The sequence below is a fragment of the uncultured Alteromonas sp. genome (assembly GCF_963976965.1).
Lineage (GTDB): Bacteria > Pseudomonadota > Gammaproteobacteria > Enterobacterales > Alteromonadaceae > Alteromonas > Alteromonas naphthalenivorans.
This window is the reverse complement of the sequence record NZ_CAXBMP010000013.1, coordinates 57,672-115,342: the sequence shown is the minus strand read 5'-3', so window position 1 is coordinate 115,342 and position 57,671 is coordinate 57,672. Positions and strand designations below refer to the sequence as shown.

The following is a 57,671-nucleotide window of genomic DNA, read 5'->3' as shown; positions in this document are numbered from 1 at the left end:
CGACGTGGGCGCTGCGTAAGCTCAACCACCACTATTTGCCCCATACGGGCGCCGTGTACGTGTTCAGGAGGAATGACGATTTCATACTGTAGACGACTGTCATCTGGCACAACCATGCCAAACCCTTGCTCTACAAAGTAGCGACCAACAATAGGCTCTGAACGCGGCTCTACCACCTGCGTAATAAAGGCTTCTTTACGACCGCGGCGGTCAGTGCCACTTACTCGTGCTTCTACAATATCGTCATGCAAAAACAGTTTCATTTGGCCTGCACTAATGAACAGGTCTCCGCTTTTATCTTCCGGGCGTAAAAAGCCGAAGCCATCACGGTGGCCAATGACTTTACCGCGGAACAACTCATCTTGATCTTGAAGAATGTACTTCTTTTGACGGGTGAACTGAACTTGCCCTTCTCGCTCCATAGCGCGAAGGCGGCGTTGAATGCCAATGCGAGCATCTTCTTCTTCGGCATTTACTGCCGTACATATTTCAAGAAAAGACATAGGTCTGTCTTCTTCTTTCAATAAACTCATCAAAAACTCCCGGCTTGCTACCGGATTTTCGTACTTTTCTTTCTCGCGCTGATAATGCGGATCATCACTCATAGAGTTGTTCTGTCGCCTCGTTAGTTTATTCATTTTTCAAACACTGTTGCCCATGTTCTACGCATAGCAATTTTAAAGCGTTCGATTTACGCACAGTATAACAGCAATCTGCACAAAACATTACGTTATAAAACTGCCATGCCAGTGTCATACACTTTCGATATATCTTTAGTTCTCAATCACTAAAAAAATAACCCTTACGGACATGCCTTATGGACAGACGTTCTTTTATTAAATTAAGTTCTATTACCGGTGCCAGTGTTGCCATTGCAACAGGTTTAGCCGGCTGTGTTTCTACTAAAAAGCCACAAGATAGTGCCAGCTTCACTCATGGCATTGCTAGCGGCGATCCTCTGCATAATAGCGTTATTCTTTGGACCCGAGCTTTGCCCGACAAAAAAGCAGCAAACGCTAACATTTTATGGGAAGTATCTACTTCAAAAGATTTTAGTACCCTTGTTGCCAGTGATATTGCCCAGGCCCAGCAATCACGAGACTATACTGTTAAAGTTGATGTTTCCGGTTTGAATCCTGCCACCCGCTATTACTATCGCTTTAAAAGCGCAAATAGTATGAGCGATGTAGGTACAACATTAACCTTACCGAAAGAAAATGTAAGCCAGGTAACGTTCGGAGTGTTTTCATGTTCTAACTACCCTGCGGGCTTTTTTACGCCTTATGCTGATGCTGCGTCACAGCAGAATATTGATTTTGTATTACATCTAGGCGACTACATTTACGAATATGATGGCGAAGGCTATGCCACCGAACATGCTAAAGAGTTAGGCCGCACGTTTGCCAAAGACAACGATACCGAGTTGTATACTCTTGAAGATTACCGTAAACGCTACGCGCTCTATCGTACTGACCAAGGTTTATTAGATTTACACCGTGCTAAGCCTTTTATTGTGGTGTGGGACGATCATGAGATCACTAACGACACCTACAAAGATGGTGCTGAAAATCATCAGGAAGATGAGGGGGATTTTTATGCGCGCAGAGCCGCGGCGGTGCAAGCCTATTATGAGTGGCTCCCCATTCGACCTACCTTTGGTGAAAGCAGATTAGAAATATATCGACAGTTTACCTTTGGCGACTTGGTTGACCTATACATGCTAGATACTCGTGTTTTAGCGCGAGATAAGCAGTTAGCCTATAGTGACTTTCGCAACCCTGATGCTCCCGATTCCGAGGCTTTTGATTTACCCAGCTTTACCAAGGCGATTAGTGCGCCGGAACGAGGTTTACTGGGGGATGCTCAACGAACATGGCTTAACACGGCCATGAACGATAGCAAAGCGAAGTGGCAAGTATTAGGGCAGCAGCTTTTAATTGGCCGCATGATGTTTCCTGCCTCTATCTTTAATGGTGTCCCTTTTGAAAAAATTCCTGCTCATGTGCATGCCCTTGCAAATAGCAAACGCAGAAAGCTAGCCGGAGAAACCATTTCAGCACAAGAAGAAAAGCTGCTAGCCGCTGCCATGCCATACAACCTTGATGCCTGGGATGGCTATCCGGTAGAAAGGGAAAAATTGCTAACCGCAGTGCAACAATTAAATAAACCAGTGATCGCGTTAGCGGGCGACACGCACAATGCGTGGCATAACACCTTAACCTTGCAAGATGGCACCGCGGTGGCAACGGAGCTTGCCACATCCAGTGTTTCATCGCCGGGTATGGAGCATTATTTAAAAATGGATGCTGACACTGCGAAAATTATGGCGGAGGATCTTCCTGTGCTTATCGATGATTTAGCATATTGCAATTTGCATCAGCGGGGATATTTAACGGTATCTTTTACTGAAAAACAGGCGGTTGCCACGTGGCGTTATGTAGATACGATTAAATCCACATCATCCAGTACAGTAAATAGTCATGAGTTTGTTATTGAGGGCTGACGAAAGCCTGATTAGTGGCCAAGTAGAGGCTAAGTAAAAAAGTAAGTAGTGGCTGGGCAAAGTCTGAATTGATACGAGTAAAGCGCTAGCCCCGTTACTTGCCACCTAGCACCAAGACAAAAAAAATCCCGTTACCGCCAAAAGCGAAACGGGATTTTTTATTATTTAAAAGCTACCGATATTAGTAGCTATAGTAGAAGCGAACGCCTGCAATGCGCGGCATACCACGAACATAGGTAGGAATACCTAAACCACCACCCGTATTACCAGCATCAATTACATATTCTTTATCGAAGGCATTTTCTAAATACACTTCATACGCAAAGCTGCTGGCTTCTTGTGAGAACTGTACTGAAATATCTGTTAAAGAATGAGTATCTTGCGATAAACCAGGGTAATTACTGCTTTCAAAGAATACTTCAGACTGGAAGCTAGTTAACCAATTCACATTTACTAACCAATTCTGAACTTCAAATTCCTTATTGATGTTTATCGCACCGCTCACTTCTGGCGCTAAGCGGAATTTATTGCCAGCATATTGAAATGGGCTACCATCGGCCGTTTCATCAGCAAATTCTGCGTCTAAGAAACCGATGCTACCGGTTATCGATAAGGTATCGCTGTAATGGTAGGTTCCCATGCCTTCAATACCCGACATAGTTGAATCGCCAACGGTTACGGTAATAGATTGCAGTGTTTCAGGATCAGTATAAGACTGTTGATAATCGCTATATTCATACGTAAAAATCGCGCCTGAGAAGGTGAAATTGTTACTTTGGTATTTAACGCCCAAATCATAGCTATCGACAATTTCCGCTTTGGTTGTCGATACACCAGAGAAATCAGCATTAACCACAGGTGAGCGACGGCCGCGCGCGTAGTTGGCGTAAAAATTCCAACTATCGTTCATGTCGTAGCTAACGGCAAAACGAGGTAGCGTATCGTCAAAGTCACCCTCTGCTTCAAACGCAAAGGTACCTGAATCTAACGTGTAGGTATTTTTGGTATAGCGAGTTTCATCAATGTAGCGCACGCCGGCGGTCACATTCACTTTATCAGTCACAAAGTAAGAAACTTCTGCCACATAAGAAGTAATGTCTAACTCAGCTTCAAAGATGTACGGGCCTTGAATTATAGTAGAGGGGAAGTCTGCACTTGAAATTGGCGTGCCATCGGCATTAAACAATGAAGACACTAACATAGCGCGCAAAGCTTCAATTTCTTCAAGCGAGGCATCGGTAGCAATGTTTTGATTGAGCGGAATATTCGAAGACGCTTCTAATTGCGCTTTTACCGCATCGAAGGTGCCGCGTACAAACGGGTCTACCATCACATAGTAAGGTAGTATCGAATCATCTTGGCTTACTGAGGCGCCCACAAAAGCCACCAGCTTTTCGCCCGAATCATAAACCAAGCGCATAGAACCACCGCTTAGTGTTGCATCGTTATCGAAGTAGGCATCTTGAATTCTAAGGGCTGAACCATCGGCATCAAACCCTTCACTCACTTCTACATCTTTATAATACGCATCGCCATGAAACATTAAGCTGTTGCTAATATCGTAATCTAATGAAATATCGTAGGCCTGCAGTGTACGCTCAATACCAAGCTCACTGCCCATACTGAATTCAGCGGCTGTAAACGGGCTGGTATCGCCGCCATTAGGCGCAATCGAGCCTGATTTAAATGCAATACCTGGTTGGTCGTTATACTCCATTGAAGCACGGGCTATTATTTCAAAGTTATCGTAGCTGGCTTTCCATGTACCACGTAGGGCTTGTACTGAAATACCTTGCAGATCTTCACTGTTACAGGGCACGGTATTACCTAAATGATCAATCATGTCGGCGTTGCCATAGTAGCTGTCTTCAGAGCAGGCATTGTTTTCTACAATACCGTCCATCTGACGATATAAGCCGGCAATACGCACGCTATGATTATCATTGAGAGGCGTATTGAACATGAACTCGGCTTCTTTGCCTGACTCAGTGTCGTACCCTAGCTGAACCCTTGCTTCCTTTTCATTGGTAGGCAAGTGAGAGTGAATACTGATAGCACCGTTAGCCGCGGCAACACCAAATAGTGTGGGCTGCGGGCCTTTTAATACTTCAACACGAGCAATATCGTAAAGCGCCACACTTGATACCGTTTTCTTACTGATATCGAAGCCATCTTGATATACCGAGATACGTGGGGTAGCCGAAACGGAAGAGCCGTCGTCTGTAACGCCACGAATATTAAATGAAGGTAGGCTTACCGCTTGTTCTTGAATTTGAACGTTTGGCAAAACGCGAGAAAGCTCATCAAGTTCCATAATGTTTGTGCGCTCTAAAAAGTCGCCTGAAATAACATCCATGGTTACCGGAACATCCATTATCGATTGCTCACGCATTTGAGCAGTAACGGTAATTTCTTCAATGTAGTCTTTCTCATCTGCTGGTGAATCTGTATTAGCAAATGTTGGGGCGGCCAATGCACTAAAAATAGCGCTGGCTAATAGCGTTTTTGAAAACATGTGTGTCCCTTAATGAATATCTCGTTAATGTGTTCTGCGCTTGGTTGTGTGTGTTTTTTCATGGTTTATTGCAGTAGTGGTCAGAGCTCTGCAAAGCAGATGAATCTAATCTTGTTATAAGACGAAATGATGAAGCGAAGGTGACAGGTAAGAGGCAGTTTTATGACAACATGTTTCAAAACCCAATAAATATCATGCACGTATATAAGTACACAATGAATGTGTTGGATTGGAGTAAGAGGCTATTGATAGCCTACTGGATGTTTTTTCTTGCGGTTTTAATTTATTAAAGTCGCACTATATTACGTTTTAAGTGAATTGCGGTTTAAGTGAATTGCGGCCGAAGTGAATTTGCTCAAGCATTGTTGCAGTGGGGGAAGTTTTCGAGCGCGCCATATACTTTTTAGCGAACGTGCTTAATGGCGGGCGAACGTGCTACCAGTGATTGCTAGCCTAAGTGGATTAGCTGTCTAGTGGGCGTTTTGCTGCGCGTACTGCTTTAGGGTGCATTAGCTGTTCAAGCTTGCTTAAGTAACTGGCTATTTTTTGATGCTGTGCTTTGTCGTTAGTGACTGAGTTATGTAACCAATGATAGGCATCTTGATAGTCGTAAGGGCTGCCGTAACCGTCAAGAAATAGCTCAACTAACTGCAATTGCGCCTTTAAACTTTTAAGCGCTGCGGCTTCTCGCAAATACACTACCGCTCTTTCTTTATTTTGTTGTACTAAAGTGCCGTTCGCATAATAACGACCTAACTGTTCTAACGCAGCAGGGAAACCTTGGTTCGCTGCATCTTCAATATGGGTCATGCCCCTGGCAGGTTCAGCATCTACACATACGCCCCAGGCTAACATATCGCCCCATAAAAACTGGTAGGCAGGCACTTTAAGTATATCCGCACGGGCTTCAATATCTTGTACAAGCTGACATCTATCGGCGACCACTTTATCTAAGTGGGTGTTGGCATTAATCATATCGATAAGCGCATTTTGATCGTATAACTGTACCGCACGAATTTCATCAATGGTTTCCCCTTCAGCCAACACCGCGGCGCTGAAAAGTGTAGAAAGCAATAAACAGATTGTGGGCAGTGAATACAGTTTCATATCAATGGCTTCTTTATTTAGACGTTGGTATTTTAAGTTAAAGTCTTAAGTTAAAGTCTGAGGTTAATGTCTACAAACCATGCTTCTAAAGCGTTTAGGTATAATGGCAAAGAAACAAATAAGGGTATGAATATGACGATATTTGCATCTAGACCTTAATGGCTATGTTTAATTATCGGCCATTAAAGCGAATACTTAATGCTAGTTTAACGAGGCTTGTTTAACGGGGCATGTTAAACAGCAGCCCCGCTACAAGCGTGTATTCTTTAGTGGCTACTTTTGCGGTTACACAACGCCGATTGCAGATGGCGGGAATGATCGGCCAAATCTATTCCTAAGTCGGTAAGGTAACCGCCATCGGGCTGAGTAATCAGACCCTTTGCATAAAGTCTTGATGCAGCATTCACCATTGATTGGCTGGCATCGTGATGTATCTTTAGGCCTTGTAATAAACTGTCTGTAGGGAACTTAACTAATAAGTTAAGTTCGTCGAGCATGTCCTGGTCAAATATTGTCATACACTCACCTTAGGCAAAAAAGGGTATTATTGTTTTTCACTCTTTTGTATTGACAGTTCAACTACTTGAAGTTCAACCGCACTAACGCTATCAGACTACCATTTACGTAGGGTGTCCAGATTATTTTATCAACATACGCCGCTAAAACCTGATAAGCCACCCTTTTAGCCCACTGAACTGATCGGACTTTGTGTCGAAATAGTATATTCTTGTTCCTAACTTTAGTCTGCGGATACCCCCTGTTCAAATGAAGTACAAAGATTTACGTGACTTTATTCACCAGTTGGAAGCCAAAGGTGAATTGGTTCGCATTAGCCAGCCAATCGATACCGATTTAGAAATGACCGAAATAGCTGACCGTACATTACGTGCCGGTGGCCCTGCGCTATTATTTGAAAACCCTAAAAACCATAGCATGCCTGTATTGGCCAACTTATTTGGCACACCAGAACGTGTGGCAATGGGAATGGGGCAAGAATCGGTTGCGGCACTTCGAGAAGTGGGCGAATTACTGGCCTATTTAAAAGAACCCGAACCACCTAAAGGACTAAAGGATTTATGGCAAAAACTGCCTGTTTTTAAACAGGTGCTGAATATGCCCGCCAAGGTCGTAAAAAAAGCACCTTGCCAAGAAGTCGTGCTAACCGGTGATGATGTCGATTTAGGTAAACTGCCTATCCAGCGTTGCTGGCCCGGTGATGCCGCGCCGCTTATTACGTGGGGGTTAAGTGTGACCAAAGGCCCGCATAAAAACCGCCAGAACCTAGGTATCTATCGCCAGCAGGTTATCGGTAAGAACAAGCTTATTATGCGTTGGTTATCTCACCGTGGTGGTGCGCTCGATTTTCGTGAATGGTGCCAAACTCACCCAGGAAAACCCTATCCGGTAAGCGTGGCACTAGGGGCCGATCCGGCCACTATTTTAGGTGCCGTTACTCCTGTGCCTGACACCCTTTCCGAATATGCCTTTGCAGGGTTGTTGCGAGGCGATAAAACTGAAGTGGTTAAATCGATAAGTAACGACCTGCAAGTGCCTGCAAGCGCTGAAATTGTTCTGGAAGGTTATATTGCACAAGACGAAGTCGCGCCCGAAGGGCCTTACGGCGATCATACTGGTTACTACAACGAAGTTGATGACTTCCCTGTGTTTACGGTAACCCATATTACCCATCGTAAAGATCCTATTTACCATTCAACGTATACCGGTCGCCCGCCTGATGAGCCAGCTATTTTAGGCGTAGCATTAAACGAAGTATTCGTGCCTATTTTGCAAAAACAGTTTCCAGAAATTGTAGACTTTTACCTGCCGCCAGAAGGGTGTTCTTACCGCATGGCTGTGGTTACCATGAAGAAGCAATATCCGGGTCATGCTAAGCGCGTAATGATGGGTGTTTGGTCGTTTTTACGACAGTTTATGTACACAAAGTTTGTGATAGTGTGCGATGACGACGTAAACGCCCGCGACTGGAACGATGTGATTTGGGCGATTACCACGCGTATGGATCCGGCACGCGATACGGTTATGATTGAAAATACTCCCATCGACTATTTAGATTTTGCTTCGCCAGTGTCTGGCCTTGGGTCGAAGATGGGGATGGACGCCACCAATAAAATGCCCGGCGAAACCGACCGTGAATGGGGCGAACCCATTGTGATGGACGAAGACGTGAAAAAACGGGTGGATGATATCTGGGATGAACTTGGTATCATGGACTTACCAACGGCGAAACGCTAACAGCAAACGTAAGAAGAGATTACATGTCAGAAATTAAATGTAAGGTTGCCAGCATCACGCCGTTAACCGACGTAGTATACAAAATTGAATTAACACCTCCCGCGCCAGTTGCCTTTCAAGCAGGCCAGTACGCACTTATTGATATGGGCGAAAAAGACAAGCGCCCCTTCTCTATTGCCAATGCCGCCTATGATAATTCACGCATTGAACTTCATATTGGCGCAGAGCCTGGCAATACTTTCGCCGGCGAAGTATTAAGTCGTATGAAAGAAGAAGGCGAAATTAGTCTTAGCGTAAATAACGGTGAAGCCTTTTTGCAATCAAACGGCTTGCCGATGGTACTAATCGCTGGCGGCACAGGCTTTTCCTACACCTACTCTATCTTACAGCAGCATCTGAAGAGCGGTGATAAAACGCCTATTACCCTTTATTGGGGAGGCCGTCATGCCGGTGATTTATATCTATCAGAAGCGCTAAATGCACTTGCTGCCAAGCACGATAACTTTACCTTTGTACCTGTAGTGGAATTTGCCGAAGACGACTGGAAAGGTAGAACAGGATGGGTTCACCATGCAGTATTAGCCGACCATACAGACTTCGAACACATGCAAGTGTATGTCGCTGGACGTTTTGAAATGGCTAAAACCGTACGTGAAGACTTTACCGTTCGCGGCTTAAAAGTAGAAAACCTATTTGGCGATGCCTTCGCGTTTATTTAAACATACGTACATATTGTTACATTTTAAAATGGTGACTTTGTACATACAGAGATAGTATGAAAATTGATTAACAAAGCGTTGAGCACCTTCCCACTGACTGCTCAACGAGTTGCTTTGTTATAATCGGTATCCAAAGGGCGGGATAGCCCTTTTTGGCCTAGCAAGAAGCATTGCCACCTTAATTGTTTGTTTTTGCTTTTGCTTGCGCCTTTTCTTGACGTATGTAGGAGTAAATCATGTATAACACCAAAAATCTTCTTGTTGCTTCAGTCGCCATGGGCTTGATTGGCTGCGGTGGTAGCGATGGTACCCCAGATACACAAACGCCTCCATCTGGTGGCGGAAACTCTTCATTTGAATATATTGTTAACGCCTCTTACACATCGAAGTGCGGCACTATTACTCCCCAACCTGAAGCGGTTATCGTACGGCATGATGCATCAGGCGACGCTGTAGAAGTCTATGAAGCCGATGAAAATGGCGATATTACGATAGACTATGGTGATGTAGCCACTTTCAGCTCAATTACTTTCTCAATCGGCGACAGTGGCCGCTTTCCTGAAGTAAAAACCTACGTGTCGGTTACCGCCGATAAAATTTTTGATATGACTTCCTTTCCCGGTGCCGATGATAATGTGACTCAATGTGAATGCGAGAGTGTCACTTTTGATATCAGTGAATTTACTTCATCAGGCGGTGTTACCGTGCGTGCATCTGCGGCCAATACTAATGAGCAAACGTATTTATCTAGCATTGACGACGTGGCTGAAGCGGAAGTGTGTAGAGCGGTTGATGGCGAATGGCCTAGTTTAGCAGTCGTTATTTCAACTCCCATTAACGGCCAGCCGTACCAAGAAATAGAGGTGTACAGCACCGAGATATCTGATTATGACGTTGATAGCACGAATAATATTTCACTATCAGATGCACACCTTAATACGAACGTTCCTTATTTAGTCACCAATACCCCTGTATTTACTGAAAGCAATTACCGCGTATCAAGTTCTAGCCAGATTGAAGATTTACACTCTTTTGGTTTTTACACAGGCGCTGACTCACTCGCCTTTTTACCGCAAAGTTTACCTATTTACAGCGAAAGCGAAAACTTGGAAACCTATCTTACATTTCAAGAAACAACCTATGATGAGATACTTTTTGATGACATAGAAGGTTTCGTTTGGATGGACATGGTGTCTGGTGTTTCGGTCGATTCAGATTATGCAGGCGTCGTCGATTTTACCGTGATGGAACCAACCCCATTCCTTGAAGCCGCTCAAGATATGCTTTCAGGCGACGATTATGATTTCTCCAATACCGGTGCCGACAATGTTTACCTGTATTTCAGTTCAGATGGTGAATTTTCTTTCAGCTTGACCACTCCCGCTCAAGGTTCAATGAGCATTCTTGATACGCTGAATTTTGATGATGTTGTTTTACCTTTCGAACTAGATTTAGACATAACACAGGAAATAGAGTCAGGGTTCTTGTATCTGCGAGCGGAAGACGTACTAAATACAACTGATTATCTTGAATCTTTATCTGATTGGAGTAATTCTTCATTTGGTGCCCTTTATATAGCAAGATAGTTAGCAACTTGCTTTCACCTTTGTCAATAGCCTCTTTTTGAAGAGGCTATTCTTAATACACCTTTTAATTCGACCATTAACTTCTCCACACGTTAACCCCATTTGTTGCTTTCTTTCGTATCCAGTATGGTTATAAAAAAAGAGATGGAGAAAACAATGATAAAAAGCATTCCTACATTCGTAAAAATTTCAGCGTTAGCAGTATTACCACTTTCCTTGACCTTTACAGCGCAAGCGCAAAATGAACAACAACAAGCCTTGTACAAAATAGCCGAAGACATTTCCCCCAAGCGCATTGAAAGCGATATCACCACCCTTGTGAATTTTGGAACCCGACATACCTTATCGGAAACCGAATCAGATACCCGAGGCATAGGGGCCGCAAGGCGCTGGATTAAGTCTGAGTTTGAAAAGATATCAGCCGAATGTGGTGGTTGCTTAGACGTGTATTTTCAGTCTGAAACCATTAGCGGTGAAAAACGTATACCCGACCCTGTCGAGGTAGTAAGCGTTATTGCTATTCAACGCGGCAGTACCGATCCAGAACGTTACGTGATGATGTCTGGTGATATAGATTCTCGCGTATCTGATGTGATGGATTTCACATCAGACTCACCTGGCGCAAACGATAATGCATCGGGCGTAGCTGGAACACTGGAAGCCGCACGCATACTATCGAAATATAAATTTAACGGTAGCATTGTGTACGCCGCACTAGCAGGGGAAGAACAAGGCCTGTTTGGTGGGCGTATTATGGCAAACCAAGTTCAAAAAGATGGCTGGCGGTTAAAAGCAGTATTGAACAACGACATGATTGGCAATATAGAGGGCGTTAATGGGGTTATCAACAACACCACGGCGCGCATATTTGCTGAAGGCACTCGCGTAACCGAAACCACAGATGAAGCTCGCACCCGCCGCTTCACAGGTGGAGAAGTCGATTCACCAAGCAGAAACTTAGCAAGATACATTGATAACATTGCCGACCAATACATTGAGAATCTAGATACCATGGTCATTTATCGATTAGATCGCTTTGGTCGTGGCGGGCACCATCGCCCCTTCAACGATTTAGGTTTCCCCGGTATTCGTATTATGGAAACCAATGAAAACTACACTCGCCAGCATCAGGATCTTCGAGAAGAAGATGGTATCAAGTATGGCGATACCTTAGACGGTGTGAATTTTGATTACGCAGCCAAGCTAACGGGTTTAAACGCAGTATCGCTAGCGGCTATGGCTTGGGCGCCCAACCCGCCAGCTAACGTAAAAATTAAAGGCGCCGTTCAGCCTTCTACCACATTAATGTGGGATATAGCAGATACAGCGCAAAACCCTCAACTGTCGGGCTATAAAGTTTACTGGCGTCATACCGATGCACCGCAATGGGAATTTAGTAAGTTTGTTGGTAAGGTGAACGAAGCCACGTTAGAAAACGTAGTAATTGACAACTACTTTTTCGGGGTTGCCAGTGTGAACAACGATGGCATTGAAAGCCCAGTTGTATTCCCAGGCGCTGCAGGCAGTTTTGGCCAGTAACGGTTATACTGTTGATAGGTAATAGCGCCTATAGATAATAATAATGTTGTTTTGGAGATGTCGCCCGTGTTGGTGAGAGTCATCGCTTTACTAAGTTTTATCACCGTGGTGGCGCCGTTAAAGGCAAACAGTGTCACACTTGCCGCAGCGCCATTTGAAACTTACGTAAGCGATGAGGGCGAACCTTCAAGACTCACGTCTATCGTTGAAGCGGCGTTCTCGCGAATGCAAACCGACCTGGAGCTTCAGGTTATGCGCGATGCTTTCTTAGGTAGCGCAGTACGTTCTGGTAAGGTGGATGGCGAGTTCGCCTATATAGATTTAGGTGAAAGAAAAGACACGGTTACCCTTTCAGCCCCCTACCTTCCCATCTATTTATATGCCACGGGTAAAAAATACGATGTTGAAGAGATTAAGCTGATACCGCATTTAAAAGACAGCCGCGTAGCGATAGAAAACCGCTTTGCTAATACGCCAAAGTTCCGCATGCTAAAAGAAATCAAGTGGTCACGTAATCCCAGCACGTACGACGCTTTTAAGCAGCTAGCCGATGACAGAGCGCCGTATTTAATTACTACCCGCTTGTTGATTGAAGAGTTTAATTTACTTCTTGATAAAGACGGTGAAGAGCTTTTACACGTATCTTCAGCATCGTTGATGAACGCTGGTTTTTCCTTGGCACTTGGCACAAGTACGCCTAACGCTAAGGCCACTATTGAAGCGTTTGAACACACCATTCAGGTCATGCAACAAGATGGCAGTTACAATAAAATTCTGGGGCTACCTTGGCTATCCAAAGACATTAACAACGACGGTATCGCCGACTATATTGGTGAAACTAGTGTGAGCCTTGTACCCACAGATACACTTACCGCCTACCCACTCGATAAATCGTTACCTGGTGATAGCAGTATTTACGTTATTGATGGTGTTATCGTTGAAACGAAAGCTGAAGCGATGGCTATGCTTGATGGCGTTAAGGCCGAGCGAGAAAGTTTGCTCGACCCTGATGTTTATAAAACCATGATTAGACGCTGGTAGTTATTTAACTGCGCTTTTTATTGCGCTTTTTATTGCGCTTTTTATTGCGCTTTTTAGGAGCAGATTTTAGCAGTGCCTTTTGCTAGCACTGTAGAAGAGCGCCCTTATAGTCAATCATTTTGCGAAACCGCTCTCGCTTTCTTAATTTTCAACTAGTGATTTCAAGAATATCAAATGTTGAGCCAGCATCCCCTCTGATTAACAAAATACAATCGGAAGTTTGCGCCGGAAACTCTATTTTGTTCTCCCAACCTTCTATATATTTTTGTTGATAATCGTTGCATCTAAGCTCCACTGAATCAACATTCCCTTGAGAAACTTCAACTTTAAATGTTGAGGGATCATACGTTTGAGACCACGCGCCTAAATGACTCAGCTGACCTTTAGTGACGTTTGCTGACCCAGTCGCTTTAGCAGCCTTCAGTGCATCTGCAAATTGTTGATAGGTTTCTTCAGATAAATTAAGGCCATTAACACTTCCCATTCGCGAAAGGGTTTCGGCGGCACCATTAAAATTGCCGAAATAAAGCTGTGACTGAAAAAGATTCACCGTCGACTTAGCCAATATTGCTATAGGCAAGTGTTCGTATAAATCTACTGTAATTTGGGATTGGCGCATATATTCTAAAAAATTTTCATTTTTATAATAATAGATAGACTTTAACCACGCAGCCAAAGCATGTTCGTTTAAATTTTTAGTATGGTCTTCTACCAAATTGTCTATGGATTTTTTTATGTTAAGCATATCTGCGGTAGGGCTAGAAAGCGCATCTATGGTAGCTTGGTATTCTTTTGCAAAGGCAGGCGTCACGCTACCTTCGCTATGGCCAGCCTCTGAGTATGTGTGTTTAACAAACAGAGTTTGAGCACTTGCTACTGGCTTATTGTTAACGAGCGCAGGAGAATATTGAAGGTTTCTTATGTATTTAGTGACTTTTTTGACATATCTGTCTTTGCCTGAATAATCAAAAACAACGATATCTTTCGTTGTGCCGTCTTTGTCTATTATAAATGAAACTCTTGTCCAACCTTCCATGCCTCCGCGCGAGGTAAAGGTCTCTTCCACTTTATTAGCATTTTTTATTATTTTGGCGGCTTTAACTTCTTTGCTGTTACCATTGGCAAAAGAGAAGCTGCTGGACACGATCAATAACACGCATAATAGCGCAGAAAATATTTTCACAATTTATCCCTAATTTTTAGCGTGTTAAAAGTAATAAACCTCAACATCGCGTTTCCTGTTTAATTCTATATTGTTTATAGCACCTATCTTTTAAACTTAACAATAAATCGAAACGTCACGAGACAACTTATCAACGAACATAAGATTCACCATGCCCATTTATGTCGTTTTCGAGTTCCTCCTAACATAATTTTCATCTGATACTTGTTGATCTCAATCAAACTTCGGCATAAACTTTCAGTAATTTCTGAAAGTTCAGCAGGTATAGACATGAAAATGACACCACTTATTACTTCCGCGGTTATGCATTTCGGCGAAATGGGCAGTCGTTGGGGCTTTAACCGTACTGTGGGCCAAATTTTGGCGCTGATTGTACTTGCTGATGAACCCATCTCAGCGCAAGAAATCGCCGACGCGCTAAATATATCTCGCGGCAACACCAGCATGGGATTAAAGGAGCTTCAGTCGTGGCGCTTGGTAAAACAGCACCTTGTCCCTGGCGAACGAAAAGAGTTCTTTATTGCAGGCGGTGACATTTGGACCCTAGCAAACCGCGTATTCGAAGAGCGCCGCAAACGCGAAATAGACCCTACCATGAGTTTATTGCGAGATTTATTACTCGATACGCCCGCCAACAAAACTGAAGCCAACGCACAAGATAAGCTGAATGAAATTCATGACTTATTAGAGTCGGTAACGGCATGGTCACAAGAGCTTCAAAACCTAGGCCCCGATAAACTTAACACCTTGATGAAACTCGGCTCGGGTGTTGGCCGTATGTTAGAACTGAAAGACAAAATTCTTCCGGGAAAAAATTCCGTTAATTAAGGAGACTATCTGTGGATGCGTTTTTGCTGTCTCGTTTACAATTTGCATTAAATATTAGTTTTCATATTCTGTTTCCTACTATCACCATGGCAATGGGATGGTTCCTTTTCTACTTCAAATTTCGCTCAAATGTAACCGGCCACCCTGTTTGGATGCGTATGTACCGCTTCTGGGTGCGCGTATTCGCACTAAGCTTTGCACTTGGTGTAGTAAGTGGCGTGACCATGTCTTTCCAATTTGGTACCAACTGGCCCGGCTTCATGGAGCGGGTGGGTAATGTGGCAGGCCCCCTATTGGGCTACGAAGTCCTTACTGCGTTTTTCTTAGAAGCCACCTTCCTTGGTATTATGCTGTTTGGTATTCGCCGAGTCCCTAATTGGTTACACACCCTTTCAACATTGATTGTGGCAGTGGGCACTACCATGTCAGCCTTTTGGATTTTGGCGCTTAACAGCTGGATGCAAACGCCTCAGGGGCATGAAGTTATAGATGGCGTTGTGTATGCGGTAAATTGGAGCGAAATTATTTTTAATCCTTCGTTCCCGTATCGCTTTGTACACATGATGCTAGCTTCGGGTTTGACGGCCAGTTTCTTAATTGCCGGTTTGTCGGCCTACCGTATGCTGAAAGGTGATGACAAGCTAGCGCCAAAACTTGCCCTTAAAACCGCCACCTATACCGCAGCGGTGCTGATCCCTTTGCAAATATTTGCCGGTGATATGCATGGGTTGAACACATTAGAGAATCAGCCACAGAAGGTTGCCGCAATGGAAGGCTTATGGGATACCACTGAAGGCGCGCCCTTACTGTTGTTTGCTATTCCCGACGAAGAAAGCAGAGAAAATCACTTCGAAATACCGGTACCCAACGGCGCGAGCCTAATTTTAACCCATAAAATGGATGGCAAAATTCAAGGCCTAAACGACTTTGAAGGCGAGCATCCGCCAGTAGCACCTGTATTCTTCGGGTTTCGGGTGATGGTAGGCATGGGCTTTTTAATGTTGGCGGTTTCGTGGCTTGGCAGTAGTTATTTACTTAGAGGGAAATCTTTCCCACTTTGGCTCAAGCGAGTATTCGCTGGCATGGCATTCAGCGGCTGGATTGCAACCTTAGCCGGTTGGTATGTGACTGAAATTGGGAGGCAGCCTTATCTCGTCAGTGGTGTTTTACGTACTCAAGAAGCGGTAACAACACTTCCTCCTGCGAATATCGCTTTCTCGTTCACCATGTACGCCACAATTTATACAATTTTGCTGTTCGCTTATATGGGAACGCTCATGTTGATGTGTCGCCGCGCCGTTGAAATTGAAGAGATTTCTACGGAAGAGCGTGAAATGGCAAAAGCTAGCAAAATGTCGCCGGCTAACACTTAAGGAGCAGCTATGTTATTCGAAAATGTATCAGCAGAAACATTAGGGAATATTTACGTTGGCCTGCTTGGGCTGGCAGTATTGCTGTACGCTATTTTAGATGGTTACGATTTAGGGGTAGGTGTTTTAATACCGCCCCGAGAAGAAAAGTTTCGTGACGATATGATTGCGTCTATTGGGCCCTATTGGGACGCCAATGAAACGTGGTTGGTATTGGCCGTTGGGCTTCTGCTGATTGCTTTTCCCGAAGCACACAGTGAGGTGCTTCAAAGCCTTTATATTCCCGCAACTATAATGCTATTAGGGCTCATTTTACGTGGCGTCTCTTTTGATTTTAGGGCGAAGGTCGTTCAAGTGCATAAGCGTAAGTGGGATCTCACCTTTAAGTACGGTTCATTACTTACCACGCTGGCGCAAGGTTATATGCTAGGCATTTATGTAACCGGCTTGCGTACCGACTTATGGGCACAAGGCTTTGCCTTACTGTCTGCTATTGGTGTAACGGCTGCGTATGCGTTTATTGGCTCTTGCTGGTTAATATTAAAAGCAGAGAACAACTTACAAGCCAAAGCCTATTATTGGGCGCGCAGAGGATTGTTTGCGCTTTCTATAGGAATAGTAGCGGTTAGCCTAGCAAACTTAACCTTGCATGATGATGTGCGTGACTTGTGGTTATCATCCACTGTTGGCTATGTATTGATGGCTATTCCTGTTGCCTGCTTTTTATTACTTAGCTTATGTGGCGTGCTATTGAAAAAGCTACCTGATGCAGGCGGGAAAGGTGAATGGATGCCTTTTGCTATAGCACTAACGGTGTTTGTGCTTTGCTTCACCGCTTTTGGAGTAAGTTACTACCCGTTTGTCATACCAGGACACCTTACGGTACAAGATGCACTTAGCGACGCCAACTCACTTCGCTTCTTATTAGTGGGTGTCGTTATTGTAGTACCTTGCATTCTTGCCTACACCGCGATGGTATACAAAATATTTTCAGGTAAATCGGAAAAGCTTAGCTATTATTAGCGCCTTCCTACTAGTTAACCCTTGAAAACAATAATAGGCTCCTAACCACCTGGTTTCGGAGCCTTTTTTTCACCCGAAACATATTCAGCTCCTTGCAACTTCACTAGATCACTTTTTTTCTAATTTAGACCTCACACACTTGTAAACAAATAATTACACCAAAAATCAAACAAAATTCTTATATATTTCTTTTGTGACAGTGTTGACATAATAATTAAATATACGTATGCTTATTTTGGGCAGAATTAAAAGGAGACCATTATGAACAATGTAGTTAAATCATTTTCAAGGTTCTTCAGGCGTGCTCACCCCTATACAGTGGCTTACTATATAGGTCGGAAAAATGCTCAAAATATTTTAGGATGTAAGATCCAAAAGAAATCCAAGATTTTTGCTAGCAAGCAAACTGAAGAACAACAGCATTAGTAACGAAGGGCCCCTAACAGGGCCCTTCTTGCATTAGCCTATTTTAAATTGGTTCACATTAGCACTTAATCCATTTGCAAGTGCAGACAAATCTTCAGCCGCATCGTTTACCTGACTGTTGTTCTGAGACAGTCTATCTCCCAAATTCTTAAATTGATTAACACCATTTTTCGCTTCATTGGCCTGCAACTGTGAATGTTTCGCCAATACGGCCGCTTCTTCACTAACACTCACTAACGCCAAAATGCTTTGCGTTCCTGCTTCAAGGGTTGAGACCAAATCATTAGCTAACCCCACTGAGTCATGTGCCTTGTTTTGATTTGAGCTCATAGTAGATACTGCAGAGGTAATTGAAACCACAATTTTCTCAAGCATGGTATTAATTTCAACCGTGGACTGGTGGGTTCTTACTGCTAGTGTTCTCACTTCATCCGCAACTACCGCGAAACCTCTGCCAGAATCCCCTGCCCTTGCCGCTTCAATAGCAGCATTTAATGCCAGTAGGTTTGTCTGATCGGCAATTTCTGCAATGGTCTTCACTACACTTGAAACATTGTTCCCTTCAACTTGAAGGGTTTCTAGCATACTCGCCGTTTGCTCAATATCATTGGCCAAGTCAGAAATAGCGTCGGCGGTCTCTTTTACTTGTACACGACCTGCATCCACCTGTTTTGCGCTGTCTTGGGCTGCACTTGCTGCAGTTTGTGAACGCTGAAGGCTTTCCACCATGTCTGACTCTAACGAGTCCATAATGTTTACAAGGCCGGTAATATCGGTGAGTAAACTATCCACCGACGAACTTGACTGCTCTGTAGTTGTAGAGAGAGAATTCACCGCGCCCTCTATGCCAGAAACGGCGCCTTTCACTTCTTTCATACCCGCCTGAAACACAGATACCAAACCATGAATACTGTTGGTCATTCTACAAAGTTCATGGGTGCTTTGTTCTGGAAGGCGCGCTACTAAGTTCCTAGTTTTCGCTAAACTATCGAGCTTCTCAGCCATGCCTTCTATCGGCTGCGCAATTTGTTTTTTAGCACTATGGTAACCAGCCATGGCAACAGCAGCTAGAATAAGCACGAGAAAGTAAATAGTGAATTGACTGGTTTGTAACTGACTTCCTATCGCCTGAGAACGCTCACCGGCTTTGCTTGCCACCTGATTTCTTACTTCAATTAATGCGTTGTCAAAAACAGAGGCTAATTCATTAACTAACTGTAAATCGTCACGGGCACGATCCCAATCAACCCGCGAGGCAGACATAGTTGCTTGAAGTGAATCCATACTTGAAACTAGCGAATTGAACTGAGATTTAAGGGTATCACCGGCCATATAGCCTAATGCTTTGAATCCAGCATCAACGTTTTGCTCTAATTCTTGTTTTTGTTCATCAAAGGCATTGCCCGATAACGTTGTGCCATAAAGTGAGAAGCCAATTAACACAAGTTGCTTACTGTTACTTTGCACATTATCTAATGTACTTAACGCGGGTAAGGTTTCACTCACAAAAGTATCGACTTGGTGCGTGACCTGCTTGTTGTTCAATGTTAACACCACGGCAGCAATTAAGGTTGCGAGTAATATTCCTGCATAACCCGTTAAAATTCTTACTTTTATAGTGTTTAACATTGCATACTGCCTTCGGGGAAAAAATTAACGTAAAGTATTACTGTAGACACTTTGAAGCATAAACCAATAAAAAACTTATAATAGTGTCTTTAGCAACCCATAAGTAACCTAGACCCGAGCTCTGCCTTTTTACTTTCGTAAATCACAAAAAACGTAAGCATTATTAGGTAATTATTAAAGGTGAGTAAGCGGAAGTGCAGTGGTATATTTAAGCTGCTCCATGGCAAAACTAGAAGTGACATCGTTAAGATCAATCCCATTAACGAGTCTTTTATAAAAATGATCGAACGCAGCCATATCGGTTACCACCACTTTAAGCAAATAGTCGTACTCTCCAGACATGCGATAAAATTCTACCACTTCTTCAAACGATGAAGCATGCTTGGCGAAATCTGTTAACCACTTCCCGTCGTGACGTGCGGCTTTAATTTGCACAAATACCGTCATTGCCAAGCCTAATTTGTGCGCCTGTAATAATGCTACGCGACGGGAGATAACGCCTTGGGCTTCAAGCCGCTGTATACGTCGCCAGCAAGGCGTTGCCGTTAAGCCCACTTTCTCCGCAATATCTGCAACCGGCACGTCGGCATTTTGCTGCAACAGCAACAATATAGCCTTATCCACCCCATCAAGAGCAATATTTTTCATTACCTTTCTCTAAATTAGAATTATTTACCAAATCCAGCCTATCAAATGGGGAGTAATGAGTAAATTTCTCTTTTTCTAGCTGTCATTATTGAGTAAGACTGACTTATAGGTTTTTTGAAATGCTTGATTACGCGATAAATGCCATGCCTGGTGTGGTTGACGATATAACCCACACCATAGGAAACACACCATTAATACGCTTGAGTAAATTTGCTGCACGTCATAACGTAGATGCAACGCTTTTAGCCAAGGTGGAATTTTTCAATCCTGCAGGGTCGATAAAAGACAGACCGGCAATGGCCATGCTTACTGCCCTAATGGAAAGCGCTGCCTTTAATGAGAAAACCGAAATAATTGAAGCATCATCAGGAAACAACGGTGTGGCCTGTGCTTGGCTTTGCGCGATTTACGGCATTAAGCTGACAGTATGTATTCCAGAACATATGTCAATCGAGCGCCAAAAGCTAATACGCCACTATGGCGCACAGGTAGTGACTACACCGAAAGACCTTGGAACAAAAGGAGCTATAGAACGAGCTGCTGCACTTATCGAGCAAAACCCAAACGCAGTGGGTCTGTCCCAATTTTCAAACCACGCTAACCCTAACGCTCATGCCCAATCTACCGCTCAAGAACTGCTGCGCGATACTAATGGGCATATTGATATTGTGGTTGCGGGTGTAGGTACTGGCGGTACGCTAACTGGCTTAGCCACAAGCATGCGAACTCATATTCCTCATTTGAAAGTAGTCGCTGTAGAACCAGCAAGTTGTCCGGTGTTAAGCAAAGGGCATGGTGGCGTGCACAATATTCAGGGGTTGAGTTCAGGCCATGTGCCTGACGTGCTTGATGTAAGCCAGATTAATCAGATAATTACGGTAGAAGACGACGAAGCCATAGCCTACGCTCAGCAGATTGCTCGAGTAGAAGGCTTAGCGGTAGGGATTTCTTCGGGGGCTGCCCTGTTTGCTGCCGCTCAATTAGCTCAACAGCCTAGCAATAAGGGAAAAAACATCGTTGTCATTCTTGCCGACGGCGCTGAGCGTTACTTTTCTACCCCGTTATTCGCCGACTAACTGCGAATAACGGTGAGTAGCGGCGAATAACGGCGAGTAACGGCGAGTAACGGCGTAATTATTGGCAACCTACAAAGGTTGCCATTTATGCATTAACGCCACCAAGGTTGATTAAAGTCGACATCTTCAGGTGCTATTACAAATTCGTATGGCGGTTCGAAGGCTGCCCAAAAGCGTTCAGCCAAGGCTGCATCGACTACGTTGAACTTACCTGCGCTCGCGTATTCTTTCATTAGCGTTAAGTATGCTTCCACTGGCATGGAAGGGTTAGACTGCTCGAATATCACTACCCCGCCATAGGTGTTATATAGGTGTTTTTCTATTTGCCAGCGCTCTACTTGGGTTGATGCAATCTCATCAATACTGGCAGTGTCTTCAGCGCTAGTACTTTCCTTCAAATCACTATCTTCTTGCTGAGCATCTTTCTTAGCAGCTATTTTCTTATTGTTTTTTTCATATTCTGACCCAAACTTTTGCTTAAAAGCTTCCACCAAGGACTCGTCCACCTTGATATTGTTTTTGCTAGCATAGTCGCTGAGCACGGCTTCTATAATTTGGTTCGCTAGGTTAATAGCTCTCATCTGAGTAACAAGCTGCGTAACGTTGTCTGGCGCTTGCTTTCGAATTTTTGAAATAGTGTCTTGGTCGGGAGTAATGTCAGCTAAAGTAATCGGTTCACCAAAAAGCATGGCAATAGCATTAGCTTGGTTACTACTGGCGCTGCTGGCATTTTGGGTGCCTTTGGAAGTATTTTGTATATTACTGGATGATTGCGCGAATGGCGAAGAAGATATAAACGTGGTAGATAGAACAAAAGCGAAAAAAACACTATTCATCCTTAACATTAGCTAATCCTTTCATTAAGTTTATTACTGAAACAGTAAAGCACTTAATAGCGGGAAAACCAACTATATTAACGAATGTAGTGTTTATAAAAGAAAGAAAAACGGCGGTCTTTTCAGACCGCCGTTTTTGAATTTCTTAGATGGCGTGCACGTTAGCAGCTTGAAGACCTTTTTGACCTTCTTCTACTTCAAATTCCACGCGCTGACCTTCTGGAAGAGTTTTGTAACCGTCAGAAACGATAGCACGGAAATGAACGAATACGTCCTTACCGCCGTTATCTTGAGTTAGAAAACCATAACCTTTATCAGCGTTAAACCACTTAACGGTGCCTGTAACTTTAGACATGTCGTATAGACCTCAAATATCATATTAAATTGCGCAATAAGCGCGTATAGCGAGTGTCTTTAATAGGCGGAGTTGGTCTTACTTACGAATGGGCAACAACTTACTACAAATCACAAGGTAACTTGAGCGGTTTTACATATAGCAAATAATTTCATATCTCGTCTATTTAAAGACTTTTGGCTTAAAGCCAAAGCAACTATAACACTCTTCGAACTGATTAATATACAATTTATTCACTAAAAAATGCATTTCATAAAAATTTCACCCGAGCGTAACAGTCGCTACCGGTTCTTACGCCATGCAAATACCCAACAGAGGGATCCTACACCGGCAGAAAGCGCTGGGAAATACCAGTTCAATTCATACATGGGTAAGATAGCCGACAACAAGATAAAGGTAGCTCCCGTTACACCCCATTGGATGGATTGCGCGCTCTTTTTCTGCTGATCTAGTAAAGCAAGTTGTGCGCGTTGTTGTTGCAAAGGAAGCCGCTTAACTTGCTGTAGGCTGTCGTAAAGTAAATCCGGCATTTCTGGTAGCTTTTCAGACCAAAACGGCAGGTTTGCTTTTACCTTACCCAGCATGGCTTTCACGCCAATTTGCTCGCGCATCCAATTTTCTAAAAATGGCTTTGCGGTTTTCCATAAATCTAATTGCGGATAAAGCTGACGCCCCAACCCTTCAACATAAAGCAGCGTTTTTTGAAGCAGAACTAGCTGAGGTTGCACCACCATATTAAATCGACGGGCAGTATTAAATAATTGTAGTAACACATTACCGAACGATATTTCCGCAAGGGGCTTTTGAAAGATGGGCTCGCAGACCGTGCGAATCGCCATTTCAAACTCATCAATATTGGTGTCGTTCGGCACCCAACCAGAGTCGGCGTGAAGTTGCGCTACCTTGCGATAATCTCGGTTAAAAAACGCAATAAAATTTTCTGCTAAATAACGCTTATCTTCACGGTTTAACGTGCCCACAATGCCAAAGTCGATAGCAATGTATTTAGGGTTTTCTGGATGCTCGGTAGAAACAAAAATATTACCTGGGTGCATATCAGCATGAAAGAAGCTGTCGCGGAATACTTGGGTAAAGAAGACCTCTACGCCGCGCTCCGCCAGCTTTTTCATATTAGTGTTTTGTGCTAGTAAGGCATCTATATTTGAAATAGGTAGCCCATATATGCGCTCCATCACCATTACATTGCTGTGACAATAGTCGCTGTATATTTTAGGTATGTATAATGAATCTGAGCCTTCAAAATTCCGCCCTAATTGAATGCCACTTGCCGATTCACGTAGTAAGTCCAGTTCATCCACTATGGTTTTACGATATTCCACCACCACTTCAACAGGGCGAAGGCGTTTGCCATCTGGCAGCCATTTTTGCAGCACTGACGCTAAACTAAAAAGCAGCTCCATGTCGGCCACAATTGTTTCACGAATATCGGGGCGTAAAACCTTAACCACCACATCTTCATTATTCGCTTTTAATTTTGCAGCATGCACTTGCGCAATAGAGGCTGACGCCAGAGGCGCTTCATCAAACTCACTAAATAATTCGGATAGATGGGTTAGACCAAGGGAGGTTTTAATAATCTTTTGTGCCGCTTCTGACGAAAACGGAGGCACTTTGTCTTGCAGACGAGCAAGTTCATTAGCAATAGCAGGATGGAGCAAGTCTCTGCGGGTCGATAGCATTTGGCCAAACTTGATAAAAACCGGGCCAAGGCTTTGCAGTGCGAGCGTAATGCGCTCACCGGCAGTCTTATCTTTGTGTTTATTGCGGATCCAAAAGATGCTGTGACGCATAAGGCGTGCGTACCATGGTAGCCATTTCGCAGGGATAAGGTCGTCTAACCCATGCTCTAACAACACCTTATTTATCTTATACAACCTAACAATGCGCATGCTTGTCTCTTAAATTGATTTTTGTTCTAGCTGAAGTAAGCGGGCATCTAATCGCGCTACATCGTCACGTAGTGCGTTCACTTCATCACTAAAATGTAATACCGCTAATTTAGGCGCTGCTATTTGCTTTTCTTCTATCAAGGCATTGCTAGCGACTTTATTAAACTCAGACAGGGCACCCGTGGCTTTACGTTTAATAGCACTAAACCAGCTCATCGTTTGATGGGCAACCACATCGTTGGTTTTGGCAGCCAGAAGTTCTTCTACATCTATATCTAGCTGCTGAAATAAACCGCTAACCTGCTGAGCCACAGCAAGTTCGCCCTCAACCTGTAATTTTTTTTGTTGAATAAGGCGGGTTAGCTGATTGGTGTGCTTTAATTCAGGCAGGGTATCTAAGGATGTTTTAATACAGCAGTCTTTATGATTTAGCGTAGCTATTGTGTCTTCGAACGGCTCATGTAGGGTCAGCACATCTACTTGCTCAGAAAATACAAGCACTACAGCAAATGGCAAGGGGTCTACATAAGCAATAAGTCGCGCGCCTTTCAGCGAAGCCATTCTGGCAACGCTGTCTGGATCTAACGCTAAAATTTTATTCGCAGCCGTTTCAATAACGGCACTTACCAATGCTGACGTTGGCATTAAAACTTATAGCCTCGGTGCAGTGCTACAATTCCACCCGTTAAGTTTTGGTAGTCACACTGGTCAAACCCCGCGGTTTCGAACATACCTTTCAGGGTTTCTTGATCAGGGTGCATACGAATGCTTTCTGCCAAGTATTGATAACTCTCGGCATCGTTAGCCACTAACTGGCCCATTTTTGGCAATATATGAAACGAATACGTGTCGTAAAGCTTACTTAATTGCTCTGACGTTGGCTTAGAAAACTCCAACACCAATAGTCGACCACCCGGCTTTAACACTCGGTAAATTGAATTAAGTGCATTTTGCTTCTCGGTCACGTTTCTAAGACCAAAAGCCATGGTCACTACGTCGAAGTGGTTGTCGGGGAAAGGCAACGCCTCTGCATCTGCTTGAACGTAATCAATATTGCTAACTAGTCCGCGATCTCTTAGTTTATCGCGGCCAACTTTCAGCATCGATAAGTTAATGTCGGCCAAGGTTACGTTGCCCGTAGGGCCAACAAGACGAGAGAATTTTGCGGTTAAATCGCCAGTACCACCAGCGATATCAAGCACTTTTTGCCCTGCACGCACACCTGAACAATCAATGGCAAAGCGCTTCCATAAACGGTGCACACCCATCGACATTAAATCGTTCATGACATCGTATTTAGCGGCAACAGAATCGAATACATTGGCTACTAACGACGCTTTTTGGTTTTTCTCAACCTGCTTAAAGCCGAAATGAGTAGTAGGTGCATCCGATGCCTCTGTGGGCGATGTGTTGTTATGGTTGTCGCTCATGGCATTCCTGCATTAGTGATTCATAGTAAAGGCTGAAGTGTATCGGATTGTAGCGCCCAGCAACAGTATTTACCTTATGCTAAATACTGGTTTGTGCCCCAACTAAACGCAATAATAACGCTTATTTCTTGTAACGTGCGGCCACTTTCTTGATGCCACTGTGCAAAAGCCGCATTTGCAGCGGTTAAGCTTTTCTTGCTAGTGAGGCCGCCATCGATAATATCGTGCTTTCTTAAGTAGTCTTCAACATCTCGTGAAAACAAGAAGGTATCTACCCCTAACGCCCGCAGCATGTAGGGGCCGGTGTTCCCCCCGAGTCTCGACCCACGTTTCTTTAACGTGGTCCATAAATCGGTAATATTACTGGCGTCGAATGTAGCCACGAACTGACCGAAGCTGCCGTGCTCACGGCTAATGTCTTTAATGAACATGGCGTTATCGCGAACGGTCATTACTTTTTTGTAATTACGCACGATGCGTTTATCAGACGCTTTCTGCTCTAACATTTCATCAGGCATCAGCAGCACTTTTTCGACATCAAAACCAAAAAATACAGTTTCAAACTCAGGCCACTTTTTCTCGATTACTCGCCAAACAAAGCCTGACTGAAACACTTGCTTCGTCATGGCTGCTAAAAACCGATCGTCCGGTATTTTGGCAACCTGCTCAGAGGAAAGCGGCGCTGAAAGCATGCTTTCAAGCGCCTTTTCACCACCTTTTCGCTTACATGCCCGCTGGTAAATGGTGGAGAAAGATTCTATTCCCATGGTTATCTACCCTAATGCTAATTAGCCACGAATGCCGCTATGGCGAAGTAAGGCATCTACGTTTGGCTCCCTGCCTCTAAAGGCAACGAATAAGTCCATAGGCGCACGGCTTCCACCCATTTCAAGTATATTTTCCAAAAATGCTTTACCCGTCTCTCGGTTAAAAATACCATCTTCTTCAAATTTACTGTAAGCATCGGCAGATAACACTTCTGCCCATTTGTAGCTGTAATACCCTGCTGCATAACCACCAGCAAAAATGTGCCCAAAGCTATGCTGGAAACGATTAAATGCAGGAGGTGTATTAACGGCAACTTCAGCGCGCACGCTATTAAGAATGGCTTGTACATCAACATTGTCGCCAGACTCGCTATGCAATAAGAAATCAAACAAACTGAATTCCAGCTGACGCACCATTTGCATAGCGGCTTGGTAATCTCTGGCAGCTAACATTCTGTCAAGTAAATCAGCGGGTAAGGGTGCCCCCGTCTCATAGTGACCCGAGATAAAGTTAAGTGCATCTTCTTCCCAGCACCAGTTTTCTAAAAACTGACTCGGTAGTTCTACGGCATCCCACGGCACACCATTAATACCAGATACACCAGCCACCGACATTTTAGTTAGCATGTGGTGTATGCCGTGTCCGAATTCATGGAAAAGGGTAACCACTTCATCGTGCGTGAATAAGGCAGGCTTATCCCCTACTGGGGCATTAAAGTTACAAGTGAGATACGCCACAGGTAACTGTAATTCTCCGTCTAACTTTTCTCGGCGAACACGGCACTCATCCATCCACGCACCACCCCGCTTTTTAGCGCGAGCGTATAAGTCTAGGTAAAAACTACCGCGCAGCGCATCTGCACTATCGGTAATAGTGAAGTAACGTACATCTTTATGCCATGTATCAATGCCTGGCTGTTCAATGATTTTAAGGCCATACAATCTATGCACCACTTCGAACAAACCCGACAAAACTCTGTCTTCAGGAAAATACGGACGCAGCATTTCATCTGAAATGGTGTACTTTTCCTGTTTCAGCTTCTCACTGTAGTAAGGTAAGTCCCACGCGTTAAGCTCTGTTACCCCGTGGGTATCTTTCGCGTATGCTCGTACTTCTTCTAACTCTTTTTCTGCCTGCGGCTTCGATTTAGCAGCCAAATCACGTAAAAAGCCGGTAACTTGGTCAGTCGATTCGGCCATTTTGGTGGCAAGGGAGCGTTCAGAATAACTGCTAAAACCGAGCAGCTGCGCAATTTCACTGCGAAGAGCCAGTGTTTGTTGAATGATGTCGGTGTTGTCCCACTTGCCTGCATTCGGGCCTTGATCTGACGCCTTTGTTGCATAAGCGCGATACATTTCTTCTCGTAACGCTGCATTATCTGCATAAAGCATAACCGGTAAGTAAGAAGGAATATCTAATGTGAATAGCCAGCCTTGTAAGTCTTTTTGATGTGCCGCTTGTGCTGCTGCATCGCGGGCTGATTCTGGCATACCAGAAAGGATGGCTTCGTCAGTGACATGCTTGCTCCACCCCATGGTGGCGTCCATCACATTATTTGAAAATGTAGATGACAGTTCGCTTAACTTCGCTTGAATATCTGCATAGCGTTTCTTTTCCTCGCTTGGCAGTGCCACCCCACTCAAGGTGAAATCGCGAATAGCATTATCAATAACTTTCTGACGCTGTTCATCTAGCTCAGCATATTCGTTTGAGTCTTTTATCGCCACGTATGCATTATACAAGCCTTCGTGCTGACCTACCCAAGTACCATATTCTGATAGCAAAGGTAAGCAAGCATCATGAGCTTCTCGCAGTTCGTCGCTACTCACCACTGAATTCATGTGAGAAACCGGTGACCACATCTTACTTAAATTGTCGTCTACCTCTTCTAAGCGCAATACCAAGTTCGCATAAGAGTAATCTTTAGATGCAACCACCTCATCAATTTCAAGCTTACATTTTGCTATCGCTTTTTCGATGGCTGGCTTTATCTGCGCGGGCTTAATAGATGAAAATAAGGGCAAACCATCTACCAATTCAATTGCTGGGGTCGTCATAATCCGTCTACTCTTTTCAGTTCGTATAGCAAGTTATGTTGGGGTTGTTCGCAATAAAAACAAGCGCTGTGATTGCTCTAGATAACAGTGATATTTTTGCGTTCTATACTAGGTTTACTATAAATGCTAAGCGAGCAGATCAAATGTTGAGTAATTCTTTCTTTTTATTTGCTACATGAAAAGTTTGTAACTCACTAATTCAGCAGCTAAAAACGCTTTAATAGAGTGTCGCAAATGTCACATTCACTACTTTTGTCTAAATTGTGAACACCCCTATTCAGTGCTATAACGTTACAAGTTGGCATTAGGAATTGAGCAATGAAGACATTAACATCAGGTGAAATCGCAACCTACTGCGATGTAAACCTTCGCACCGTGATTCGGTGGATAGAAAGCGGAAAACTCAAAGGGTTTAAGCTGCCCGGTCGTGGCAACAATCGCGTGCTAGTATCTGACTTTGTTTCCTTTCTTGAACACCACAACATTCCTATCCCAGACGATCTCCAAAGTGAGATATCACCTTCAATTCTTATTGTTGATGATGAAATGCCAGTGGCAAAGTCCATTCAAAGAGTGGCACGCCGTGGGGGATTCGAAAGCCATATTGCTACGGGTGGGTTTCAAGCTGGCATTATGTTGAGCCAGTATAACTCTAAGTTGATGACCCTCGATTTAAGTATGCCTGGCATGGATGGTTACAGCGTTATCCAGTTTGTTAGAGAACAGCCTAAGTATAAAAATTTAAAAATTTTAGTCATTTCTGCACTTGACGATATCAGTCTAGACCGAGCTATCGAACTAGGTGCAAATGCAGCACTTTCAAAACCATTTACTAATAGCGAACTAATCGAAACCATCGAAAAGTTCATGATTGAGTAAGTTCATTATAAGTGTACTTGGCCAGTTTTTTATTAGGGCCTTTTAAATGAGTGAGTTTGGGGTGAATCATAGTGGAAAAATCAATGTTTCAAGCTGCACGTCGTATATTTGCTTTTTTAGCACTCGCATTGTTCGCCTCTTTTGGTGCATGCAATACGTTAACGCTTGGCATAGTGCCACAACAGTCTGCGAAGAAGCTTGCTGAAACCTGGCAACCGCTTATCAACTATATCTCTGAACATGCCGACATTGATGTGGTGTTTAAAATAGCGAAAGATATACCAACCTTCGAACAAAGGCTGGCCGAGGGTGAGTACGATATTGCCTACATGAACCCTTTCCACTTTGTGGTATTTCATGATTCGGTTGGCTATCGCGCGCTGGCCCGTCAAAAAGATAAGCGAATTAAAGGCATTATTGTTGTGAATGCCAATAGCACTATTACGTCACTTGACGATCTTAACGGTAAAGAAATAGCCTTTCCCTCTCCTGCTGCATTCGCTGCCACCATTATCCCTAGAGCATATTTGAAACAGCAGGGCATTCTTTTTACGCCACGTTATGTACATTCTCATGACTCGGTGTACCTTAATGTGCAACGCGGCTTTTTTAACGCGGGTGGCGGTATAATAAGAACCTTAAATGGCGTTGATGAAAATACACGCAGTGCTTTTCGTGTTTTATGGGAAAGTGATGGGTATACCCCTCATGCAATAGCAACTCACCCTCGAATAACTGACACTCAGCGAGAGGCACTATTGAATGCGTTGCTTACTCTGTCAGAGGATAAAGACAATCATCAGCTATTGAAAAATATTGGCTTTAAAGGCTTTATGTCGTCTGCAGATGAAGATTGGGACGACATACGAGCCTTGGGCATTACCTCATTAGCAAGGCCGCAATTGTGAAAAAAGAAGCGTTGCTCTCGTTATCGCTACGAACCAAAACTATTGTTGGGGTGGCACTTATTGCTGCCATTTTGTTTTTAATTCTTATCACAACCGTATTTAAACTATTAAATGACTTAGTCGACACCAGTGTTGATACGTCTGCTCAAACTACTACCAACCTGTTTGTGTCCACCGCAAAAAATGCTTTTTTAAGCTACGACCTCGCTTCGCTAGAGGCAGATGCAACTGAAATGCTTTCAAACCCTAATATCAGTTATGTTCGGGTTCTCGATAACAACAACAATGTATATGTGGAAAAAGGTGAGCCAGAGGCGCTCAATCACCCCTTTCAGCTAGACAGCGATGTAATGAGTGCAGTGGATGGTATATACGATACCGCTGCTGATATTAAAGTTGGCGAGACCTTATTTGGCAGAGTAGAAATAGGCCTTGATGTTGATTCTATTAATCAGTCGGTAAAACGGGTACGCACTTGGACATTAACACTTGCCGCCATAGAACTGGGCCTTATTGCATTGTGCTCATTCTTGCTTGGGTCTTACCTAATGTCGCAGCTAAAGCAGCTACGTGCAGGTGCTAGGCATTTAGGGGCGGCGGTTAAAGATAAAAATTACCAGAACATCTCTGTAAAAGTGCGCGGCAAAGATGAACTCAGCGAACTGGCTGAAGCCTTCAATCAATTGGTTGAGCTTTTAAAAGAAGAAAATACGCATCGCGAGCGTGTTGAAGGTGAACTAAAAGAACTAAATAGCTTACTAGAGGTAAAAGTTAAACAACGTACCTCATTGTTAAATCAAAAAAACTTCCAGCTTGAAGAAGCAAATAAAGACTTAAAAGAAGCACAGGTCCAATTGTTACAAGCAGAAAAAATGGCATCGGTTGGTCAGTTGGCTGCGGGTGTAGCACATGAAATCAATAACCCAGTAGGGTTTGTGAATAGCAATATGCATACGCTTAGCGAATATGTATCCACCTATCAAATGATATTCCAACAGCTTAATGATGTGCTCTTAAAAGACACCGCTATCCATCAGGATGAAGCGATAAAACAGCTGCGCAATATTATACAGCAGCAAGACATGGAATTTATCAACAGCGACATCTCTGAACTCATCACCGATTCGAAAGACGGTTTGATTCGGGTGGCCGAAATAGTTAAAGGGCTAAAACTGTTCTCGCGCGTAGACAGTGATGAGATGCAATCTTACAACCTAAATGATTGCGTTCGAACCACCCTAGCGATGGTGAACAACCAGCTAAAATACATATGCAGCGTAGAAACCCATTTAGGGTCGATTCCCCATATCATGATGAACATGGGTAAAATTTCGCAAGTGGTGACCAACCTGCTTATTAATGCAGGCCAAGCCATCGAAAGCACCGGCGTACAGGGCACCATTACCATTACGACGCGTGAATTCGATGGTAACGTTGAACTAAGTATACAAGACACTGGTTGCGGTATTGAATCGAGCCATCTAGATAAATTATTTAATCCGTTCTTTACTACTAAACCAGAAGGCCAAGGCACCGGACTTGGACTTTCTATTTCTTTCGGCATTGCTCAAGAGCACGGCGGTACGCTCCATGCATCAAGTAAAGATGGGGAAGGAAGCTGTTTCACGTTATGCCTACCAATACATAACCCGTTAGATGACAACGCCGAAGATTCTTTTCAGGACGATTCACTATGAATGATACCACTGACCAAAACGCCGACGTGTACACTGTTTTATTTGTCGACGATGAACCTAATATTCTTCGCGCCATTAAGCGCGCGCTCTTTTCTTTAAAGGTCAACTTATTGCTGGCTGACAGTGGCGCAAAAGCGCTAGAGATCATGAAAGAAAATGAGGTTCATGTGATCATTTCCGACATGAAGATGCCACAGATGTCTGGCGCTGAATTACTGCAGCAAGTTGCAGAGTTGTACCCTGAAAGTTATCGGTTGGTGCTAACCGGTTATGCCGATATAGAATCTACTATTAAAGCGGTTAACGAGGGAAAAATTCATCGTTATTTGCAAAAGCCCTGGGACAACAAAGAGCTTATATCTGCCATTGAAGATGGGTTAGAACGCGTAAAATTAAAAAATGAAAATACTCGGTTGCAAAAATTAACACGTCTGCAAAATCGTAAATTAAAAGAAGTGAACACGTCGCTTGAGCAAATGGTACATAAGCGTACTCGCCAGATTAAAGCGGCACTGAACAAGATTGAAAAACATAATCTTGCAATGGAACAAGTACTGTTTAATGTTATTAGCATTAACCCGAACATAGATGGAAAGTTTGCCATTGAAGTGAGCGAACTTGCCGCTAAGTTAGCGAAGTATCTTCAACTCCCTCCCGAAGAAGTTAAACGCATTAGCTATGCGGGTTTAATCTGTGAGCTGGGTTTGTTGGGGCTAAGTACAGATGATTTTCTAGCGCCGTTTGCGAAGCTGAAGTATCAACAGCAACAGAACTACTTAGATCAAACCAAACAAGCTGCGCTCATGCTCGCGCCAGCCACTGAATTACAGCCAGTGTCAGACATGATTGAATTTCAATTCGAGCATTATAACGGTGCTGGCCCCCGTAATGTGGTGGCGAAAGAAATTCCCATAGGTGCCCGTATAGTCTCAATAGCTAGAGATTACTGGCGCTTAGTCACTGGCCGCATGAGCGGTGAAGAGATGACACCGCGGGATGCCAAAGCCGAAATGAAAAAGCATACCAACACACGGTATGACGGTGAAATTCTATCCTTCTTACTTGCAGACGACGACGTGAGCACGTCAAAATATATTTACAACACGATGAAAGCCTCTCAGCTAAAAGCAGGTATGGTATTGGCTAAAAATTTATATAATGACAGCCATATTCTTATACTGCCTGAAGGGCATATTTTCACCGACGCCACTATTCAAAAGCTGACTCAATTTGAAGAAGAGCGTCGTCGTGCATTCAGTATTTTGATTGAGCCAGATACGCCGTTAGATGAAACCGAAGAAGGGGCTGCGCCTCAAGACACGTGATCTTAAGTGTATCTGTGGCAGTACTCATAAAACTGGAATAAAGAAGCACTAAGGCAATTAGTGCTTCTTTGTTTTTTTGTAACAGATACCCACGATAATGAAATCTTCTACCTTGCACCTCGGTCTCTTAAACGCGTATACAGTGTGTATTCCTTCAATTTCGTGTCACAATAAATGACAATTTTAGGCCTAACGGATAATAAGGCGGTTAACATGAAACATTTTGATTATATCTGCATAGGCGGCGGGAGTGGCGGCATTGCGTCTGCAAACCGTGCCGCCAAGCATGGTAAAAAAGCAGCCATTATTGAAGCTAAAGATATTGGCGGCACCTGCGTTAACGTAGGCTGTGTGCCTAAAAAAGCCATGTGGTACGGCGCACAAGTTGCCGAAGCTATTCACCGCTACGCACCAGAATATGGTTTTGATATCACTGTAAACCACTTCAGTTGGGATAGCCTAATTGCCAGCCGCCAAGCTTATATCGAACGCATTCATGCATCCTATGATCGCGCACTTACGGCTAACGACGTAACCCTTATTCGTGGTTTTGCTAAGTTTGTAGATAACAACACTATTGAAGTGGATGGTGAAACCTATACCGCAGACCATATTACCATTGCCACTGGTGGCCGCCCTGTCATTCCTGATATTCCTGGCGCTCAGCACGGTATTAACTCAGATGGCTTCTTTGCACTAAAAGAACAACCTAAAAAAGCGGTTGTAGTAGGTGCAGGTTACATTGGCGTTGAGCTTGCTGGCGTATTGCATAGCTTGGGTACAGAAACCCACTTAGTAGTGCGTAAACATGCTCCGTTACGTAACTTCGACCCTATTATTCACGAAACCTTGGTTGATATGATTCATGCTGAAGGCTGCACATTACACAACCACGCCAGCGTTGAAAAAGTAGAACGCGGTGAAGGTAAGCACCTTTCAATTCATCTTACAAATGGTGAAGTCCTTGAAGCAGACTGCCTAATTTGGGCCATTGGCCGCGAACCATCCACCGATGTGATAGCGATTGAAAATACTGATGTTGAGCTTTCTGAAAATGGCACCGTGAAAGTAGATAAGTACCAAAACACGACAGCCAAGAACATCTATGCTGTGGGTGATATTACTGGTGAAGCCGAATTGACGCCAGTGGCAGTAAAAGCAGGCCGCTTACTAAGCGAACGTTTATTCAATGGCCAAGAAGACGCGCACATGGATTACTCCATGATCCCCACCGTAGTATTTAGCCACCCGCCTATTGGCACCATGGGTTTAACTGAACCAGAAGCCATTGCAGAATATGGTGAGGATAAGGTTAAAGTGTACTCATCAAGTTTCGCCTCTATGTACACTGCAGTAACTCGTCATCGTCAAATGACCAAAATGAAATTGGTGTGTGCAGGCGAAGATGAAAAAGTGGTTGGCCTTCACGGTATTGGCCATGGTATGGATGAAATTCTACAAGGCTTTGCAGTAGCCATAAAAATGGGCGCCACCAAAGCCGATTTTGATGCATGTGTGGCCATTCACCCTACTAGTGCTGAAGAATACGTTACTATGACCTAGGTCGTCCAACTAAGCTCAGGTTAGCCAAGCTTAGTAAAACGCTAGCGTACTTTTAACGTACTTGGAAAATGAAAGGCGATAATCAATATGTTGATTATCGCCTTACTTTTACATTCTTTCTAACGTAACAGGCACACCGTTTAATACACCATTACCCGACAGAGTATCTACCTGCATTTCGTCTGTCAGTATATTGGTATTAACACCAGGGTATTGGCTAGCGACACCCAGTTTTATTCCCTTCTTATTGTGCCCCCAACCATGGGGAATAGAGACCACGCCTGGCATAATAGAATCGGCAATTTCTGCCTCTACCAATAGCTCTCCCACTCTTGACGTGACTTTAACCCTATCGCCTTCGTTCACATCATATTTAGCGGCATCTATGGGGTGTAACTGTAGCGTACAGCGATTGTTTCCCTTCACCATTCTATGGCTATTGTGTAACCAAGAATTGTTCGTTTTAATATGTCGCCTGCCAATCAATACTATTTGATTTTCGTTACGCTTCTGGTCGAAAATATGCGTCTTTACGCGGGCAATATCTGACATAAAGTAATTAAAATTTAAGTCTATTTTTTTATTCTCATGAAAAATAGCGTCAGGCAGTGCAGGTTGCAACGGCCCAAGGTCGATGCCATGTGGATGCGCTTTCAGCTTATCTAGCGACAAGTTATAGCCTTCATTACCAATGCCGTTAGCGTTTTCACTGGCACTGGAATTTGCACTAGCATGGGCCCCGTATCGGCCGCTTTTTAATAAATCGTCTATCACACCTTTTGGCTGTTTTTGCCATAGTGTTTGATAGTGCGCGGTACTTTAGCCATTTAATTTATCTAGGCGCTCTGCCAGCGATAGATATATCTGCCAATCTGTTAATTGATCATCGTCTATGTCTACCACTGCCTCAGAATAGGTAGCGTAGTTTCTTACCGCAAAATTATGAAAAACCACATCATAGTGATCCCGCTCTAATGGCGTAACGGGAGGTAATATAATATCTGCATGTCGGGAGGTTTCAAAGTAGTTGGCCTTCACAATATTGGTGATGGAATGGATAAAATACTGCAAGGCTTTGTTGCAGCAACTAAAGATGAGCTCTACTAAAGCAGATTTCGATGCCTGCGTGGCAATTCACCCTACTAGTGCCGAAGAGTTTGTTACTGTGCAGCGATTTAGCCATGTAGTTTTGTAAAAATGAATCATGAGCTAAAACATTAACATCAATGATAACTAGGTCGGTACGCTAACGCGGCGCCAGCCTACTTGCGTTGGTCTACTCCCTAACACTATCCCCTTACCCAGTTACCACTTTTCCTTCGAAACCGCACTTTCCCGGCTGCCCCACACACTTGAATTTTATTATTCTTTATGTTAAGAATACTAATATAATAAATAAAACTAATAAAAACCAATGTGTTATAAGTTTAAACTATAATAAGCTTATGAAATAGCGTTGCCTGCCTATTTTTCTTAATTTTAGAGTGCAACCATGAAAAATTTATCCTTAGATTTCTTACGTTCGTTTGTAACGATAGCGCAAACAGGAAGCTATACGTTGTGTGCGGAACGATTAAAACGAACTCAGCCCGCCATTAGCTTGCAGATTAAAAAGCTAGAAGAGATTGTAGGGGAAAAGCTTTTTTCACGAGAAGGAAATCGAATAACGCTGACGTTAGCAGGAAACAAATTGCTAGAGTTTGGTATGAAGATCCTCCTACTGAATGATCAAGCCATGGCTGAATTTGGTCGACCTCAAGTAAGTGGAAATATAAAGCTTGGGATACCTAGCGAATTCTCTACCACTTTAATGCCTAAAATTATCAGGCGGTTTACCCAATCTTACCCAGAAATATCAATGGAAGTGCATTGTGCTTTGAGTAAAGACCTGCTTTGTGAACCGTTAAAAAATCAATTTGATTTAATTCTATCGTTACAAGAAGTACCGGATACAGATCAGGATGGATATATCGTTACCGACCAGTTGGTTTGGGTAGGTAGCCAGCGTTTTGTTAACAGTATTCCCGAAAAGTTACCTCTTATTGCTGCCCCAGCGCCTTGTATTTACCGTAACCGGGCTACCAACTTATTGGGTAAACATTCAAAACAGTGGCAAATCGTCTATACCATCGGCGACTTAAATGGCATTCAAACCGCTATTAATGAGGGTCTAGGTATAACAGTACTAGCGAAAAGTACTGTTCCCAAAGAACTCCACATTTTATCTCCTTCCCCGGCATTACCCGAACTAGGGCATATTGGCGTTTGCTTGGTGAACCCCCAAAAAGTACGCTCAGAAGCTATTGAATTATTAGCTAAAACAATCCAAACAGAATTAGCGGCTTGTTAACCTACAAAGCCTGTGGCTGGCAATGTCACAACGATAAGAAGAACGATTAACGCCACTAATAACTTCATTAAGCTTACATCTTCTTCTAACTGCTTACAGCTTTTACATTTACTGACTTCTTGGCTATTCATAAGCGTTCCTTTTCATCTTACTTTTTTCTGAATTGGACCTTACTATTACCCTACCTATACTCTATTAAATTGAGCATAGGTAGGGCTGTTACTTACTTATTTACTATCACGAACCATTGGGTAATCAATATTTAGTTGCTCTAAATAAGTATCATACTTATCAGGGTTGTAATAAAAGGCTTTCATCTTTTCTCTGTACTGCTTCATTATCCCCTCGTTCAAATGAATTTGAGGCGTGTCGCCTTCGCGCAATAAAGATTCATACTTAATATCATTTGTTTGCACGTTATCAAAGTAATCTTGCATTTCTGGGAGCAACTCAGGGTTAGTGAACAAGTCCACCATATTCATTGCATGGGCTTTTGCACCAGCAATAATTCCTTTATGCGCAATGGGGGTAGCCATTGAAACCGCGTTCGCCCAATTATGTCCGGGTAAATTCGGAATATTAGCTGGATACAACATAAAGATAGTTGGTACTGTCCACGCTATGTCGCCCACATCATCAGAGCCGCCACCGGTTAATTTATCTTGGGGAGGTGGCTCTCGCATAGGCATAATCTCTTCGGCCAAACCAATAACCTCGGCACCAATTTCTTTTTGTAACGCTTTGGCTAGTTTGATGTCGTCATCAGACCATTCCGGCATACCTACTTTTTTGATATTTTCCAGAGCAGCAAGGGCTAACGGTTTATTAAAATGTCCAGGCCATGCGGTGCCCATTACAACAGAATCCCATGTGGTATTGCTCATCATGGCCGCACCTTCAGCCATTTTGTCGCCAACTTCCCATAACGCCTTAATATGTGGATAGTCAGTTTCGCGGAAAAAATACCAAGACGACGCTTTTTGCGGCACAACGTTAGGTTGGTCGCCGCCATCAACAATTACCGAATGCGTGCGTTGCGCTAAACGTAAATGCTCACGTCGATAGTTCATGCCCACACTCATCAACTCAACAGCATCGAGGGCACTTCTTCCACGCCACGGAGAACCCGCGCTATGGGCAGATTCACCATAAAAATTATACTTAACAGATACCATTCCGGACATACCAGGATTACCATAGAAAGTACCGAAGCCGTTACCAACGTGAGAATATAAAACAGCATCAACATTGTCGAAGTACCCTTCACGAACGTAGTACGCTTTCGTGGCAAGCTGCTCTTCTGCTATTCCCGGCCATAAAACAATAGTGCCTTCAATATCATTTTTGGTCATGTACTCTTTCATTGCTAGCGCAGCAATAATATTTACCACTTGGCCAGAATTATGGCCTTCTCCATGACCAGGAGCTCCTTCAACAATGGGGTCGTGATACGCAACACCCGGTTTTTGCGATGCCTTTGGAATACCATCAAGATCTGTTCCCAATGCGATAACAGGTTTACCTGAACCCCATGTGGCATACCAAGCAGTAGGAATACCCGCAATGCCTTTTTCAATATCGAAGCCTTCTTCTGCGAGCATCGCGGTAAGGTACGCAGATGTTTCTACTTCTTGAAAACCTAACTCACCAAAAGAGAAAATCATATCGTTCATAACTTGCGCTAGCTTTGCCTGCTTATCTATTTCAGCAACAAGTTTTGTCTTTGCCTCTTCTCTTTCTTCCTCACTTAATGTGGTAGCAGAGCTACCCACCGCCATTAAATTTAGCGCTAATACCGCCGCGTAAATATATTTCATACTATTCTCCAACATCGGAGCGAACAAATGTTCGCCCCTGTTATAGCGTTACTCTTTTATCGTAGGGTACGTAATACCAAGTTGCTCTAGATAGGTATCGTACTTTGATGAGTCGTAATAATACTCAGTCATATCACCACTAAACTCAGCCATAATCTCTTTGTTTAGGTGGGTAGCGGGTCTATCTTGCTCGCGTAAAAGTGGAGTATATTTACCGTTTTTCGTTTGCTCATTTTCATAATAATCCCAGGCACTTTTCATTAAGCTTTCGTCAGTAAGCAAATCGAACAGTGTTAGGGCTTGCGCTTTTGCACCGGCCACTACGCCTTTGTGGGCGATAGGGGTGGCCATAGCGACTGCGTTAGACCAGTTATGCCCTGGTAGGTTAGGAATATTAGCCGGATAACGAAGAGTGATGGTAGGTACTTGCCATGATATATCACCAATGTCATCAGAGCCGCCACCCATGTTTTTCTTTGGATCCGGTGGGTCGGTTAATTCGTTGATTTCAGACTTTAAGCCTTCAGGCTCAACCCCAATTTCTTTTTGAAGTGCTTTAGCTAGCGCAATATCATCCTCTGACCACTTCGGCATACCCACCAGTTTGATATTTTCATATGCATCTTCAGCTATAGCTTTGTTCATATGCTGAGGCCATGCAGAGCCTAGTACCACTGAATCCCACGTGGTATTACTCATCATGGCTGCACCTTCGGCCATCTTATCGCCGATTTCCCATAAAGCTTTAATATGTGGGTAATCTGTTTCTCTTAAAAAGTACCAGCGACTTGCAACAGGAGGAACTACGTTTGGTTGGTCTCCGCCATCCACAACAATAGAGTGAACTCGCTGAGATAAACGCAAATGTTCACGGCGATAGCTCATCCCCACTTCCATTAATTCTACAGCGTCTAGGGCACTGCGCCCGCGCCAAGGAGAACCAGCACTGTGTGCAGACTCACCATAGAAGTTGTACTGCACTGAAATTAGGCCATTGCCTCGCCCTTCTCCCCAGCTGGTACTGAAACTATTTGAAACGTGAGAAAACAGCACTGCATCTACATCTTCAAAATAACCATCGCGAACATAATAGGCTTTGGTACCTAGTTGCTCTTCTGCCACGCCAGGCCATACTTTTATTGTGCCTTCGAGGTCGTTTTCTTCCATGTATTTTTTAACCGCTAAAATAGCGATTATATTTACCACTTGGCCTGAGTTATGACCTTCACCATGCCCAGGAGCCCCTTCAACGATAGGGTCGTGATAGGCGACACCAGGCTTTTGAGATGCCTTGGGGATACCGTCAATATCGGACCCCAGCGCAATTACAGGCTCACCTTCGCCCCATGTTGCCATCCATGCTGTAGGAATGCCGGAAATACCCTCTTCTACCTTAAAGCCGTTGTCTTTCAATATCTGCGTAATGTACTTAGACGTTTGAAATTCTTGAAAGCCCAATTCGCCGAAACTGAAGATAGTATCGTTCATTACTTGGGCCTGCTTGGCCATAGCATCTACATCGTTTATAAGGGCTTTTTTTACTGCCATACGCTCATTTAGCGACATAGTGGTGGCAGCCGCAGCAGAAGCTGCGCCCCCACTTATTGCCATCGTAATTAAAGCCGTACTTACTGTGCGTTTAAAATTAACCATCGATAACTTCATTCTTTTCTCCCTAATTACATTTCAACGCGGAAACCAACTTTAAATTGACGGCCAAGTACATCGTACAAACTGCGGTTTGTTGCAAGGTAACCAGGGCGGTTTTCAGAGCCTTGATATGCAGGGTAGGTTACTGTTGCAGGATCTGAGTTAAGTAAGTTTCTAATTTGCATGTAAAGCTCTAGAGAGCTGGTATCACCTAACATGATAGATTTTGATGCATAAGCATCTAAGTACACTTTCGATACAACCGTGTTGTTATTTATAGTGTAGTTAGGTGCAATACTATCAGGGCAGTTCGCAGAACATTCTATGTAGGCATTACTTAACGTACCTTCACTCACACCACGAGCAGTAAGGTCAAAACGCATGTCGTCTAAATCATAAGTTACCGATGCACGGAACTTCCAATCAGGCGTGTTTGATGCATTAGAGCCGGCTTCATCGATAGCCGTTACGCCATTATCAGTAATTGCTTCTAGATAGTTTGTCGCTAAAAAGCGCAGTTTTACTGAGCCTGCTAAGTTAGAAATAACATCTGCCGTATCGAATCGATAGGTAAGGTCGTAATCCACACCTTTTGATGTCATTGAGTTTAGGTTTTCATATAAAAGGTTGATAGTTTGCAGTGTGCCCGCATCATCATAAATCATGTTGTCACAGTAACGTTGCACACCAAACTCAACACAGTATTCCGCTGTTGAATCTGCAGTTACGTAACTAATAACACCGTCTATTTCTACGTCGTAGTAATCGATAGTCGCCGAGAAACCTTCAAGAAATGACGGGCGAATTACTACACCAGCACCCCATGAGTTAGCTTCTTCAGGGTTTACATCTTGGTTACCTTGTAAGTTTTGTACCATAGGTACAGACTCACCATTAATGGTAACTGAGTTAGAACGCGCAGTACCTGCTGCATACAGTTCTGATAAGTTCGGCGCTCGAATATCTCGTGAACGAGTAAGTCTGAAAGTAGCATCTTCAATAGGCGACCATGTGAAACCTGTTTTCCACGTAGTTACACCACCAGACGTACTGTAATCGGTGTAGCGAACCGCACCATTGAAATCAAGATCGTCCATAAGCGGAACCAGTGTTTCAATGTACGCTTCTGTTACATTATAAGAACCTTCGGTGACCTTGTAGTTACCGTACTTCCAACCAGTAGAGTATTGAGGGTCTACATAGCCATCCATATCTTCTTTACGGTATTCAGCACCAAAGGCAATAGAAATAGGACCTGCCCAACCGTCGATATCTCCAGTACTAAAGTTAATTGCAGCTACATCTTGTGTAAATTCTTGCTCACGGCGAGGTTGCCCTAGTACGTAGTCCAGCGCTTCGTCACTTGCCACACCTACACCTAAACGATTTAGAGGCACACACCCATTATCAGGGTCAGTTAACGTAGAACGACAAACTATTTCACCACTCACTGAGTCTACTACCGCGTCAGTAGCTAAGGTTAAATTGGCCGTATTATAGGTTGGCGTCATATGCTCATCGGTGTTGGTCTTACCACGTTGATAGTAAGCATCCCAATCGAACAGCATACCTGATAGTTCAAATTCACCTTTTCCACCCAATACAAATCTGGTGGTATCCCGCATATTGTTACTGCCCGACGCTGGCATATCCACATTACTGGTATTAAGAGAAAAGCTATCCAACCCCAGTTCAGCCATTTGCGATGAAACAGACTCAGGTAAATAAGCATTATCAGCGTAAACAGTTACCCCAATAGAGGTTGGGTTAATGTAGTAGCTTAAGCCTTCGTACTCTGCATACGAGCCTTGAAAATAAACTTCGGTGTCGCCAAACATCCAGCTAAGACGCCCAAAGAGGTTTTTTCTGTCAATTTCAGCAGCAAGCGAGTTGGTTCCAATCATGCCCGAGGTAGTGTATTCCCAATCACCGCCTTGCATCCATTGGCCAGAAACATCCCCATAAGCAAGCTGACCTACCGCGCCATCAACGCCGAAATATGTACCCTGTAGTGGGCCTGAATTAATAAGCCCGCCGGGGGTGTAAGTAGAGATACCAATTCCATCGCCAACATAATAGAAAGGAGAACCTTCTGATGTATCAGGGTTGATCATTGCTACCGTACCGTTTTCAGCCCAGTCTCGCGTGGTGTTGTGAATACCATTCGCATGAAAGGTTTCACCACTTAATAATAAATGACCATCACCGTCACCAAGTTCTGTACCGTAGGTTAAAACAATCTTGTTGTTTTCGCGGTCGCCGTAGGTAGTTTCACCGTATTCAACTTCGCTTTTAAAACCTGTGTATTCTTTATCTAAGATAAAGTTAACCACACCACTTATTGCATCTGAACCATAAACGGAAGACGCACCACCCGTTACAATTTCCACCCGTTTTATCAAAGACTGCGGGAACGTATTGGTATCAACTTCGCCCGTTGATGCTGATACTACCGAGCGCTGCCCATCGAAAAGCACCAACGTTCTTCCCGTACCTAATGCTCTCAAGTTGAGCGCTGCAATTCCCGAAGCACCATTACTTAGAGAACCAGAGCTAGTTGAAGCTGTTGAGCTTCCAGTAACCGACGGCATAGTATTTACAAAGTCGGCCACACTATTTGGTGCAAACGTATTAATGTCTTCTTCAGACATGGTGGCAACCGGCGTTGGTGTATCGTAACCATCGCGAGAAACACGAGAACCAGTTACTTGAATAGACTCAACCTTTCTCTCTTCAACAGAGGTATCAGTTACTTCATTTTCTTGTGCGCCCACGGGGGTAGCTAAAATGCTAGCAATCGCTGTTGCAAGATAAAGCCTTTTATTATTGCAGATCCCGGGTGTGTTCATAGGTATCTCTCCTGTTCGGTACTGTGTGCTTATGTGGTATTACTGACTTATCGTGGTAGGCCTTAAGGCACTTATTTATTCAGCAATAATTCAGTGATTGCACAACTCATACCTAAAACATTGATTTAAATAATTTTTATCATATCAATATTTATTTAGACAGAATTACCCCGATATTCGGGGACTTAAACCATTGTATTTAGAAAAGATATCCGCATAAGAAGTTTTATTTACAGAAAATAAACATATAAGAAATTTTTATACTAGGGCAGCTTTGAAGTCAGAATTAACTTACCCACAGATTTTTGCATAAATATTCCTAATGCAAGAATTAGCATTTATTATACTTAAGTCTATAATGCACAATAAAAGAGCAATTCGCCCTCAAAACGAACATACGCAATTATCTATAACCTTGCTAAATTCAGGAACTATTGAAACAACTATCCTAAAATTCGAAAAAAATCGTTCTTTTATACTAATTACTTTATATTTCTCTATAACTTTTTAGCCGTAGAAACTTTTTATAAAAGCATTTATTTATAACGAAATTCATGCGCGCCCCTAGTAGAAAAATAAAATTGAATAATTATTCACTAAAATTGCAAACATCTAGTCTTAATAGTGTTTAATCCCATGCATTACTCCAATAAAAATAAAGCACGAGATAAAATGTTCATGACTCATTGGAAAGTTAGTTTGCCATTTCGCCTCTGCTCTCTTCTTCTACTTACCAGTGAAACACCAAGAGAAATACTTTATGGTAGCTTTACAAAAAAGATAATATATAAAAAATTAGCGTAGTAATTGACTTAGTACTTCATCAAAGAATGAACGTTTGAACGACAAAAAATTGGAAAACCATAATGATAAGAAACATTAAAAGGCTTATTGGCCTTTCGGTGATGTCTGCCCTAAGCACTACGATAAGTAGCGAAGTATCCGCACAAGAAACAGAGTCACCTAAATACGATTATGCTAAATGGAATGTAAGTAACCCGCCATTTGCACTTAATGAAGTTACAATCAACACCACCGAAACCACTTGGTCTAGCTTGGATATAGCCCCGAATGGTAAGTATATGGTGTTCGATATGCTAGGTGATATTTACAAAGTAAATATTGATGGCGGCGATGCCACACCGATCACGCAAGATTTCGCATGGAACATACACCCAAATATTTCACCGGATGGTTCAAAGATTGCGTTTATTTCTGACCGCGATGGCATTAATAATCTTTGGATAATGGACAGCAATGGTGAAAACCTGCGCCAAGTGACCAAAGAAAAGAACAACCTTATTCACTCTCCTAAATGGAGCCCCGATGGTGAATACTTGCTGGTATCCAAAGGCATTATGTCTAGCCGCAGCATTCCTGCAGGTGAAATTTGGATGTATCACAATACCGGTGGCGACGGCTTGCAAATTAAAGCCCGTAATCATGGTAAAAAAGACCAGCAAAACATAGCTGACCCCGTTTTTTCTCACGACGGTAAATATATTTACTTCACAGAGAACACAGTGCCTGGGAGTCGTTTCGACTATAACCGTGATCCTTTAGGTGGCATATTCGCTATTACCCGATTCGACCGTGAAAATGGTGATGAAAGCCGTTACATCAGTGGCACCGGCGGTGCAGTGGTGCCTACACCATCTCCGGATGGTAAATACGTTGCGTTTGTTCGCCGGGTAAAAGAAAAAACCGCTCTGTTTTTAAAAGATATTAAAACCGGTGAAGAAACACCGCTTACCACAGAACTTGAACGTGACATGCAAGAAGGTTTTGGCTCTGAAGGTTACTTCGCCTACTTCGACTGGATGCCAGATTCATCAGCCATTGTGTATTGGACAGGTGGTACTTTCCATAGCATCAATATCGACGATAAGACTATCTCAGATATTAACATTAACGTAGAAGCTACCCTTCAATATGCGGATGCACTTCGTTTTGATGTAGATGTGGCACCGGATGAATTTGATGTAAACATGATTCGCTGGTCGCAAATGTCGCCTGACGGTAAGACACTCTTGTTTCAAGCATTAGGAAAGCTTTACGTTAAAGACGTAAAGTCGGGCAAGATGAAACGCCTGACTAAGCAAAATGACCATGGCGAATATTACCCGCGTTTTTCTAACGACGGTAAAGCCATTGTTTACACCACGTGGAATGATGATGAATTAGGGTCAGTACGCATTGTTTCTGCCCGTGGCGGTAAAGGTAAAGTGATTACCAAGCAACCTGGCCATTATATAGAACCATCGTTCTCAAGTGATCGTGAAAAGGTGGTGTACCGCAAGTTTACTGGCGGCTATTTACTTGACCCTAAATACTCGGTGGACCCTGGTATTTATGTAGCAGACCTTGATAGAAAAACCGAAAAGAAAGTGTCTGATGGGGGTATTAACCCACACTTTGCAGGCGACAATTCACGGGTGTATTTCACCGAATCGGTAGGCGGCACGCCGTATCGAGAAACACAACTTTCAAGTGTTAACTTGCAAGGAAACGATAAGCGAACGCATTTATACGGCGCTGATGATGTAAGTGAGTACAAACTTTCACATGATAAAAAATGGGTAGCTTTCGTTTACCAATTTAAAACCTTCGTCACCCCGTTTGTGGAAAATGGTAAGAAAGTAACTATTGGCCCTAACATGACTTCACTGCCGGTTACTCAGCTTTCATCTAAAGCCGGTGAGTACTTAACATGGTCGCCCAATAATGAAACGGTGAGCTGGTTTAATGGCCCCACTTTCTACAGTCGCTCGCTTAAAGAAGCTTTTGCGTTTGTAGATGGCGCGCCAGAAACCCTGCCCGACCCTGTGGCCGATGGTATTAATTTATCGTTCACTACCGATGCCGATAAACCAAGCGGTTACAAAGCCTTAATTGGTGGAAAGGTCGTGACCATGCGTGATGCCGACAACACCCAAGAAGTGATTGAAGACGGCGTTATTATCATTAAAGATAATCGTATTGAAGCTGTGGGCAAGCGCGGAGATATTGCTATTCCTGAAGGCGCTATGCAAATAGATGCCAGTGGCAAAACCATTATTCCCGGGTTAGTTGATACTCATGCTCATGGTGCACAAGGCAGGAATGAGATTATTCCAGATAAAAACTGGAGCCAATACTCGAATGTGGCCTTTGGTGTTACCACCATTCATGACCCATCAAACGATACCACAGAGATTTTTGCCGCCTCTGAACTTCAGCGTAAAGGCGACATAGTGGCACCGCGTATTTACTCTACCGGTACTATTTTGTACGGCGCAGAAGGCCTAGGCTACAAAGCCATCATCAATAACTACGAAGATGCGTACTTCCACGTAGAACGCTTAAAAGAAAGCGGCGCAATTTCGGTGAAAAGCTACAACCAACCACGACGCGATCAACGCCAACAAGTGTTATGGGCGTCGAAAAACCAAGACATGATGGTCGTGCCTGAGGGTGGCGGTAAGTTACAACAAAACCTAACCATGTTGGTTGATGGCCATACAGGACTAGAACACAGCTTACCTATAGAGCGCGGTTATAGTGATGTAACCCAGCTATGGAAAGCCACCGAGTTTGGTTACACACCTACATTTGTGGTTTCTTACGGCGGTATGATGGGTGAAGAATATTGGTACGACCGTACCGAAGTTTGGAAGAACCCACGCTTACTTCGCTACACCCCAGCCACCATGTTGCATGGCCGTTCTATAAGACGTCCTACCGCGCCTGATAATCAATACAACCACCAAAACGTAGCTAGCTACGCCAAAGAGCTTCGCGATAATGGGGTTAGTGTACATATTGGCGCTCATGGGCAACGTGAAGGCTTAGCCGCCCACTGGGAACTGTGGATAATGCAACAAGGCGGTTTCACCGCATGGGAAGCATTACGCGGCGGTACTATCGATGGCGCTAAGCATCTAGGTATGGGTAACGACATCGGCAGTATTGAAAAAGGTAAATTGGCTGATTTAGTCGTGATTGACGGCGATGTATTAGCAGACTTACGCCGCAGTGAATATGTGGAATTCACCGTACTTAACGGCCGCGTATATGAAGCTGCCACCATGAACGAAGTTGGCAGTAAAACCAAGCGTTCCCCTTTCTTCTTCGAAGAAAACAACGCCACCTTTATGCCAAGAACCACTGCGGAAGCCATTGATGCCAAAGCACATCACTTCCATTGGAAACACTAATAATCTAGTGAGTTACTAGCACTTATCAAGCCGGCGTAAATCGCCGGCTTTTTTATGCTTACAGATCCCCATTGATGGGTTTATTGGGAGCTAGGTCTGTATTAGAAGTGTGGGGCACACAATAAGCAGGCCCTCCCCGGCAGGGATGCCGGGGAGGAGCCTCCAGGGATGGATTTACGGCGTGCCTGTGTTTGTGTGCCCCACACTTCGTATTGTCCCCGTCAGCGGTTGCGTCCGTATTGTTCGTGAGACGACACCCAATCTGATGAGCTAATGGCTGAGGCTAAAGAGATTTCCCCCGCTAAGGCTACCGAGGCAACGATTTCGGCGAATTTGTACACCTTGTTTTTGCCATAGCAATCGATAAGTTCTAAGCACTCACGCTGAGTGCCCATTCCGGTGCCACCACCATAGGTGGCCACTATTAACGAAGGAATAGTGATAGACACATACAAATCGCCTTCATCAGTAAGCTCTGAATACATAATAGCAGCCGATGATTCCGCTACGTTCGCGACATCTTGCCCCGTAGCAATAAACATGGCGGTAATACCATTAGGCGAGTGTAAACCCGTATTGTTCACCCCAGACAGAAACGAGCCTACCCCAGCCACCCTGCCGTGATAATCAATTTGCTTAGGCTCTACCCGCATAATTTGCAGTAAATGCTCACGCTTTATCGTGGCCTCTGCGGTTACCCGTTTACCACGTGTACGCATAATATTTATTTGCGAGGCTTTTTTATCGGTAGCAAAGTTAGACTCTAAGTAGAAGTTTTCAACACCTTCATAATTATCTAAAATCCACCCGCACGCCGCAAAAGTAGCCCGCCCCACCATGTTTTGCCCTGCCGCATCACCGGTTAAATAGTTGAAACGCAAAAACGCAAATTTGTTTGATAAGAAGTGGTCAATATAAGTGAGCTTGGCAATGCTCGAGGTTGCTTCAGCCTCTTCGCGAATTTTGCTGATGTTTTGGTTTACCCAAGTAACAAAATCTCTTGCCCCACGGGCATCGCTAAAAATGAAAACCGGAGCTCGCTGCATAGCATCATCTACCACCGTAGCCTTTATCCCACCACTCATATTAAGCAGCTTCATGCCCCGATTATACGAGGCAACCAAGGTGCCTTCTGTTGTGGCCATTGGCACAACAAAATCGCCCTTCGCGTGTTCGCCGTGAATAGTTAATGGCCCTGCAATGCCAATGGGTACCTGAGCTACACCAATAAAATGCTCAATATTCCCTTTCAATTTGTCTGGATCGACCGAGTACTTGCCAACATGATCGATTTTGGCGCCAGTAAAACTTTCAAAGTATGACTGACGCTGCTTAATGATTTTATCGCCATAATCGTCGTGATCGTCACGGGGAATATGCAACTAGCGATTGGTAGGAGAAGTCACATTATCTTCTACTTCAAATTTAAGCTTTCCAAAAGGTGACGCTGAAAAACAAATACCTATTTTACGTTTTTCAGGGCTGACTTCTTCATTTAGTTCTAGGTGTACGGTAATGACTTGTCGTAATGAAAATGGCATGTCCCCCGCATCGTTAAGTGCTTTGAAGCTGATATCGCTATCGTTGCTACTTTGAATAGAAATTTTGTGACTAGGGACTTTCTCACCATCAAATGAAATCCATTTCAGCTCTTTTAGTGTGGCATCTTTTAAACGGTTTTTAAGTGCAAAGGAAACGCCGTTGTCGGTTTTGGTTAGGCTTCCATGAGTATATAGCTGCTTGAGTAAAATACTTGGTACAAACATGTGAGTTCCTATTCCGTTTTGGTTAAGCCACTGCGTGAATTAAGTACACTACTTTTTTATAGTACAACCTTTGTACAGTATCACTAACCTTTTGCATTTCCATCAATTTTTATCCACATTTAAATTTGAGCCATTTCATCAAAACTTCATTAAATTTTGCGCCAACACCCTATGAATAAAGGGCAGCAAACGCTCTGACTTCGCTTTATTCGGTATACCGAAGCGCCTTCATCTAACGTTTACATCGTCAAGGCTTTACCCAAGACCACTTGTCGGTATTCAGGTTTTCGCTGTTTAAAAAGCATCGATTGCTGATTAAGCGCTATGTCCATAGGGAAATGGCAACTGAATACCATTTTTTTAATTTCATGGGATGAACTGTTATGAGAAAAGGACTATTCCGTCATCAGGCAATGCAGCCTACCTCGCCATTTCAAGGCGATCTATTGATGACGCCTCGACCGTCCCATATGGGGATAACGGCAATACTACTTTTATGGATAGTAGGTGTGGGGATATATCTCACTACGGGTAGCTATGCCCGAAAAGCCACTGTAGAAGGATGGTTAGAGCCCTCCCATGGCGTACTAAGGTTGTACGCCGACGCCCGAAAAGGCCGCATATCACAAGTGTATGTCAGCGAGGGCCAAAAAGTAAAAAAAGGCGAGCCATTATTGTCGATTGAATACGGGGTTCAGCAGCCACAAGGCGAAACCGTAGAGCTAAAACTACAACAAGAACTTCTCGCTAAGAGAAAGCGGATAAGTGACTCGTTGGCGCGCACCATTAGTATTCATAAAAGCAACAATGCACAGTTATTAAAGCAACTTCAACACGCGCAAAAAGATGCTGAAACAATACGCCATATTTTAGCGATTTCTTATCAACAGTGGCAGTTAGCACACAATCAATTTACGTCACTTGAAGTGTTACGCAATGCTGGCCATGTAAGTAACGCAGATTTCGATAGCTATAAGCTTGAGCTTTTAAGTAGCCAGCAACAATGGAAACAAGCTGAGCGAAATAACCTGAAAAGCGAAGCTGAAGTAAGCCGGCTGACACATGAAATTGCCAGTTTACCCGAGATTCAAGCCAATGAGCGTACCGTACACAAAAACCAACTAAGTGATATCAATCAGCAGTTGCTGACATTAAATCGCGATCGGCAGCGCATTCTTTATGCAACGCAAAATGGTGTGGTTTCAAGCCTGCAAGCTAGCGCTGGGTTAATGGTCGATCAAAACAGACCACTACTCAGCTTACTTCCAGAAAATTCTCCGATAGAAGCACGATTGCTAGTACCCGTGCGCGCCGCCGGCTTTATCGCTAATGGGCAACAGCTCGCTATTCGATACGATGCTTTTCCTTATCAGAAATTTGGTTTGCAAGAAGGGCAGATAACTAGCATCTCCGAAACTATTTTACTGCCAGGTGAGTGGGCGAACGCGCCTTTAACCGTGAGCGAACCGGCTTATTTGGTTACCGCTCGAGTAAATAGCGACGCCATTATTGCCTATGGAAACCCGGTCATGCTTAAGGCTGGAATGACGTTTTCAGCAGACGTAGCGCTTAGCCAGCGTAGCTTACTGGAATGGATTTTAGAGCCGCTGCTAAGCGTCACGAAAAGGTTGTAATTATGACTATTGCTCACGGATTTACCTCACCTGTACTCAGCGCTTTGTCACCTAAAAACAAAGTGCCGGTAGTGCTTCAAACTGAAGCTGCTGAATGTGGCTTGGCCTGTGTGAGTATGGTGGCGCAGTATTATGGCGACAAACGGGATATGACCCACCTTCGCCAGCACATTAGCGTTTCACTTCGCGGCATCACGCTTAAAGATATTATGGATATTGCGCAGCAAATGGCATTTCAATGTCGCGCACTAAAAGTTGAGCCACAAGATTTATCTCAACTAACCCTGCCAGCAATTCTGCACTGGGATATGCGTCATTTTGTTGTGCTGACTGAGGTAAAGCAAGAGCGATTAACCATACATGACCCGAGTATTGGCAAACGCACTTTCACCTTTGATGAGGCGAGTAAACACCTAACGGGAATAGCGTTAGAAATTACGCCTAAAGACAATTTTTCGCCACCACCCGCAAGGCCTTTACTAAAGCTAAGAAACTTCTTTACTCGCACGGTAGGGTTTAAACGTAATTTAGCGACCTTGCTGGCGCTGTCTGCATTACTTCAACTGTTCGCTTTAGCCTCTCCTTATTACGTGCAAACCGTGGTCGATGATGTGTTATTGCAAGGGAACCAAGCATTATTAACCGCGCTTGCTATTGGGTTTACTTTTTTGCTACTGATAAGCATCTTCACCAGAGTGTTGCGGCGCTTTCTGATCCTTGCTGTATCAAGCAGGCTTCAACTTCAAATGTCGGCTTCCGTCTTTCAACATTTACTCTCTCTACCGCTGGATTTTTTCGCCAAAAGGCACGTGGGCGATGTGGTGTCTCGATTTGGTTCCCTCGCCCATATTCGTGAGTTCCTCACTACGGGGCTTGTGACTGCATTTCTCGATGGCGTATTGGCCATTATCACGCTCGTCGTGATGGCCCTTTATTCCGTTAAGCTTACATTGTGTGTGGTGCTAGTAGTGGCAATATATCTACTTTTTCGCATCGCGTTAATACCTGTCACTAAGCGACTCACAACAGAGAAAATTGCGTTAGGCGCCACCGAGCAAAGCCACTTTATGGAAAGTGTTCGGGGTATGCTGCCTATTCGTGTCTACCATCAAGAATCCCAGCGCCATAGTCAGTGGCAAAACAAGTTAGTCGCCACTTTGAATAAAGACATTAGTCTGGGAAAACTCAATATTGGAAGCGATGCGGTAAACCAGATTTTATTTGGTATTGAAAACATCGTTGTAATCTTTATTGCGGCATCTTTGGTAATGGATAATATGCTGACGGTAGGAATGATGCTTGCCTTCATCGCTTACAAAACCAAATTCACTGCCGCAGTAGACGGCCTAGTGTCGAAATTTATCGAATTGCGAATGCTGGCCGTACACTTTTCTCGTTTGAGCGATATTGTACTAACAGAGCCTGCTGAAACCACAGTACTGTCACAACAATCTAGCCCCTATACAAACGTACCTTCAGTCTCAGGTGCGACCTCTTCCCATGAAATCGCTTCAAATACACCAGTTATTCACTTAAAAGCCCACAACCTTAGTTATCGCTATGGTGAGGGGTGTAAATGTATTTTTGAAAACCTCAACTTATCGGTTAGCGCAGGGGAAATAATTGCCATCGTTGGTGCAAGCGGCAGTGGAAAAAGCACCTTACTTAAATGCCTGATGGGCCTGTATGCACCGTTTGATGGAACGGTTAGTCACAATACAATTTCATCAAATCATTCCCCAGTCATTGCGTCTGTATTGCAAGAAGACATGTGCCTTTCTGGCTCTATGGCTGAAAACATTAGTTGTTTCGATGAGATACCGAATCAAGAAAAGGTTATACGTGCCGCCCAATTAGCCTGTATCCATGACGAAATTTGTGCCATGCCTATGCAATATCACTCGTTGGTCGGCGATATGGGAAGTAGCTTAAGTGGTGGTCAGAAACAACGGCTACTGCTTGCGCGAGCGCTATACAGAGAGCCCGACATCTTGTTTCTTGATGAGGCGAGTAGCCATTTAGATATTCACAACGAGCACATTATCAATACCCATTTAAAGGCGCTCAATATTACCCGAATAATGGTTGCCCATCGCCCTCAAACGATTGCCCTTGCAGATACTGTCTATCAGTTGGTAGACGGCACTCTGCAGCACAGCCCAGCTTCTGAAGTAGTAGAAGAAAATAATAATACCCCACTAGGAGATTCATAATGATAACGCCCGAAGTTAGAGAATCTACACCCTTGCTCACCGATATTGAGCGTCAACAAATCGTTAAGCATGTAGATAACTTAAACAGTAATGCCCTTCCTATCGACACCCTGTCTAAACGCGAGCTTCAGGTTGCGCGAAAGATCATGGAGGGCTTGTCGAATAAAGCGATAGCAGCAGAGCTATTTATTAGCGAACGCACCGTTAAGTTCCACTGCGCCAACATCTACAAAAAACTGAAAATAAGCAGCCGCACCGCGCTCATCGCAAGTTGCTTTCGATCGATTTACCACCCCCTAAGGTTGGCCTAACCGCTACCCTTTTTAACTACACTAAAACGCTTATATAAGGAGCGAAAAATGCAACATAACATTCATAGCTATACACAAGAAAATACGCAAAAAAACACATTGAACGGCTCTGACCTTCACCTTAAAGCCCAAGAACTACTGCAAGTCACTGGCGGGAAGTCTGGGGTATCTGCAGACGCAGACAAAGACCCCATTCGCTTTGTTAAACAACCTGTCTACATCACCCTAGCGATTGGTGAGGACGGCGGACAGTTACCCGATTTATTGTCATAGCAGATTAAGGAGGTTAAGCAGTCCTCCTTTTACCACTTAAAAAGGATATTTCAATGCAGATTGCATTAATAGGGAGCGAGAGTGACCCACAAATTCTACATGTGGCTGAAACCTTAATTGCCGATAAAAACGACCCCTGTATTATCAATACCAACTACTTTGGTGAGCACTGGCAGCTCAGCTACGACCCAGATTTTAATGATGGCCTGTTACATTTTAACCAGCCTACCCGCAACGGTCTGTTTCGAATTCCTCTATCGGACATCACATCTGCCTATTGGCATCAATATATTCCCCCTTCGGTGAAACCCTCTGATAGTGTGTCTTCACAATGGTTAGATCAGGAATATGCCAGCACCTTGTTATGTTGGTTTTTATTCAGTGAAACTAAGTGGGTTAATGGTATTGACGCCATTCGCGCCCATCACTGCAAACCGATTCAATTGCGAATGGCAAAAAAGCTAGGCGCTAAGGTGCCATATACCTACATAGGTAACGCTAGTGATGTAGCTTTACAGTTTTGTGCGAACATAGGCGAGGTGGTCTATAAGCCCGTTAAAGGCGGCGAAACAGCGAAGTTCGTGCAACAGGGCTATGATACTCGCGGCTTAGTACAGGCTTTGTTAAAAGAGCGCCCTGTCACTTTTCAGGCATTTATTGAAGGGACAAATATTCGAAGTTACGTACTTGGCGATGAAGTGGTCAGTGTACAAATAGACTCTCACAACCTCGATTTCAGAGAAGATATAAACGCACGGCCTTTACTGACGCCCCTTCCTAAACCAATGCAGGATTTATCACGAAAGATATGTACTGGCTTAGGCATGCATTGGTGCGCTATCGATTGGCGTAAAAATACCAAGGGTGAATACTATTTCTTAGAAGCCAACCCTTGCCCTTTCTTCTTGTTTGTTGAAAACGAGACTGGTGTTGATATTACCGGCCGTTTAGTGAAATTATTAACCACATAAAAAAAGAGCGCATTTAAATAAATGGGCTCTTTTGTGTTACTAGCCCTAGGGCTTTATAGAATGAAGCGCGATAGATCTTCGTTTTCTACAAGCGACTCTAAGTGGCTGTTTACGTAATCTTCGTCAATCACGAAAGACTCACCGCTTTTTTCAGACGCATCAAACGAGATATCTTCCATTAGACGTTCAAGTACCGTGTGCAAACGGCGCGCACCAATGTTCTCAGTGCGTTCGTTCACTCGCCATGCAGCTTCAGCAATACGCTGAATGCCTGATTCCACGAAATCGATATTCACGCCTTCGGTCAGCATAAGCGCTTTGTATTGCTCGGTAAGCGACGCATTTGGCTCGGTAAGAATACGTTTGAAGTCACCTACTTCTAAGGCTGATAACTCAACGCGAATGGGCAAACGACCTTGAAGCTCAGGAATAAGATCTGACGGCTTGCTCATTTGGAACGCCCCAGAAGCGATAAACAAAATATGGTCTGTTTTCACCATGCCGTGCTTGGTCGATACCGTTGACCCTTCTACCAAGGGTAGTAAGTCACGCTGAACACCTTCACGCGATACATCGCCTGACGTATTGCCTTCACGCTTACAAATTTTGTCAATCTCATCCACGAACACAATGCCGTGTTGCTCAACCGACTCAATCGCTTTTTCTTTTAAGTCTTCTTGATTCACCAAACGTGCGGCTTCTTCTTCCACCAGCATTTTCAGTGCATCTTTAATTTTTAACTTCTTCTTTTTCTTTTGTGAACCCGACAAGTTTTGGAACATACCTTGAAGCTGATTGGTCATTTCTTCCATTCCAGGAGGCGCCATAATTTCTACGCCTACTTGTGGAAGTGCCACATCAATTTCAATTTCTTTGTCGTCTAAATCGCCTTGGCGAAGCTTTTTACGGAACGCTTGGCGTGTGCCTCTATCTTCAACGTCTTCTTTCTTACCCCATGCATCTTCAGGAGGAGGAATAAGTACGTCAAGAATGCGCTCTTCCGCTGCTTCTTCAGCGCGGAATTTCACCTTTTTCATTTCAGTTTCTTTGGTCATCTTCACGGCAATGTCAGCAAGGTCGCGAATGATGGTTTCTACTTCTTTACCCACATAGCCCACTTCGGTGAACTTAGTGGCTTCAACTTTAATGAACGGCGCATGCGCTAATTTTGCCAAGCGGCGCGCAATTTCAGTTTTACCCACACCTGTTGGGCCAATCATAAGAATATTTTTAGGCGTTACTTCTTGACGCAACTCTGGTTCAAGTTGCATACGGCGCCAGCGGTTTCGAAGTGCAATCGATACCGCACGTTTAGCATCTTGCTGACCAATAATGTGTCGGTCTAGCTCATGAACAATTTCTCTAGGTGTCATTTCAGACATGCATAAACCCTTTTCTGTTTTGGTGCTACTGCATCGATAGCAGGCACAAGTCGCTGTTTATTTTTAGTTAAACAGCCACTTAGTAATCGAGTACGTCTACCGTTTGACTATGGTTAGTGAATACGCAGATATCACCGGCTATGGTCAAACTTTTCTCCGCAATTTCTTTTGCAGTCAGTTCGGTGTTTTCCAGCAAAGCAATAGCAGAAGCTTGGGCATAGTTGCCGCCTGAACCAATAGCAATCAGGTCATTTTCTGGCTGAACTACGTCGCCGTTACCGGTAATGATGAAAGACGCGGTTTCATCGGCTACGGCTAATAAGGCTTCTAGCTTGCGCAGCATGCGATCGGTTCGCCAATCTTTGGCAAGTTCGACCGCCGCCTTGGTCAAATGACCTTGGTGGGCTTCAAGTTTTGCTTCAAAGCGTTCAAAAAGGGTGAAGGCATCGGCGGTGCCGCCTGCAAAGCCAGCTAATACTTTATCGTGGTACAAGCGGCGCACTTTACGTGCATTACCTTTCATTACGGTATTGCCGAGTGACACCTGACCATCGCCAGCCATCACAACTTGATTTCCACGTCTTACAGATACAATCGTTGTCACGTTTAATCCCCGTTTAAGGTGGGCGCTATCGCAGACTCGGGCGATAACTGAAAAAAGACTTTGTTATGAAATGGGGGAAGGGTTTTCGTTTTCAAGGGGAGCAGTTAAAACGGGCAGCTAAAAGGGGCTGTTAAAAGAAAAAGCAGTGAAGACGTATTTAGTCAACGGGTACGTATTAAAGCGTTAAGCGCTACAAAGGAGTATGAGGTGGCTATTATGAGATGGTTATTATGAGGTGAATATAAGGCATCCACCACATCATGCGGTGAATGCCCTTATTAATGAATAATGAGTAATAGATAGTGAACAAAAAGCGTTTACGCTTATAAATTCCAGTACCAAATTTGGCAGGTCGCAATATTCACTTTACGAAGGCTGTGCTTGGCTTTTTCTGCATCTCGTTTCGATTCAAATGGCCCTAAAATAACCCTGAACCATTCGCCGTTGCTGCCAGAACTCTGACGAATAAGTGCTTCTAAAC

The 57,671-nt window shown here is 43.8% G+C and carries 46 protein-coding genes and 1 pseudogene (2 of these 47 cut by a window edge); 23 read left to right on the top strand and 24 right to left on the bottom strand.

The genetic code is table 11. The features are described 5' to 3' along the window. Window positions 1-605, bottom strand: partial view of a ribonuclease R gene (gene rnr / locus AAC006_RS11945; RefSeq protein WP_339891413.1) — the 5' portion only. Its footprint begins 1,708 nt before the window's first position; 605 of the gene's 2,313 nt are visible here — the first part of the coding sequence; the start codon lies at window positions 603-605; its stop codon lies beyond the left edge, outside the window. A gap of 212 nt (window positions 606-817) precedes the next feature. Between rnr and AAC006_RS11940 the strand changes: the two genes are divergently transcribed. Continuing rightward, on the top strand, window positions 818-2,503 hold the full coding sequence (locus AAC006_RS11940) for an alkaline phosphatase D family protein (protein ID WP_339891407.1): 1,686 nt from the start codon (window positions 818-820) through the stop codon (window positions 2,501-2,503). 181 nt (window positions 2,504-2,684) lie between these two features. On the opposite strand, the gene AAC006_RS11935 is transcribed toward AAC006_RS11940, so the two are convergent. The 3 genes from AAC006_RS11935 to AAC006_RS11925 all read right to left on the bottom strand — a co-directional run bounded on the left by AAC006_RS11935 (window position 2,685) and on the right by AAC006_RS11925 (window position 6,643). Then, window positions 2,685-5,018, bottom strand: coding sequence for a TonB-dependent receptor (locus AAC006_RS11935; protein WP_339891406.1), 2,334 nt, complete (start codon window positions 5,016-5,018; stop codon window positions 2,685-2,687). Window positions 5,019-5,480: 462 nt separating this feature from the next. Beyond that, on the bottom strand, window positions 5,481-6,125 hold the full coding sequence (locus tag AAC006_RS11930) for a tetratricopeptide repeat protein (protein WP_013786236.1): 645 nt from the start codon (window positions 6,123-6,125) through the stop codon (window positions 5,481-5,483). Between the two features lie 266 nt (window positions 6,126-6,391). Beyond that, the gene (locus tag AAC006_RS11925; protein WP_013786237.1) at window positions 6,392-6,643 is read right to left on the bottom strand and encodes a TIGR02647 family protein; all 252 of its coding nucleotides are present in this window, start codon (window positions 6,641-6,643) and stop codon (window positions 6,392-6,394) included. 247 nt (window positions 6,644-6,890) lie between these two features. Here AAC006_RS11925 and ubiD point away from each other — a divergent pair, with 247 nt between their 5' ends. From ubiD to AAC006_RS11900, 5 genes are all read left to right on the top strand, one after another. Further along, window positions 6,891-8,378, top strand: coding sequence for a 4-hydroxy-3-polyprenylbenzoate decarboxylase (gene ubiD / locus AAC006_RS11920; protein ID WP_013786238.1), 1,488 nt, complete (start codon window positions 6,891-6,893; stop codon window positions 8,376-8,378). A 23-nt stretch (window positions 8,379-8,401) separates the two neighbouring features. After that, the gene (gene fre / locus AAC006_RS11915) at window positions 8,402-9,097 is read left to right on the top strand and encodes an NAD(P)H-flavin reductase (protein ID WP_339891405.1); all 696 of its coding nucleotides are present in this window, start codon (window positions 8,402-8,404) and stop codon (window positions 9,095-9,097) included. Window positions 9,098-9,333: 236 nt separating this feature from the next. Continuing rightward, entirely contained in the window at window positions 9,334-10,683 is a 1,350-nt protein-coding gene (locus AAC006_RS11910; protein WP_013786240.1) for a hypothetical protein, read from the top strand. 144 nt (window positions 10,684-10,827) lie between these two features. Next, a complete protein-coding gene (locus AAC006_RS11905; RefSeq protein WP_202945461.1) occupies window positions 10,828-12,222 on the top strand; it encodes a M28 family metallopeptidase in 1,395 nt (464 codons plus the stop codon). Between the two features lie 66 nt (window positions 12,223-12,288). Further along, on the top strand, window positions 12,289-13,263 hold the full coding sequence (locus AAC006_RS11900) for an ABC transporter substrate-binding protein (RefSeq protein ID WP_339891403.1): 975 nt from the start codon (window positions 12,289-12,291) through the stop codon (window positions 13,261-13,263). Window positions 13,264-13,411: 148 nt separating this feature from the next. Here AAC006_RS11900 and AAC006_RS11895 read toward each other — a convergent pair whose 3' ends face one another. Beyond that, complete coding sequence (locus AAC006_RS11895) at window positions 13,412-14,446, bottom strand: energy transducer TonB (protein WP_013786243.1); 1,035 nt, start codon at window positions 14,444-14,446, stop codon at window positions 13,412-13,414. 270 nt (window positions 14,447-14,716) lie between these two features. Between AAC006_RS11895 and AAC006_RS11890 the strand changes: the two genes are divergently transcribed. The 4 genes from AAC006_RS11890 (at window position 14,717) to AAC006_RS11875 (ending at window position 18,093) form a co-directional block, all read left to right on the top strand. Beyond that, window positions 14,717-15,274, top strand: a complete 558-nt coding sequence (locus AAC006_RS11890) for a GbsR/MarR family transcriptional regulator (protein ID WP_013786244.1) — start codon at window positions 14,717-14,719, stop codon at window positions 15,272-15,274. 11 nt (window positions 15,275-15,285) lie between these two features. Beyond that, window positions 15,286-16,647 carry a cytochrome ubiquinol oxidase subunit I gene (locus AAC006_RS11885; RefSeq protein WP_339891400.1) on the top strand — a complete coding sequence of 454 codons (1,362 nt, stop codon included), beginning with the start codon at window positions 15,286-15,288 and terminating at the stop codon, window positions 16,645-16,647. 9 nt (window positions 16,648-16,656) lie between these two features. Further along, window positions 16,657-17,667 (top strand): cytochrome d ubiquinol oxidase subunit II, encoded by a 1,011-nt coding sequence (locus AAC006_RS11880; protein WP_013786246.1) that lies wholly within the window; start codon window positions 16,657-16,659, stop codon window positions 17,665-17,667. 261 nt (window positions 17,668-17,928) lie between these two features. Further along, window positions 17,929-18,093 carry a hypothetical protein gene (locus tag AAC006_RS11875; protein ID WP_167347530.1) on the top strand — a complete coding sequence of 55 codons (165 nt, stop codon included), beginning with the start codon at window positions 17,929-17,931 and terminating at the stop codon, window positions 18,091-18,093. A gap of 33 nt (window positions 18,094-18,126) precedes the next feature. On the opposite strand, the gene AAC006_RS11870 is transcribed toward AAC006_RS11875, so the two are convergent. Further along, window positions 18,127-19,722, bottom strand: coding sequence for a methyl-accepting chemotaxis protein (locus tag AAC006_RS11870; protein ID WP_126871748.1), 1,596 nt, complete (start codon window positions 19,720-19,722; stop codon window positions 18,127-18,129). 174 nt (window positions 19,723-19,896) lie between these two features. Beyond that, window positions 19,897-20,370, bottom strand: coding sequence for an Lrp/AsnC family transcriptional regulator (locus AAC006_RS11865; RefSeq protein WP_013786248.1), 474 nt, complete (start codon window positions 20,368-20,370; stop codon window positions 19,897-19,899). Window positions 20,371-20,489: 119 nt separating this feature from the next. Here AAC006_RS11865 and cysK point away from each other — a divergent pair, with 119 nt between their 5' ends. Further along, complete coding sequence (gene cysK / locus AAC006_RS11860) at window positions 20,490-21,446, top strand: cysteine synthase A (protein WP_339891398.1); 957 nt, start codon at window positions 20,490-20,492, stop codon at window positions 21,444-21,446. A 92-nt stretch (window positions 21,447-21,538) separates the two neighbouring features. Here the strand turns inward: cysK and AAC006_RS11855 are convergent, their stop codons facing one another. The 7 genes from AAC006_RS11855 to prlC form a co-directional block, all read right to left on the bottom strand. Next, a complete protein-coding gene (locus AAC006_RS11855; RefSeq protein ID WP_256772361.1) occupies window positions 21,539-22,291 on the bottom strand; it encodes a hypothetical protein in 753 nt (250 codons plus the stop codon). A gap of 136 nt (window positions 22,292-22,427) precedes the next feature. Next, window positions 22,428-22,637 (bottom strand): cold-shock protein, encoded by a 210-nt coding sequence (locus AAC006_RS11850; protein WP_013786252.1) that lies wholly within the window; start codon window positions 22,635-22,637, stop codon window positions 22,428-22,430. A 281-nt stretch (window positions 22,638-22,918) separates the two neighbouring features. Next, complete coding sequence (gene ubiB / locus AAC006_RS11845; protein ID WP_339891396.1) at window positions 22,919-24,547, bottom strand: ubiquinone biosynthesis regulatory protein kinase UbiB; 1,629 nt, start codon at window positions 24,545-24,547, stop codon at window positions 22,919-22,921. Between the two features lie 9 nt (window positions 24,548-24,556). Then, a complete protein-coding gene (locus AAC006_RS11840; protein ID WP_013786254.1) occupies window positions 24,557-25,192 on the bottom strand; it encodes an SCP2 sterol-binding domain-containing protein in 636 nt (211 codons plus the stop codon). Further along, window positions 25,192-25,977 carry a bifunctional demethylmenaquinone methyltransferase/2-methoxy-6-polyprenyl-1,4-benzoquinol methylase UbiE gene (ubiE, locus tag AAC006_RS11835; protein WP_013786255.1) on the bottom strand — a complete coding sequence of 262 codons (786 nt, stop codon included), beginning with the start codon at window positions 25,975-25,977 and terminating at the stop codon, window positions 25,192-25,194. The genes AAC006_RS11840 and ubiE overlap by 1 nt, the downstream gene beginning before the upstream one ends. 74 nt (window positions 25,978-26,051) lie before the next feature. Then, window positions 26,052-26,744 (bottom strand): DNA-3-methyladenine glycosylase I, encoded by a 693-nt coding sequence (locus AAC006_RS11830; RefSeq protein WP_339891395.1) that lies wholly within the window; start codon window positions 26,742-26,744, stop codon window positions 26,052-26,054. Window positions 26,745-26,765: 21 nt separating this feature from the next. Further along, a complete protein-coding gene (gene prlC, locus AAC006_RS11825; protein ID WP_339891393.1) occupies window positions 26,766-28,802 on the bottom strand; it encodes an oligopeptidase A in 2,037 nt (678 codons plus the stop codon). 318 nt (window positions 28,803-29,120) lie between these two features. On the opposite strand from prlC, the gene AAC006_RS11820 reads away from it, so the two are divergent. The 5 genes from AAC006_RS11820 (at window position 29,121) to gorA (ending at window position 35,174) form a co-directional block, all read left to right on the top strand. Next, the gene (locus AAC006_RS11820) at window positions 29,121-29,681 is read left to right on the top strand and encodes a response regulator (RefSeq protein WP_129740217.1); all 561 of its coding nucleotides are present in this window, start codon (window positions 29,121-29,123) and stop codon (window positions 29,679-29,681) included. An 83-nt stretch (window positions 29,682-29,764) separates the two neighbouring features. Further along, on the top strand, window positions 29,765-30,589 hold the full coding sequence (locus AAC006_RS11815) for a phosphate/phosphite/phosphonate ABC transporter substrate-binding protein (RefSeq protein ID WP_339891390.1): 825 nt from the start codon (window positions 29,765-29,767) through the stop codon (window positions 30,587-30,589). Next, on the top strand, window positions 30,586-32,286 hold the full coding sequence (locus AAC006_RS11810; RefSeq protein ID WP_339891388.1) for an ATP-binding protein: 1,701 nt from the start codon (window positions 30,586-30,588) through the stop codon (window positions 32,284-32,286). Before AAC006_RS11815 ends, AAC006_RS11810 begins: the two co-directional genes overlap by 4 nt. Then, window positions 32,283-33,611 (top strand): response regulator, encoded by a 1,329-nt coding sequence (locus tag AAC006_RS11805; protein ID WP_339891387.1) that lies wholly within the window; start codon window positions 32,283-32,285, stop codon window positions 33,609-33,611. Before AAC006_RS11810 ends, AAC006_RS11805 begins: the two co-directional genes overlap by 4 nt. 213 nt (window positions 33,612-33,824) lie before the next feature. After that, entirely contained in the window at window positions 33,825-35,174 is a 1,350-nt protein-coding gene (gorA, locus tag AAC006_RS11800) for a glutathione-disulfide reductase (protein ID WP_013786262.1), read from the top strand. Window positions 35,175-35,282: 108 nt separating this feature from the next. Here the strand turns inward: gorA and AAC006_RS11795 are convergent. After that, window positions 35,283-36,203: pseudogene (locus AAC006_RS11795) on the bottom strand (molybdopterin oxidoreductase family protein); the annotation flags it as partial. A 463-nt stretch (window positions 36,204-36,666) separates the two neighbouring features. On the opposite strand from AAC006_RS11795, the gene AAC006_RS11790 reads away from it, so the two are divergent. Further along, a complete protein-coding gene (locus AAC006_RS11790) occupies window positions 36,667-37,524 on the top strand; it encodes a LysR family transcriptional regulator (protein ID WP_339891386.1) in 858 nt (285 codons plus the stop codon). Here AAC006_RS11790 and AAC006_RS11785 read toward each other — a convergent pair. From AAC006_RS11785 to AAC006_RS11770, 4 genes are all read right to left on the bottom strand, one after another. Next, complete coding sequence (locus AAC006_RS11785; protein WP_339891384.1) at window positions 37,521-37,655, bottom strand: hypothetical protein; 135 nt, start codon at window positions 37,653-37,655, stop codon at window positions 37,521-37,523. The genes AAC006_RS11790 and AAC006_RS11785 overlap by 4 nt on opposite strands. A 96-nt stretch (window positions 37,656-37,751) precedes the next feature. Next, on the bottom strand, window positions 37,752-39,341 hold the full coding sequence (locus AAC006_RS11780; protein WP_339891383.1) for a peptidase dimerization domain-containing protein: 1,590 nt from the start codon (window positions 39,339-39,341) through the stop codon (window positions 37,752-37,754). 48 nt (window positions 39,342-39,389) lie between these two features. Further along, the gene (locus tag AAC006_RS11775; RefSeq protein WP_339891382.1) at window positions 39,390-41,006 is read right to left on the bottom strand and encodes an amidohydrolase; all 1,617 of its coding nucleotides are present in this window, start codon (window positions 41,004-41,006) and stop codon (window positions 39,390-39,392) included. Window positions 41,007-41,020: 14 nt separating this feature from the next. Next, window positions 41,021-43,840 carry a TonB-dependent receptor gene (locus AAC006_RS11770; protein ID WP_339891381.1) on the bottom strand — a complete coding sequence of 940 codons (2,820 nt, stop codon included), beginning with the start codon at window positions 43,838-43,840 and terminating at the stop codon, window positions 41,021-41,023. A gap of 866 nt (window positions 43,841-44,706) precedes the next feature. On the opposite strand from AAC006_RS11770, the gene AAC006_RS11765 reads away from it, so the two are divergent. Next, on the top strand, window positions 44,707-48,036 hold the full coding sequence (locus AAC006_RS11765; RefSeq protein WP_339891379.1) for an amidohydrolase family protein: 3,330 nt from the start codon (window positions 44,707-44,709) through the stop codon (window positions 48,034-48,036). Window positions 48,037-48,257: 221 nt separating this feature from the next. Here AAC006_RS11765 and AAC006_RS11760 read toward each other — a convergent pair whose 3' ends face one another. Together AAC006_RS11760 and AAC006_RS11755 are read right to left on the bottom strand one after the other, a co-directional pair. Then, window positions 48,258-49,418, bottom strand: a complete 1,161-nt coding sequence (locus AAC006_RS11760; RefSeq protein WP_339891377.1) for a hydroxymethylglutaryl-CoA reductase — start codon at window positions 49,416-49,418, stop codon at window positions 48,258-48,260. Further along, window positions 49,419-49,802, bottom strand: coding sequence for a hypothetical protein (locus tag AAC006_RS11755; RefSeq protein ID WP_339891375.1), 384 nt, complete (start codon window positions 49,800-49,802; stop codon window positions 49,419-49,421). It abuts the gene before it with no gap. A gap of 383 nt (window positions 49,803-50,185) precedes the next feature. On the opposite strand from AAC006_RS11755, the gene AAC006_RS11750 reads away from it, so the two are divergent. From AAC006_RS11750 to AAC006_RS11730, 5 genes are read left to right on the top strand one after another with little or no spacing between them, the layout of a single operon-like run. Continuing rightward, the gene (locus AAC006_RS11750; RefSeq protein ID WP_260563414.1) at window positions 50,186-51,436 is read left to right on the top strand and encodes an HlyD family secretion protein; all 1,251 of its coding nucleotides are present in this window, start codon (window positions 50,186-50,188) and stop codon (window positions 51,434-51,436) included. 2 nt (window positions 51,437-51,438) lie between these two features. Beyond that, window positions 51,439-53,649, top strand: coding sequence for a peptidase domain-containing ABC transporter (locus AAC006_RS11745; RefSeq protein WP_339891374.1), 2,211 nt, complete (start codon window positions 51,439-51,441; stop codon window positions 53,647-53,649). Next, complete coding sequence (locus AAC006_RS11740) at window positions 53,649-53,960, top strand: helix-turn-helix transcriptional regulator (protein ID WP_013786267.1); 312 nt, start codon at window positions 53,649-53,651, stop codon at window positions 53,958-53,960. The genes AAC006_RS11745 and AAC006_RS11740 overlap by 1 nt, the downstream gene beginning before the upstream one ends. A gap of 48 nt (window positions 53,961-54,008) precedes the next feature. Then, window positions 54,009-54,233, top strand: a complete 225-nt coding sequence (locus AAC006_RS11735) for a hypothetical protein (RefSeq protein WP_013786268.1) — start codon at window positions 54,009-54,011, stop codon at window positions 54,231-54,233. Window positions 54,234-54,286: 53 nt separating this feature from the next. After that, window positions 54,287-55,204, top strand: a complete 918-nt coding sequence (locus tag AAC006_RS11730; RefSeq protein WP_013786269.1) for a hypothetical protein — start codon at window positions 54,287-54,289, stop codon at window positions 55,202-55,204. 53 nt (window positions 55,205-55,257) lie between these two features. On the opposite strand, the gene hslU is transcribed toward AAC006_RS11730, so the two are convergent. From hslU to AAC006_RS11715, 3 genes are all read right to left on the bottom strand, one after another. Next, window positions 55,258-56,586, bottom strand: coding sequence for an HslU--HslV peptidase ATPase subunit (hslU, locus tag AAC006_RS11725; RefSeq protein WP_013786270.1), 1,329 nt, complete (start codon window positions 56,584-56,586; stop codon window positions 55,258-55,260). A 79-nt stretch (window positions 56,587-56,665) separates the two neighbouring features. Further along, window positions 56,666-57,190: an ATP-dependent protease subunit HslV gene (gene hslV / locus AAC006_RS11720; protein WP_013786271.1), complete on the bottom strand. Its 525-nt coding sequence runs from the start codon at window positions 57,188-57,190 to the stop codon at window positions 56,666-56,668. A gap of 323 nt (window positions 57,191-57,513) precedes the next feature. After that, window positions 57,514-57,671, bottom strand: the 3' end of a protein-coding gene (locus AAC006_RS11715) for an SPOR domain-containing protein (protein ID WP_013786272.1). The gene runs 412 nt beyond the window's last position; only the last 158 of its 570 coding nucleotides appear in the window; its start codon lies off the right edge, out of view; it ends in the stop codon at window positions 57,514-57,516.

Bases quoted from the DNA above. Each gene is read 5' to 3' on its own strand.
- AAC006_RS11775 (WP_339891382.1), bottom strand. From the start codon at position 41,006: ATGAAGTTATCGATGGTTAATTTTAAACGCACAGTAAGTACGGCTTTA.
- hslU (WP_013786270.1), bottom strand. From the start codon at position 56,586: ATGTCTGAAATGACACCTAGAGAAATTGTTCATGAGCTAGACCGACAC.
- AAC006_RS11735 (WP_013786268.1), top strand. From the start codon at position 54,009: ATGCAACATAACATTCATAGCTATACACAAGAAAATACGCAAAAAAAC.
- AAC006_RS11765 (WP_339891379.1), top strand. From the start codon at position 44,707: ATGATAAGAAACATTAAAAGGCTTATTGGCCTTTCGGTGATGTCTGCC.
- AAC006_RS11875 (WP_167347530.1), top strand. From the start codon at position 17,929: ATGAACAATGTAGTTAAATCATTTTCAAGGTTCTTCAGGCGTGCTCAC.
- AAC006_RS11730 (WP_013786269.1), top strand. From the start codon at position 54,287: ATGCAGATTGCATTAATAGGGAGCGAGAGTGACCCACAAATTCTACAT.
- AAC006_RS11770 (WP_339891381.1), bottom strand. From the start codon at position 43,840: ATGAACACACCCGGGATCTGCAATAATAAAAGGCTTTATCTTGCAACA.
- AAC006_RS11935 (WP_339891406.1), bottom strand. From the start codon at position 5,018: ATGTTTTCAAAAACGCTATTAGCCAGCGCTATTTTTAGTGCATTGGCC.
- AAC006_RS11745 (WP_339891374.1), top strand. From the start codon at position 51,439: ATGACTATTGCTCACGGATTTACCTCACCTGTACTCAGCGCTTTGTCA.
- fre (WP_339891405.1), top strand. From the start codon at position 8,402: ATGTCAGAAATTAAATGTAAGGTTGCCAGCATCACGCCGTTAACCGAC.
- AAC006_RS11780 (WP_339891383.1), bottom strand. From the start codon at position 39,341: ATGAAATATATTTACGCGGCGGTATTAGCGCTAAATTTAATGGCGGTG.
- AAC006_RS11940 (WP_339891407.1), top strand. From the start codon at position 818: ATGGACAGACGTTCTTTTATTAAATTAAGTTCTATTACCGGTGCCAGT.
- AAC006_RS11740 (WP_013786267.1), top strand. From the start codon at position 53,649: ATGATAACGCCCGAAGTTAGAGAATCTACACCCTTGCTCACCGATATT.
- AAC006_RS11840 (WP_013786254.1), bottom strand. From the start codon at position 25,192: ATGCCAACGTCAGCATTGGTAAGTGCCGTTATTGAAACGGCTGCGAAT.
- AAC006_RS11855 (WP_256772361.1), bottom strand. From the start codon at position 22,291: ATGTTAAGGATGAATAGTGTTTTTTTCGCTTTTGTTCTATCTACCACG.
- AAC006_RS11925 (WP_013786237.1), bottom strand. From the start codon at position 6,643: ATGACAATATTTGACCAGGACATGCTCGACGAACTTAACTTATTAGTT.
- prlC (WP_339891393.1), bottom strand. From the start codon at position 28,802: ATGACGACCCCAGCAATTGAATTGGTAGATGGTTTGCCCTTATTTTCA.
- ubiE (WP_013786255.1), bottom strand. From the start codon at position 25,977: ATGAGCGACAACCATAACAACACATCGCCCACAGAGGCATCGGATGCA.
- AAC006_RS11815 (WP_339891390.1), top strand. From the start codon at position 29,765: ATGTTTCAAGCTGCACGTCGTATATTTGCTTTTTTAGCACTCGCATTG.
- cysK (WP_339891398.1), top strand. From the start codon at position 20,490: ATGCTTGATTACGCGATAAATGCCATGCCTGGTGTGGTTGACGATATA.
- AAC006_RS11850 (WP_013786252.1), bottom strand. From the start codon at position 22,637: ATGTCTAAAGTTACAGGCACCGTTAAGTGGTTTAACGCTGATAAAGGT.
- AAC006_RS11755 (WP_339891375.1), bottom strand. From the start codon at position 49,802: ATGTTTGTACCAAGTATTTTACTCAAGCAGCTATATACTCATGGAAGC.
- AAC006_RS11890 (WP_013786244.1), top strand. From the start codon at position 14,717: ATGAAAATGACACCACTTATTACTTCCGCGGTTATGCATTTCGGCGAA.
- ubiB (WP_339891396.1), bottom strand. From the start codon at position 24,547: ATGCGCATTGTTAGGTTGTATAAGATAAATAAGGTGTTGTTAGAGCAT.
- AAC006_RS11790 (WP_339891386.1), top strand. From the start codon at position 36,667: ATGAAAAATTTATCCTTAGATTTCTTACGTTCGTTTGTAACGATAGCG.
- AAC006_RS11830 (WP_339891395.1), bottom strand. From the start codon at position 26,744: ATGGGAATAGAATCTTTCTCCACCATTTACCAGCGGGCATGTAAGCGA.
- AAC006_RS11820 (WP_129740217.1), top strand. From the start codon at position 29,121: ATGAAGACATTAACATCAGGTGAAATCGCAACCTACTGCGATGTAAAC.
- AAC006_RS11880 (WP_013786246.1), top strand. From the start codon at position 16,657: ATGTTATTCGAAAATGTATCAGCAGAAACATTAGGGAATATTTACGTT.
- AAC006_RS11750 (WP_260563414.1), top strand. From the start codon at position 50,186: ATGAGAAAAGGACTATTCCGTCATCAGGCAATGCAGCCTACCTCGCCA.
- AAC006_RS11785 (WP_339891384.1), bottom strand. From the start codon at position 37,655: ATGAATAGCCAAGAAGTCAGTAAATGTAAAAGCTGTAAGCAGTTAGAA.
- AAC006_RS11805 (WP_339891387.1), top strand. From the start codon at position 32,283: ATGAATGATACCACTGACCAAAACGCCGACGTGTACACTGTTTTATTT.
- ubiD (WP_013786238.1), top strand. From the start codon at position 6,891: ATGAAGTACAAAGATTTACGTGACTTTATTCACCAGTTGGAAGCCAAA.
- AAC006_RS11930 (WP_013786236.1), bottom strand. From the start codon at position 6,125: ATGAAACTGTATTCACTGCCCACAATCTGTTTATTGCTTTCTACACTT.
- AAC006_RS11865 (WP_013786248.1), bottom strand. From the start codon at position 20,370: ATGAAAAATATTGCTCTTGATGGGGTGGATAAGGCTATATTGTTGCTG.
- AAC006_RS11870 (WP_126871748.1), bottom strand. From the start codon at position 19,722: ATGTTAAACACTATAAAAGTAAGAATTTTAACGGGTTATGCAGGAATA.
- AAC006_RS11905 (WP_202945461.1), top strand. From the start codon at position 10,828: ATGGAGAAAACAATGATAAAAAGCATTCCTACATTCGTAAAAATTTCA.
- AAC006_RS11910 (WP_013786240.1), top strand. From the start codon at position 9,334: ATGTATAACACCAAAAATCTTCTTGTTGCTTCAGTCGCCATGGGCTTG.
- gorA (WP_013786262.1), top strand. From the start codon at position 33,825: ATGAAACATTTTGATTATATCTGCATAGGCGGCGGGAGTGGCGGCATT.